68 protein-coding genes and 1 pseudogene (1 of these 69 only partly in view) are annotated in these 53,481 nt (G+C 60.0%); 47 read left to right on the top strand and 22 right to left on the bottom strand.

Features of this window, described 5'->3' with window-relative positions:
• A protein-coding gene (coaBC, locus tag SOP97_RS08185; protein WP_322948896.1) for a bifunctional phosphopantothenoylcysteine decarboxylase/phosphopantothenate--cysteine ligase CoaBC crosses the window boundary here: on the bottom strand, positions 1-149 show its 5' end (the start). The gene continues 1,060 nt to the left of window position 1, outside the view; the window shows 149 of its 1,209 coding nt (coding positions 1-149); its start codon is at positions 147-149; the stop codon falls past the left edge of the window.
• A gap of 187 nt (positions 150-336) precedes the next feature.
• Here coaBC and radC point away from each other — a divergent pair, with 187 nt between their 5' ends.
• Positions 337-1,011 (top strand): RadC family protein, encoded by a 675-nt coding sequence (radC, locus tag SOP97_RS08180; RefSeq protein ID WP_322948895.1) that lies wholly within the window; start codon positions 337-339, stop codon positions 1,009-1,011.
• Between the two features lie 3 nt (positions 1,012-1,014).
• On the opposite strand, the gene SOP97_RS08175 is transcribed toward radC, so the two are convergent.
• Positions 1,015-2,604: an ABC transporter substrate-binding protein gene (locus tag SOP97_RS08175; protein WP_322948894.1), complete on the bottom strand. Its 1,590-nt coding sequence runs from the start codon at positions 2,602-2,604 to the stop codon at positions 1,015-1,017.
• Positions 2,605-2,948: 344 nt separating this feature from the next.
• Here SOP97_RS08175 and rpmB point away from each other — a divergent pair, with 344 nt between their 5' ends.
• Positions 2,949-3,185, top strand: coding sequence for a 50S ribosomal protein L28 (gene rpmB, locus SOP97_RS08170; protein ID WP_090240685.1), 237 nt, complete (start codon positions 2,949-2,951; stop codon positions 3,183-3,185).
• A 10-nt stretch (positions 3,186-3,195) separates the two neighbouring features.
• The gene (gene rpmG, locus SOP97_RS08165) at positions 3,196-3,351 is read left to right on the top strand and encodes a 50S ribosomal protein L33 (protein WP_007894709.1); all 156 of its coding nucleotides are present in this window, start codon (positions 3,196-3,198) and stop codon (positions 3,349-3,351) included.
• Between the two features lie 202 nt (positions 3,352-3,553).
• Here rpmG and SOP97_RS08160 read toward each other — a convergent pair whose 3' ends face one another.
• Entirely contained in the window at positions 3,554-3,919 is a 366-nt protein-coding gene (locus SOP97_RS08160; protein WP_322948893.1) for a cupin domain-containing protein, read from the bottom strand.
• A 228-nt stretch (positions 3,920-4,147) separates the two neighbouring features.
• Between SOP97_RS08160 and SOP97_RS08155 the strand changes: the two genes are divergently transcribed.
• Both SOP97_RS08155 and SOP97_RS08150 read left to right on the top strand, forming a co-directional pair.
• Positions 4,148-5,641: an aldehyde dehydrogenase gene (locus tag SOP97_RS08155; RefSeq protein WP_322948892.1), complete on the top strand. Its 1,494-nt coding sequence runs from the start codon at positions 4,148-4,150 to the stop codon at positions 5,639-5,641.
• Between the two features lie 136 nt (positions 5,642-5,777).
• Complete coding sequence (locus SOP97_RS08150; RefSeq protein WP_322948891.1) at positions 5,778-6,923, top strand: MFS transporter; 1,146 nt, start codon at positions 5,778-5,780, stop codon at positions 6,921-6,923.
• A gap of 48 nt (positions 6,924-6,971) precedes the next feature.
• Here the strand turns inward: SOP97_RS08150 and SOP97_RS08145 are convergent, their stop codons facing one another.
• Positions 6,972-8,285 carry an NAD(P)/FAD-dependent oxidoreductase gene (locus SOP97_RS08145; RefSeq protein WP_322948890.1) on the bottom strand — a complete coding sequence of 438 codons (1,314 nt, stop codon included), beginning with the start codon at positions 8,283-8,285 and terminating at the stop codon, positions 6,972-6,974.
• Between the two features lie 175 nt (positions 8,286-8,460).
• On the opposite strand from SOP97_RS08145, the gene SOP97_RS08140 reads away from it, so the two are divergent.
• Entirely contained in the window at positions 8,461-8,814 is a 354-nt protein-coding gene (locus SOP97_RS08140; protein WP_274087042.1) for a YkgJ family cysteine cluster protein, read from the top strand.
• A gap of 57 nt (positions 8,815-8,871) precedes the next feature.
• Here the strand turns inward: SOP97_RS08140 and SOP97_RS08135 are convergent, their stop codons facing one another.
• Positions 8,872-9,360, bottom strand: a complete 489-nt coding sequence (locus tag SOP97_RS08135) for an Lrp/AsnC ligand binding domain-containing protein (RefSeq protein ID WP_090240673.1) — start codon at positions 9,358-9,360, stop codon at positions 8,872-8,874.
• A 155-nt stretch (positions 9,361-9,515) separates the two neighbouring features.
• Here SOP97_RS08135 and dadA point away from each other — a divergent pair, with 155 nt between their 5' ends.
• The 5 genes from dadA to SOP97_RS08110 all read left to right on the top strand — a co-directional run bounded on the left by dadA (position 9,516) and on the right by SOP97_RS08110 (position 13,495).
• A complete protein-coding gene (dadA, locus tag SOP97_RS08130; RefSeq protein ID WP_322948889.1) occupies positions 9,516-10,814 on the top strand; it encodes a D-amino acid dehydrogenase in 1,299 nt (432 codons plus the stop codon).
• The gene (locus tag SOP97_RS08125) at positions 10,789-11,139 is read left to right on the top strand and encodes a RidA family protein (RefSeq protein WP_322948888.1); all 351 of its coding nucleotides are present in this window, start codon (positions 10,789-10,791) and stop codon (positions 11,137-11,139) included. Before dadA ends, SOP97_RS08125 begins: the two co-directional genes overlap by 26 nt.
• A gap of 99 nt (positions 11,140-11,238) precedes the next feature.
• The gene (gene alr, locus SOP97_RS08120) at positions 11,239-12,312 is read left to right on the top strand and encodes an alanine racemase (RefSeq protein ID WP_274087045.1); all 1,074 of its coding nucleotides are present in this window, start codon (positions 11,239-11,241) and stop codon (positions 12,310-12,312) included.
• A gap of 101 nt (positions 12,313-12,413) precedes the next feature.
• The gene (locus SOP97_RS08115; RefSeq protein WP_274087046.1) at positions 12,414-12,962 is read left to right on the top strand and encodes a cupin domain-containing protein; all 549 of its coding nucleotides are present in this window, start codon (positions 12,414-12,416) and stop codon (positions 12,960-12,962) included.
• A gap of 110 nt (positions 12,963-13,072) precedes the next feature.
• Positions 13,073-13,495 carry a c-type cytochrome gene (locus SOP97_RS08110; protein WP_274087047.1) on the top strand — a complete coding sequence of 141 codons (423 nt, stop codon included), beginning with the start codon at positions 13,073-13,075 and terminating at the stop codon, positions 13,493-13,495.
• 139 nt (positions 13,496-13,634) lie between these two features.
• Here the strand turns inward: SOP97_RS08110 and SOP97_RS08105 are convergent, their stop codons facing one another.
• The 14 genes from SOP97_RS08105 to SOP97_RS08040 are packed head-to-tail and all read right to left on the bottom strand — an operon-like array spanning position 13,635 to position 22,232.
• A complete protein-coding gene (locus tag SOP97_RS08105) occupies positions 13,635-13,997 on the bottom strand; it encodes a Mor transcription activator family protein (protein WP_322948887.1) in 363 nt (120 codons plus the stop codon).
• A complete protein-coding gene (locus SOP97_RS08100) occupies positions 13,997-14,542 on the bottom strand; it encodes a hypothetical protein (protein WP_322948886.1) in 546 nt (181 codons plus the stop codon). Before SOP97_RS08100 ends, SOP97_RS08105 begins: the two co-directional genes overlap by 1 nt.
• Positions 14,542-15,108, bottom strand: a complete 567-nt coding sequence (locus tag SOP97_RS08095; protein WP_322948885.1) for a gp16 family protein — start codon at positions 15,106-15,108, stop codon at positions 14,542-14,544. The genes SOP97_RS08100 and SOP97_RS08095 overlap by 1 nt, the downstream gene beginning before the upstream one ends.
• A complete protein-coding gene (locus SOP97_RS08090) occupies positions 15,095-15,337 on the bottom strand; it encodes a hypothetical protein (RefSeq protein WP_322948884.1) in 243 nt (80 codons plus the stop codon). Before SOP97_RS08090 ends, SOP97_RS08095 begins: the two co-directional genes overlap by 14 nt.
• Before the next feature lies 1 nt (position 15,338).
• Positions 15,339-16,034: a DUF2786 domain-containing protein gene (locus tag SOP97_RS08085; protein ID WP_322948883.1), complete on the bottom strand. Its 696-nt coding sequence runs from the start codon at positions 16,032-16,034 to the stop codon at positions 15,339-15,341.
• Position 16,035: 1 nt separating this feature from the next.
• Positions 16,036-16,662, bottom strand: a complete 627-nt coding sequence (locus SOP97_RS08080; RefSeq protein WP_322948882.1) for a DUF3164 family protein — start codon at positions 16,660-16,662, stop codon at positions 16,036-16,038.
• Positions 16,655-16,939, bottom strand: a complete 285-nt coding sequence (locus tag SOP97_RS08075; RefSeq protein ID WP_322948881.1) for a hypothetical protein — start codon at positions 16,937-16,939, stop codon at positions 16,655-16,657. Before SOP97_RS08075 ends, SOP97_RS08080 begins: the two co-directional genes overlap by 8 nt.
• Positions 16,936-17,277 carry a hypothetical protein gene (locus SOP97_RS08070; protein WP_322948880.1) on the bottom strand — a complete coding sequence of 114 codons (342 nt, stop codon included), beginning with the start codon at positions 17,275-17,277 and terminating at the stop codon, positions 16,936-16,938. Before SOP97_RS08070 ends, SOP97_RS08075 begins: the two co-directional genes overlap by 4 nt.
• Position 17,278: 1 nt before the next feature.
• Positions 17,279-18,457, bottom strand: coding sequence for an ExeA family protein (locus SOP97_RS08065; RefSeq protein ID WP_322948879.1), 1,179 nt, complete (start codon positions 18,455-18,457; stop codon positions 17,279-17,281).
• On the bottom strand, positions 18,451-20,223 hold the full coding sequence (locus tag SOP97_RS08060) for a DDE-type integrase/transposase/recombinase (protein WP_322948878.1): 1,773 nt from the start codon (positions 20,221-20,223) through the stop codon (positions 18,451-18,453). Before SOP97_RS08060 ends, SOP97_RS08065 begins: the two co-directional genes overlap by 7 nt.
• Positions 20,224-20,225: 2 nt before the next feature.
• Entirely contained in the window at positions 20,226-21,143 is a 918-nt protein-coding gene (locus SOP97_RS08055; protein WP_322948877.1) for a hypothetical protein, read from the bottom strand.
• Complete coding sequence (locus SOP97_RS08050) at positions 21,143-21,421, bottom strand: hypothetical protein (protein WP_322948876.1); 279 nt, start codon at positions 21,419-21,421, stop codon at positions 21,143-21,145. Before SOP97_RS08050 ends, SOP97_RS08055 begins: the two co-directional genes overlap by 1 nt.
• Positions 21,422-21,445: 24 nt before the next feature.
• Positions 21,446-21,757: a helix-turn-helix domain-containing protein gene (locus SOP97_RS08045; RefSeq protein WP_322948875.1), complete on the bottom strand. Its 312-nt coding sequence runs from the start codon at positions 21,755-21,757 to the stop codon at positions 21,446-21,448.
• Entirely contained in the window at positions 21,750-22,232 is a 483-nt protein-coding gene (locus SOP97_RS08040; RefSeq protein ID WP_322948874.1) for a hypothetical protein, read from the bottom strand. Before SOP97_RS08040 ends, SOP97_RS08045 begins: the two co-directional genes overlap by 8 nt.
• A 114-nt stretch (positions 22,233-22,346) precedes the next feature.
• Here SOP97_RS08040 and SOP97_RS08035 point away from each other — a divergent pair, with 114 nt between their 5' ends.
• Positions 22,347-22,583: a hypothetical protein gene (locus SOP97_RS08035; RefSeq protein WP_322948873.1), complete on the top strand. Its 237-nt coding sequence runs from the start codon at positions 22,347-22,349 to the stop codon at positions 22,581-22,583.
• Between the two features lie 333 nt (positions 22,584-22,916).
• Here the strand turns inward: SOP97_RS08035 and SOP97_RS08030 are convergent, their stop codons facing one another.
• Entirely contained in the window at positions 22,917-23,129 is a 213-nt protein-coding gene (locus SOP97_RS08030; protein WP_322948872.1) for a DNA-binding protein, read from the bottom strand.
• A gap of 68 nt (positions 23,130-23,197) precedes the next feature.
• On the opposite strand from SOP97_RS08030, the gene SOP97_RS08025 reads away from it, so the two are divergent.
• The 26 genes and pseudogenes from SOP97_RS08025 to SOP97_RS07900 all read left to right on the top strand — a co-directional run bounded on the left by SOP97_RS08025 (position 23,198) and on the right by SOP97_RS07900 (position 40,629).
• On the top strand, positions 23,198-23,647 hold the full coding sequence (locus SOP97_RS08025) for a hypothetical protein (RefSeq protein WP_322948871.1): 450 nt from the start codon (positions 23,198-23,200) through the stop codon (positions 23,645-23,647).
• A 97-nt stretch (positions 23,648-23,744) separates the two neighbouring features.
• Positions 23,745-24,101, top strand: a complete 357-nt coding sequence (locus SOP97_RS08020; protein WP_322948870.1) for a hypothetical protein — start codon at positions 23,745-23,747, stop codon at positions 24,099-24,101.
• 220 nt (positions 24,102-24,321) lie between these two features.
• Positions 24,322-24,639, top strand: coding sequence for a hypothetical protein (locus SOP97_RS08015; protein WP_322948869.1), 318 nt, complete (start codon positions 24,322-24,324; stop codon positions 24,637-24,639).
• Between the two features lie 167 nt (positions 24,640-24,806).
• A complete protein-coding gene (locus tag SOP97_RS08010) occupies positions 24,807-25,016 on the top strand; it encodes a hypothetical protein (RefSeq protein WP_322948868.1) in 210 nt (69 codons plus the stop codon).
• A gap of 164 nt (positions 25,017-25,180) precedes the next feature.
• A complete protein-coding gene (locus SOP97_RS08005) occupies positions 25,181-25,684 on the top strand; it encodes a hypothetical protein (RefSeq protein ID WP_322948867.1) in 504 nt (167 codons plus the stop codon).
• A gap of 70 nt (positions 25,685-25,754) precedes the next feature.
• Entirely contained in the window at positions 25,755-25,964 is a 210-nt protein-coding gene (locus SOP97_RS08000; RefSeq protein ID WP_322948866.1) for a hypothetical protein, read from the top strand.
• Entirely contained in the window at positions 25,961-26,818 is an 858-nt protein-coding gene (locus tag SOP97_RS07995) for an LPO_1073/Vpar_1526 family protein (protein WP_322948865.1), read from the top strand. The genes SOP97_RS08000 and SOP97_RS07995 overlap by 4 nt, the downstream gene beginning before the upstream one ends.
• A gap of 197 nt (positions 26,819-27,015) precedes the next feature.
• On the top strand, positions 27,016-27,318 hold the full coding sequence (locus SOP97_RS07990) for a putative holin (RefSeq protein WP_322948864.1): 303 nt from the start codon (positions 27,016-27,018) through the stop codon (positions 27,316-27,318).
• Positions 27,319-27,320: 2 nt separating this feature from the next.
• Positions 27,321-27,992: pseudogene (locus SOP97_RS07985) on the top strand (transglycosylase SLT domain-containing protein); the annotation flags it as partial.
• A 168-nt stretch (positions 27,993-28,160) separates the two neighbouring features.
• Entirely contained in the window at positions 28,161-28,583 is a 423-nt protein-coding gene (locus SOP97_RS07980; RefSeq protein ID WP_322948863.1) for a hypothetical protein, read from the top strand.
• Between the two features lie 117 nt (positions 28,584-28,700).
• Positions 28,701-29,018, top strand: coding sequence for a DUF2730 family protein (locus SOP97_RS07975; protein ID WP_322948862.1), 318 nt, complete (start codon positions 28,701-28,703; stop codon positions 29,016-29,018).
• Complete coding sequence (locus SOP97_RS07970; RefSeq protein ID WP_322948861.1) at positions 29,018-29,314, top strand: VpaChn25_0724 family phage protein; 297 nt, start codon at positions 29,018-29,020, stop codon at positions 29,312-29,314. Before SOP97_RS07975 ends, SOP97_RS07970 begins: the two co-directional genes overlap by 1 nt.
• Positions 29,315-29,316: 2 nt before the next feature.
• A complete protein-coding gene (locus tag SOP97_RS07965) occupies positions 29,317-29,865 on the top strand; it encodes a phage protein Gp27 family protein (RefSeq protein WP_322948860.1) in 549 nt (182 codons plus the stop codon).
• Positions 29,865-31,517 carry a terminase large subunit domain-containing protein gene (locus tag SOP97_RS07960; protein WP_322948859.1) on the top strand — a complete coding sequence of 551 codons (1,653 nt, stop codon included), beginning with the start codon at positions 29,865-29,867 and terminating at the stop codon, positions 31,515-31,517. The genes SOP97_RS07965 and SOP97_RS07960 overlap by 1 nt, the downstream gene beginning before the upstream one ends.
• The gene (locus SOP97_RS07955; protein ID WP_322948858.1) at positions 31,511-33,079 is read left to right on the top strand and encodes a DUF935 domain-containing protein; all 1,569 of its coding nucleotides are present in this window, start codon (positions 31,511-31,513) and stop codon (positions 33,077-33,079) included. Before SOP97_RS07960 ends, SOP97_RS07955 begins: the two co-directional genes overlap by 7 nt.
• Positions 33,069-34,298 carry a PBECR2 nuclease fold domain-containing protein gene (locus SOP97_RS07950; protein WP_322948857.1) on the top strand — a complete coding sequence of 410 codons (1,230 nt, stop codon included), beginning with the start codon at positions 33,069-33,071 and terminating at the stop codon, positions 34,296-34,298. The genes SOP97_RS07955 and SOP97_RS07950 overlap by 11 nt, the downstream gene beginning before the upstream one ends.
• Before the next feature lie 3 nt (positions 34,299-34,301).
• Positions 34,302-34,871 (top strand): phage virion morphogenesis protein, encoded by a 570-nt coding sequence (locus tag SOP97_RS07945; RefSeq protein WP_322948856.1) that lies wholly within the window; start codon positions 34,302-34,304, stop codon positions 34,869-34,871.
• A gap of 212 nt (positions 34,872-35,083) precedes the next feature.
• The gene (locus SOP97_RS07940; RefSeq protein WP_322948855.1) at positions 35,084-36,187 is read left to right on the top strand and encodes a phage protease; all 1,104 of its coding nucleotides are present in this window, start codon (positions 35,084-35,086) and stop codon (positions 36,185-36,187) included.
• A 3-nt stretch (positions 36,188-36,190) separates the two neighbouring features.
• On the top strand, positions 36,191-36,598 hold the full coding sequence (locus tag SOP97_RS07935) for a hypothetical protein (protein ID WP_322948854.1): 408 nt from the start codon (positions 36,191-36,193) through the stop codon (positions 36,596-36,598).
• Positions 36,599-36,612: 14 nt separating this feature from the next.
• A complete protein-coding gene (locus SOP97_RS07930; RefSeq protein ID WP_322948853.1) occupies positions 36,613-37,500 on the top strand; it encodes a Mu-like prophage major head subunit gpT family protein in 888 nt (295 codons plus the stop codon).
• 9 nt (positions 37,501-37,509) lie between these two features.
• Positions 37,510-38,220 carry an HI1506-related protein gene (locus SOP97_RS07925; RefSeq protein WP_322948852.1) on the top strand — a complete coding sequence of 237 codons (711 nt, stop codon included), beginning with the start codon at positions 37,510-37,512 and terminating at the stop codon, positions 38,218-38,220.
• A gap of 3 nt (positions 38,221-38,223) precedes the next feature.
• The gene (locus SOP97_RS07920) at positions 38,224-38,739 is read left to right on the top strand and encodes a gp436 family protein (protein WP_322948851.1); all 516 of its coding nucleotides are present in this window, start codon (positions 38,224-38,226) and stop codon (positions 38,737-38,739) included.
• Positions 38,739-39,179 carry a phage tail terminator protein gene (locus SOP97_RS07915; RefSeq protein ID WP_322948850.1) on the top strand — a complete coding sequence of 147 codons (441 nt, stop codon included), beginning with the start codon at positions 38,739-38,741 and terminating at the stop codon, positions 39,177-39,179. The genes SOP97_RS07920 and SOP97_RS07915 overlap by 1 nt, the downstream gene beginning before the upstream one ends.
• The gene (locus tag SOP97_RS07910) at positions 39,176-39,361 is read left to right on the top strand and encodes a DUF7210 family protein (RefSeq protein ID WP_322948849.1); all 186 of its coding nucleotides are present in this window, start codon (positions 39,176-39,178) and stop codon (positions 39,359-39,361) included. Before SOP97_RS07915 ends, SOP97_RS07910 begins: the two co-directional genes overlap by 4 nt.
• Positions 39,358-40,119: a phage tail tube protein gene (locus tag SOP97_RS07905; RefSeq protein ID WP_322948848.1), complete on the top strand. Its 762-nt coding sequence runs from the start codon at positions 39,358-39,360 to the stop codon at positions 40,117-40,119. The genes SOP97_RS07910 and SOP97_RS07905 overlap by 4 nt, the downstream gene beginning before the upstream one ends.
• A 9-nt stretch (positions 40,120-40,128) precedes the next feature.
• Positions 40,129-40,629, top strand: a complete 501-nt coding sequence (locus SOP97_RS07900; protein WP_322948847.1) for a DUF6631 family protein — start codon at positions 40,129-40,131, stop codon at positions 40,627-40,629.
• A 143-nt stretch (positions 40,630-40,772) separates the two neighbouring features.
• On the opposite strand, the gene SOP97_RS07895 is transcribed toward SOP97_RS07900, so the two are convergent.
• Positions 40,773-41,600 carry a DUF2971 domain-containing protein gene (locus SOP97_RS07895; protein ID WP_322948846.1) on the bottom strand — a complete coding sequence of 276 codons (828 nt, stop codon included), beginning with the start codon at positions 41,598-41,600 and terminating at the stop codon, positions 40,773-40,775.
• Positions 41,601-41,793: 193 nt separating this feature from the next.
• Between SOP97_RS07895 and SOP97_RS07890 the strand changes: the two genes are divergently transcribed.
• The 9 genes from SOP97_RS07890 (at position 41,794) to SOP97_RS07850 (ending at position 53,108) form a co-directional block, all read left to right on the top strand.
• Positions 41,794-41,940 carry a hypothetical protein gene (locus tag SOP97_RS07890; protein WP_322948845.1) on the top strand — a complete coding sequence of 49 codons (147 nt, stop codon included), beginning with the start codon at positions 41,794-41,796 and terminating at the stop codon, positions 41,938-41,940.
• 100 nt (positions 41,941-42,040) lie between these two features.
• Entirely contained in the window at positions 42,041-45,496 is a 3,456-nt protein-coding gene (locus SOP97_RS07885; protein ID WP_322948844.1) for a phage tail length tape measure family protein, read from the top strand.
• Between the two features lies 1 nt (position 45,497).
• Positions 45,498-46,358 (top strand): hypothetical protein, encoded by an 861-nt coding sequence (locus SOP97_RS07880; protein WP_322948843.1) that lies wholly within the window; start codon positions 45,498-45,500, stop codon positions 46,356-46,358.
• Positions 46,358-47,320 carry a hypothetical protein gene (locus SOP97_RS07875; protein WP_322948842.1) on the top strand — a complete coding sequence of 321 codons (963 nt, stop codon included), beginning with the start codon at positions 46,358-46,360 and terminating at the stop codon, positions 47,318-47,320. Before SOP97_RS07880 ends, SOP97_RS07875 begins: the two co-directional genes overlap by 1 nt.
• 2 nt (positions 47,321-47,322) lie before the next feature.
• On the top strand, positions 47,323-49,029 hold the full coding sequence (locus SOP97_RS07870) for a hypothetical protein (protein ID WP_322948841.1): 1,707 nt from the start codon (positions 47,323-47,325) through the stop codon (positions 49,027-49,029).
• Entirely contained in the window at positions 49,019-49,840 is an 822-nt protein-coding gene (locus SOP97_RS07865) for a phage BR0599 family protein (RefSeq protein ID WP_322948840.1), read from the top strand. The genes SOP97_RS07870 and SOP97_RS07865 overlap by 11 nt, the downstream gene beginning before the upstream one ends.
• Position 49,841: 1 nt before the next feature.
• A complete protein-coding gene (locus tag SOP97_RS07860) occupies positions 49,842-50,072 on the top strand; it encodes a hypothetical protein (RefSeq protein ID WP_322948839.1) in 231 nt (76 codons plus the stop codon).
• Complete coding sequence (locus SOP97_RS07855) at positions 50,069-50,305, top strand: hypothetical protein (RefSeq protein ID WP_322948838.1); 237 nt, start codon at positions 50,069-50,071, stop codon at positions 50,303-50,305. The genes SOP97_RS07860 and SOP97_RS07855 overlap by 4 nt, the downstream gene beginning before the upstream one ends.
• Complete coding sequence (locus SOP97_RS07850) at positions 50,295-53,108, top strand: LamG domain-containing protein (RefSeq protein WP_322948837.1); 2,814 nt, start codon at positions 50,295-50,297, stop codon at positions 53,106-53,108. The genes SOP97_RS07855 and SOP97_RS07850 overlap by 11 nt, the downstream gene beginning before the upstream one ends.
• A gap of 46 nt (positions 53,109-53,154) precedes the next feature.
• Here the strand turns inward: SOP97_RS07850 and SOP97_RS07845 are convergent.
• The coding region (locus SOP97_RS07845) for a hypothetical protein (RefSeq protein WP_322948836.1) at positions 53,155-53,481 on the bottom strand (327 nt) is incomplete at its 5' end.

Raw genomic sequence — 53,481 nt, 5'->3', positions numbered from 1 at the left:
GGGGTAATGAACTCACGGCCGCCTTTGGTCATGACCACGCGCACATCGGCGTCTTGGTCTTTGAGTCGGCGAATCAGCTCTGCACTTTTATATGCGGCAATACCGCCGCCTACGCCAACAATGATGCGTTTCCGATACAGCCGCTGCATAGGCCTGCCTTTTATAAAAATGGATTCACCGCCGCGCCGGCACCTCCCCAGGCCAAGCGCAGCGCAAAAGTTGGGCTACGATAGCACAGAGCCTGCACTCGAGTAGTACTGCCAAACGCTTGCCAGGCTTGGCTTTGCGGTGCATGGGTGAGGCGGTTTGCCGCGTCTGATAACACAAGGAGGTGTGATGAGTATTCGTGACTGGCCGGCGGCAGAGCGCCCGCGGGAGAAACTCTTGGCCCAGGGTGCCGGTGCCCTGACCGATGCGGAATTGCTGGCGATTTTCCTGCGCACGGGCGTGGCCGGCCAAAGCGCAGTCGACCTGGCGCGCCATCTACTCGGCGACTTTGGCAGCCTGCGGGCGCTGTTGCAGGCGGATTTGCCCTCGTTCAGTCAGCGTTTGGGGCTGGGGCCGGCCAAGTTCGCCCAGTTGCAGGCGGTGCTGGAGATGGCGCGGCGGCATCTGGCCGAACAGTTGCGCCGCGATTCGGCGCTGGAAAGCCCGCAGGCCGTGCGTGATTACTTGAAAGCACTGCTACGCCATGAGCCGCATGAGGTGTTCGGCTGTCTGTTTTTGGATGCGAAGCACCGCGTGCTAGCGTTTGAGGCGCTGTTCCATGGTTCCATTGACAGCGCCAGCGTCTATCCCCGGCAGGTGGTTAAACGCGCGCTGGCACATAACGCGGCGGCACTGATTTTGACCCATAACCATCCGTCAGGCGTCGCCGAACCCAGCCAGGCCGACCGGGTGCTGACCCGGCGTTTGAAGGAGGCGCTGGAACTGGTGGATGTGCGCGTACTCGACCACTTTATCGTCGGCGATGGAGAGCCGCTGTCGATGGCCGAATACGGCTGGCTCTAGGTATCAGGGCGTTAGGCGCACCTTGGCAAAGTCTTGCCGGCCGAAGGGGCTGACTTGATAGCCCTCGACCTGTTTGCGCGTTAGCGCGTAGGCGGTTGGGTGAGCTAACGGCAGCCAGAGCGCTTGTTGCTGGATGATTTGCTGCGCTTGCTTGTACAGCTGGCTGCGTTGTGCCTGGTCGCTAGTGTGTTTGCCGTCCGCGATCAGCTGGTCCAGTTGCGGGTCGCAATAGCGGGCGAAGTTCAGTCCGGACTCGACCGAAGCGCAGGAAAATTGTGGCGTGAGGAAGTTATCCGGGTCGCCGTTATCGCCCGCCCAGCCCATAAACAGCAGGTCATGCTCGCCGGCTTTGGCGCGGCGAATCAACTCGCCCCACTCGATCACGCGGATCTCGGCCTTGATGCCGACATTGGCTAAATCGGCCTGCAGCAATTGCGCGCCAAGGCTTGGGTTGGGGTTGAGCACACTTCCGCTGGGGCGCGTCCAAATGGTGGTGCTGAAACCATCCGCCAGGCCGGCTGTTTTAAGCAGTTCTCGGGCTTTTTGCGGATCATGAGGGTAGCCGGGCAACTCGGAGGCGTAGCTCCACGTATTAGGCGGGTAGGGACCATTGGCCGCCTCAGCGCTGTTTTCAAACACGGCTTGCAGGTAACTGTTTTTATCAAAGGCCAGGTTGATTGCCTGGCGAACCACCGCTTGGTCGAGTGGCGGATGCTGGCTGTTGATAGCCACGAAGGCGCTCATAAAGGCGGCTGTGTGCACGCTCTTTAGGTTGTTATCAGCAGCGATTGCCGTTACATCCTGCGGTTTGGGCGACAGGGCGATATGGCACTCGCCGCGCCGTAGCTTTTGCAGGCGTACGTTGGCGTCAGGGGTGATGGCAAAGATCAGGTTGTCGACTGCGGGTTTGCCGGCGAAGTAGGCCGGATTGGCGCTGTAGCGCACGCTGGCATCTTTCTGGAAGCGCTTGAAGATAAATGGACCGCTGCCGATTGGCTGGCTGTTGAGCTTCTCTGGCGTGTTGGCGGCCATGAGCTGCGCGGCGTATTCGGCAGAGTAAATAGAGGCGAAGCCCATGCTGAGTGTCGCGAGGAAAGTCGCATCGGGACGATTTAGGGTAAAGCGCAGGCTGTGCTCGCCGTTTTTCTCAAGGCTTTTGATCAGGTTTGGCAGTTGCATCGACTGCGCGTGCGGATAGCCACTGGGGGCGACCTTGTACCAGGCATGGGTCGGGTCGAGCATTCGCTGGAAGCTGAACAGCACGTCATCGGCATTCAGCGTGCGGCTGGGGGTGAAATAGTCAGTGTTGTGGAAGCTCACATCGGGCCTAAGGGTAAAGCTATAACTTAGGCCGTCCGGGCTGACTTCCCAGGTTTGCGCCAGGCTAGGCTGCAGGGTACCGCTGGCTGCATCGAACTCCACCAGGCGATTCATCAGCACGTCAGCCGAGGCGTTGGTGGTGGTCAGGGAGTTGTACTGCACCACGTCAAAACCGTCTGGGCTGGCTTCGGTGCAAACGCGGAGTGTGCTGGCCTGGGCCAGTGCAGGAGCCATTAGCGGGGCAAGCAGCAGCGGGAGAAAGGCGAGGCGCATAACAAACTCCAGAGTCAGGTGGCGCGTGACGAAGGCTTTACCCTAGGCCATTACTCGGCAGCAGGGCAATGAATCTTGGCGACGAGCGGTTGATCTATACAATCCCTACCAATAGCTGGCTTTACGGGGGTAAACGACGGCACGGCTTGACTGAGGAAAGAACGTTTATTCTTGTTGCGCCTTGGGGTTTCTGGTATAAAGCAGCGCTCTTTTGTAGGGGCCCGGTTCTTGCGCTTTCAGGTACGGCCGGTAAGACCCTCGAGATACGCGGCGCTGCGCGCCAAGATTGAATATTAGCGGCCAACCCATGCCGGGTTGGGCATGTGGTTTTAGAGGGCTGAGGCATGTCGAGAGTCTGTCAAGTTACCGGTAAGGGTCCGGTAACTGGGAATAACATTTCCCACGCAAACAACAAAACCCGTCGTCGTTTCCTGCCGAACCTGCAGCATCACCGCTTCTGGGTCGAGTCTGAGAACCGTTTCGTCCGTCTGCGCGTTTCTGCTAAAGGCATGCGTTGCATCGACAAGCGTGGTATTGACGTCGTTCTGTCCGAGCTGCGTGCTCGCGGCGAAAAGGTTTAAGGGGAAAGTCATGCGTGAATTGATCCGTTTGATCTCGAGTGCCGGTACTGGTCATTTCTACACTACCGACAAAAACAAGCGCACCACTCCGGACAAAATCGAAATCAAAAAATTCGATCCGGTTGTGCGCAAGCACGTGATCTACAAGGAAGGCAAGATCAAGTAATTGATCAAGCACCTTGTCGAAAAAGCCCGCCTTCTGGCGGGCTTTTTCTTGCCTGGGATTTAACCGAGTAAGCACCCAGGCATTAAAAGATTGCCTAGAGCTATTTTTAACCGCGCGTGGCGAGGCCCTGAGGGTGCGCCATGAATGGCAGGCAATAAAAAGCCCGCGCAAGGCGGGCGAAGGGAGGGCGTATAAATTGCGCTTAGTGACTGGCTTGCTCGAAGATCACATAGACCTTACGGCACGTTTCCAGTACTTCCCAGGTGCCGGAGAAGCCGGCCGGAATGACGAAGCGGTCGCCGGCGCGCAGGGTCTTGGCGTTGCCGTCCTGGTCACGTAACACCGAGACGCCTTGCAGAATTTCGCAGTACTCGTGCTCGGTGTAGTTAATGTTCCACTGGCCAACTTCACCTTCCCATATCCCCGCGTTGAATTGCCCGCATGGGCTGCCGTAGTGGTTACGCACGCTCTGTTCAGGGTCACCCTTGAGGACTTTTTCCGCCGCTGGGCGGTAGTGCTCTGCTGGGGTGGTGGCTTGGGCGAAGTCGACGATCTGCTCGATGTTCATAGGAGGGTCCAGTCAGGCGTGTGGTCAGTTGGATGGCAATTTCGGCAGTCTATGTTTAATAAAGCGCACATAACAAGGTGGCTTTGCCGCTATTTGTAAAAAATATTGGAACTGTGCAAGCCGCTGGTTTAGTGTTGCCGGCACGATTGGGTTTGCTGACCCATGCACAATAATTGATAGCGCGTGCGGCCAAACTGCGGCGCCTTACTTGCGATAGAGGATGTTCGAATGACTAGCCTGACTCGTGCCGATTGGGAACAGCGCGCCAAAAACTTGAAGATCGAAGGGCGCGCCTTTGTTCATGGCGAGTACCGTGCGGCGGTTTCGGGTGACACCTTTGAGTGCATCAGCCCGGTTGATGGCCGTGTGCTCGGCCAGGTGGCCAGCTGCGATCTGGCTGATGCTGAGTTGGCCGTGGCAGATGCCCGCGCCACCTTCGAGTCGGGTGTTTGGTCACGCATGGCGCCGGCGCAGCGCAAGCGCGTGATGATTCGTTTCGCTGACTTGATGGATGCCCACGCCGAAGAGCTGGCGCTGCTGGAAACCCTGGACATGGGCAAGCCAATCAGCGATTCCCTGGGTGTTGATGTGCCGGGTGCCTCCCGCGCGATTCGCTGGAGCGGTGAAGCGGTCGACAAAATCTACGACGAAGTCGCCGCCACGCCGCATGACGAGCTAGGCCTGGTGACCCGTGAGCCGGTAGGGGTTGTCGCGGCCATCGTGCCGTGGAACTTTCCGATGATCATGACCTGCTGGAAGCTTGGTCCTGCGCTGTCCACGGGCAACTCAGTGATCGTCAAACCGTCCGAGAAATCGCCGCTAACCGCGCTGCGTCTGGCCCAGTTGGCCCTTGAGGCCGGTATCCCGGCTGGCGTACTCAACGTGTTGCCAGGTTATGGCCACACCGTGGGTAAAGCGCTGGCGCTGCACATGGATGTCGACACCCTGGTGTTCACCGGTTCGACCAAGATCGCCAAGCAGCTGATGATTTACGCGGGTGAATCGAACATGAAGCGCGTGTGGCTGGAGGCCGGTGGCAAGAGCGCGAATATCGTCTTCGCCGATGCACCAGACCTCAAGGCCGCAGCCGAGGCTGCTGCTGCCGCGATCTGCTTTAACCAGGGCGAAATGTGCACCGCCGGCTCACGCCTGCTGGTGGAGCGCTCGATCAAGGATCAGTTTATGCCCATGGTGGTTGAAGCCATGCAGGGCTGGAAAGCCGGTCATTCGCTGGACCCCGAGACCAAGGTTGGCGCGCTGGTCGATGCCGGCCACCTGAATGCCGTGCTCGGTTACATCGACGCCGGTCACAAGGATCAGGCCAAGTTGCTCTGCGGCGGTAAGCGTACCTTGGAGGAGACCGGTGGCCAGTATGTGGAACCGACCATTTTCGATGACGCGCACAACGCCATGCGCATTGCTCAGGAAGAGATCTTCGGCCCAGTGCTGACCGTCATTCCATTCGACAGCACCGAAGAAGCCATCCAGATCGCCAACGACAGCATCTATGGCCTGGCCGCCGCCATCTGGACCAGCAACCTGTCCAAGGCGCACCTGGCCGCTAAAGCCCTGCGCGTTGGCAGCATGTGGGTCAACCAGTACGACGGTGGCGACATGACGGCGCCGTTTGGCGGTTATAAGCAGTCGGGCAACGGCCGCGATAAGTCGCTGCACGCCTTCGACAAGTACACCGAGATCAAGGCGACCTGGATCAAGTTGTAAGTCGAGAACACTCGGCCGGCCAGTGGCCGGCTTGGCAGAAGTAAGCCTGCGGCCGGGCTCCTCGTCAGGAGTCCGGCCGTTGCTTTTCTGCCGTGTTGCAGTGAGCCATTAGCGCCAAGGGATGGGGGTTGAGTAAATGAAATGGGCAACCTATTTCGCCGTCAGTGCGGCGGTGGTCGTTGTCGGGCTGGCGCTGGGGGTGACCCTGCCACTGGTGTCGTTTCGCCTGGAGTCGTGGGGCTATGGCCCTTTTGCGATTGGCGTGATGGCGGGTATGCCGGCTGTCGGTGTGTTGCTCGGTGCGCGCTTGACCGGGCACCTGGCCGGCTGGTTCGGTACGCCGCAGACTCTACGGCTGTGCCTGCTTGCCAGTGCTGCATCGGTGGCGTTGCTCAGTGTCATGCCCAGCTATCCGTTGTGGCTGCTGTTGCGGTTGTTGATCGGTATCTCCCTAACCGTGGTGTTTGTACTCGGCGAAAGCTGGATTAATCAGCTGGTCGAGGACCGTCTGCGCGGCCGTTTAGTGGCCCTGTACGGCACCGGTTTTGCGCTCAGCCAGCTGTGTGGGCCATTGCTGCTGACTTTGCTAGGCACCGACAGTGACCGCGGATTCTGGTTTTCGGCAGGCTTGTTGATCTTCGGCAGCCTGCTCCTGCTCGGTCGCGACGGGGCGCCCAAGGTTGATGCGCAAAGTGCCTCCGGGCGCGGTGTGCTGGCGTTCTGCCGAGCGTCGCCGGCGATTTCCTGGGCGGTGGTGCTGTTTGCTGCTTTCGAAGCCATGGTGCTGACTCTGCTGCCGGTGTACCTGGTGCGCGAAGGCTTTGCTCAGCAACTGGCGTTGATTATGGTCAGCGTGGTGGTGGTGGGCGATGCCGCGCTGCAGTTGCCGCTAGGTTGGATGGCCGACCGGGTGCCGCGACAGATGCTGTTCCGCTGTTGTGGGGTGGTGTTGCTGATATCCAGCCTGAGCATTCCGCTGCTGTTGCACACGCCGCTGATCTGGTCTGTGTTGCTGTTGTTCGGTGCGAGCGCTGGCGGGTTGTACACCCTGTCGCTGATTCTGGTCGGTCAACGCTATCGTGACGATGCCCTGGTGCGGGCCAATTCGCATATCGCCTTGCTCTGGGGCGCTGGCTGCCTGCTTGGGCCGCTGTCGACCGGGGCTGCCAGTCAATGGATCAGCGGGCATGCCTTGCCGATGCTGATGGCAGTAGGCGCGGCTGGGTTTGTTTGGCTGGCATTTCGGCGGGGGGCGTTTAGCGAGGTGGCGGTGCCGCGCTGAGCTGCTGGGAGGAGGCGTGATGATAGGTGTCATCACGCCCCTTGGTCGTTAGACCAGTTCTTTCAGGCGGTGCCAGAGCATGCCCAGCGCCAGTAGGGGCGAGCGCAGGTGTTTGCCGCCAGGGAAGGTCATGTGCGGCACCTTGGCGAACAGGTCGAAGCCATTGCTTGCTTGGCCGGCAATGGCCTCGCCCAGCAGCTTGCCCGCCAGGTGGGTGGCGTTGACGCCGTGGCCCGAGTAAGCCTGGGCGTAAAACACATTGGGCTGGTCTTTGAGGCGGCCGATTTGTGGCAGGCGGTTGGCGCCGATGCCGATCATGCCGCCCCACTGATAGTCGATACGTACGTCTTTCAGGTGCGGGAACACCGCCAACATTTTTGGCCGCATATAGCCGGCGATGTCTACCGGGTCGCGACCAGAATAGTGGCAGGCACCACCGAATAGCAGGCGGCGATCGGCGGACAGGCGGTAATAATCGAGCGCCACGCGCTGGTCGCACAAGGCCATGTTCTGCGGGATGATCGCCCGCGCTTCGGCCTCGGACAGCGGTTCGGTGGCAATCACATAGCTGCCTGCAGGTAGCACTTTGCCGCCCAGATTGTTGTTCAGGCCATTCAAATAAGCGTTACAACCCAGTACCAGGTTGGCCGCGCGCACCACGCCCCGGGCGGTGTGCACCTTCACCTCGTTACCGTAGTCGATGCGCATAACTGCGGAATCTTCAAACAACTGCACCCCCAGGCTCTGCGCCGCTGCAGCTTCGCCGAGCGCCAGGTTGAGCGGGTGCAGGTGACCGGAGCCCATGTCGATCATGCCGCCGACATAACGGTTGGAGCCGACCACTTCATGCATCTGCTGGGGTTGCAGCAGGCGCATTTCGTGGCGATAGCCCAGTTGCTTGAGTTCGGCCATGTCCTCGGCGAAGTCATCGAGGTGGCTGGGTTTGTTGGCCAGGTCGCAATAGCCCCAGGTCAGGTCGCAGTCGATATTGAAGTGCTCGATGCGCTGGCGGACGATTTCCACCGCTTCCAGGCCCATCAGTTTCAGTTCGCGTACACCTTGGCTGCCGATCACCGACTCGAATTGTTCAACGCCATGGCCGACGCCGCGAATCAGTTGTCCGCCGTTGCGTCCGCTGGCGCCCCAGCCAATTTTGTGGGCTTCTAGGAGCACCACCGAGAGGCCTTTCTGCGCCAATTCGATGGCTGTGTTGAGGCCAGAGAACCCCCCGCCGACAATGCAAACATCAGCACGTAGCTCGCCCTCCAGGGTGGGGTAGGCCAGTTGGCGATTGCTGCTGGCGGCGTAATAGGAGTTGGCGTGTTGGCTGCTATGAGCGGGCTGGTGAACGCGGGCGTTCATGTGTGGAATCCTGATTATTATGTTTGGAAAATTTTACGAAGAATAAGCGCGGGGTTTAGCAAACGCCAAGAGGTAATCGGCAATTAACCGGCTTTTTGTCGATTAATCGGCCCCGCTTCCTCGAAATGGGCTGTCGTGCGGTTACTATGTCGGCCACTGTTTCAGGACCCTACCCATGAGTTGCACCCGCCGCAAAATCGACCAGCTGCGTTTGCAGATTCCCAGTTTCGCCTGTGTGCCGGGTTGTCACGACTGCTGCGGCCCGGTGACGGCCTCGTCCGAAGAAATGTCGCGCCTGCCGGTAAAAAGTGACGCCGCGCACGACGCCGCCTTGGCCGAATTCAATTGCGTGCACCTGGGCCCGCAAGGCTGCACGGTGTATGACCAGCGGCCGCTGATTTGCCGGCTGTTTGGCACAACTGCCAGCCTGCCGTGCCCGCGTGGCCAAGGCCCGGAGCAGATGATTGAGCCTGCAGTAGAGCAGCAGGTGCACAACCTGATTGCCAGCACGCGCCAGGTGCTGGTGTAGGTTGGGTTGAGCACAGCGATACCCAAAAGCGCTAGATGCAACTTTGCAGGGTCGGCGCTACTCGGCAATCGGCAGGCTCAGGCTCTCTTTCACTTCTTCCATGACGATGTAGCTCTTCGACTCGCGCACGTGCGGCAGCTTGAGCAGGATATCGCCGAGCAATTTGCGGTAGCTGGCCATCTCGTTGATCCGCGCCTTCACCAGGTAGTCGAAGTCGCCGGACACCAGGTGGCATTCGAGCACGTGCGGCAGCTTGAGCACGGCGCGGCGGAACTCCTCAAAAGTATCGCCAGATTTGTAATCTAGGCTGATCTCGACAAACACCAACAGGCTGGCCTTGAGCTGCTGCGGGTTAAGGCGGGCGTGGTAGCCCATGATGATGCCTTCACGCTCCAGACGGCGCACACGCTCGGTACAGGGCGTGGTTGATAGACCGACTCGCTCGCCCAGCTCGGTAAAGCTGATGCGCCCATCTTCCTGCAGGATGCGCAGGATGTTGCGGTCGATTTTGTCCAGTTCACGACGGCTCTGATGCTGAGTGCGCACGGTGGATACCCCTCTGTAGAAGGCGATATTGCCAAGATTTGTCGCCAAATATAGCTATTTATATAGTGAAAAGCACTGCTGATCTCTTCCTATACTGCGCTCAATTGTGATCTCAAGAATTATCCGTCGCGCTGGGTCGCGACGAGGAGAGCGGCATGCGGGTTCTAGTTCTCGGTAGCGGTGTGATTGGTACAGCCAGTGCGTATTACCTGGCTCGTCAGGGCTTTGAAGTGGTGGTGGTCGATCGGCAGAACGCGCCGGCCATGGAAACCAGCTTCGCCAACGCCGGCCAGGTGTCCCCGGGTTACGCCTCGCCGTGGGCTGCGCCTGGCGTGCCGCTGAAAGCCATCAAGTGGTTGCTGCAGAAGCATGCACCCCTGGCGATAAAAGCCACCACCGATATCGATCAATACCTGTGGATGGCGCAAATGCTGCGCAACTGCACCGCCAGCCGTTATGCGGTGAACAAGGAACGCATGGTGCGCCTGTCCGAGTACAGCCGCGACTGCCTTGACGAACTGCGTTTGGAAACCGGCATCGCCTACGAAGGACGTAGCCTGGGCACCACTCAGCTGTTCCGCACCCAGGCGCAACTGGACAACGCGGCGAAAGACATCGCCGTACTCAAGCAATCAGGCGTGCCTTTCGAGCTACTCGACCGCGCCGGTATTGCCCGTGTTGAGCCGGCTTTGGCCGCTGTGACCGACAAGCTGGCGGGCGCGCTGCGCCTGCCGAATGACCAGACCGGCGACTGCCAGATGTTCACCACCAAACTTGCCGAGATGGCCAAGGCGCTGGGGGTGGAATTCCGTTTCGGTCAGGATATTCAGCGCATTGAGGCCGTGGGCGACCGGGTTAATGGCGTATGGATCGACGGCAAATTGGAAACCGCTGACCGTTACGTGTTGGCGCTCGGCAGCTTTAGCCCGCAACTGCTCAAACCGCTGGGGATCAAGGCGCCGGTGTACCCGCTCAAGGGCTACTCCTTGACTGTGCCGATCACCAACGCGGCAATGGCGCCGACTTCGACCATCCTCGATGAGACCTACAAAGTCGCCATCACCCGTTTCGACAACCGTATCCGTGTTGGCGGCATGGCGGAAATTGCCGGTTTCGATCTGAGCCTTAATCCACGTCGTCGTGAAACCTTGGAAATGATCACCGCCGATCTTTATCCACAAGGTGGCGATCTGAGCCAGGCCGAATTCTGGACCGGTTTGCGGCCTGCCACCCCGGACGGCACGCCGATTATTGGGGCCACCCGCATGCGTAATTTGTTCCTCAACACCGGTCACGGCACACTGGGCTGGACCATGGCCTGCGGCTCCGGCCGTCTGCTGGCCGATCTGATGGCGAAAAAGCGTCCGCAGATCAGTGCCGAAGGTCTGGATATTTCCCGTTACAGCCGTTCCCAGGAGACTCACAAGCATGTCAGTACAGCGCCTGCTCACTGAAACCCGTCACAGCGAAATCGTTATCCATAACGGCACGGTCTATTTGGCCGGGCAATTGGCCGATGATTACAGTGGCGACATCGTGCAGCAAACCCTCGAAACCCTGGCCAGTACAGACCGTTTTTTGGCCGAGGCCGGCAGTGACAAGTCGAAAATCCTCTCCGTGACCATTTACTTAAAGGATATGGCGCGCGACTACGCGGGGTTCAATCAGGTCTGGGATGCTTGGGTGGCCCCTGGCGCTGCGCCAGCCAGGGCATGCGTGGAGGCGAACATGTACAAGCCTGAGGTGTTAGTCGAAATCACCGTGGTGGCAGCGCTATAGCGCCTGTTATCCGGGACCGCCTTACGGGCCATTGCGGCGCAACGCTAAAATGGCTCCCGCCATTTTTAAGACTGATACCTGCCGACAGCCGAGAACCCCATGCGCCCCGCCCGTGCCCTGATTGACTTGCAAGCCCTGCGTGATAACTACCAACTGGCCCGCGAGCTGAGCGGCGCGCGCGCGCTGGCGGTGATCAAGGCAGATGCCTATGGCCATGGCGCGGTGCGCTGTGCACAAGCACTGCAGGCGCAAGCGGATGGCTTTGCCGTAGCCTGTATCGAAGAGGCACTGCAGTTGAGCGAGGCCGGTATCGGCGGGCCGATCCTGTTGTTAGAGGGTTTTTTCGAGGCCGACGAGCTGCCGCTGATTGAACAACACGGGCTTTGGTGTGTGGTGCATTCGTGGTGGCAGCTTGAAGCGATTGAGCGCAGCACGCTCAGCACTCCGCTGACGGTCTGGTTGAAAATGGACAGCGGCATGCACCGAGTCGGCTTTCACCCGGCGGAGTACCAGGCGGCGTATCAACGTCTGTTGGCCAGTGGCAAGGTGGCGAAGGTCGTGTTGATGAGCCACTTTGCTCGCGCCGATGAGCTGGATTGTCCGCGCAGCGAGGAGCAACTGGCGGTGTTTCAGCAGGCGCGCGAAGGGATTGTGGCCGAAGTCAGCCTGCGCAACTCGCCGGCACTGTTGGGTTGGCCAAGCGTTCCCAGTGACTGGGTGCGCCCTGGCATCATGCTCTATGGCGCTACGCCGTTCGAGCAGGCGCAAGCTGTGGCGGCGCGCCTGCAACCGGTGATGACCCTGGAATCGAAGATCATCATCGTGCGCGAACTGCCGGCCGGCGAGCCGGTGGGCTATGGCGCGCGCTTTATCAGCGAGCGGCCGACTCGGGTCGGAGTGGTTGCTATGGGCTATGCCGATGGTTACCCGCGGCATGCGCCGACCGGTACGCCAGTGGCCGTGGACGGCCAGCTGACCCGGCTGATCGGCCGGGTGTCGATGGACATGCTCACCGTCGACCTCACCGACTTGCCGCAGGCTGGCCTGGGCAGTCGGGTCGAACTCTGGGGTAAACAGGTGCTGGCCAGCGACGTGGCGCTGCAGGCCGGCAGCATTCCCTACCAGCTGTTTTGTAACCTGCGGCGGGCGCCGCTGCTCTATCTCGGGGGCTGAGTATGTCGCTGTAGACGAGTTTGAACGCGAGTGTTGTAAATTCTGAACGCTATGCCATGATACGGCCACATTTCCGTATCTTCCCGAGGGGGACTCCAGCATTGGACGTCGGTGTTCGACTGCAATCCATTCGTAAACTCAAAGGCCTTTCCCAGCGTGAACTCGCCAAGCGGGCAGGCGTCACCAACAGCACCATTTCGATGATCGAGAAGAACAGCGTAAGCCCCTCGATCAGTTCGTTAAAAAAGGTGCTGGCGGGTATCCCGATGTCGCTGGTGGAGTTTTTCTCCCTGGACGCGGAGCAGGATGCTCAGATCCAGGTGGTCTATCGGGCTGCTGAGCTGACTGATATCTGCAGCGGTGCCATCACCATGAAGCTGGTGGGGAAGGCGCACCCGAGCCGGGCCATTTCCTTCCTCGATGAAACCTACCCTGCGGGCTCAGACACTGGCGACGAGATGTATGCCCACGAAGGTGAAGAGGCAGGCATGCTGGTCTCCGGCCAGTTGGAACTGACCGTCGGCAGTGAAGTGTTTATCCTCGAAGCCGGTGACAGTTACTACTTCGAGAGCAGTAAACCGCATCGCTTCCGTAATCCGTTCGAGCAGCCTGCGCGGTTGATCAGCGCGACTACGCCGGCCACCTTCTAAATAACCCTGCGGCAATCTGAGCGGTTTCAGCGCTCGCGGCTTGCCGTTATACTGCGTTCTGCTCGCGAAACCGTGGCCGCGAGCGTGACTAGCCACGAAGAGGGTGTACCGTGAACCTGATTAAAAAAATCCTGGTAGCCCCTGCTACCGTATTGGCCCTGTGGGCAGTGACTGCTCAGGCCACGACCGACGATGCCATTGCCGAGCGACTGAAGCCGGTTGGCCAAGTCTGCGTGATGGGTGAAGAGTGCAAGGGTGTGGGTGCTGTCGCTGTTGCCGCTGGCGGCGGTGCGCGTACTGCCGATGACATCATTGCTAAGCACTGCGGTGCCTGCCATACCCCAGGTATTCTAGGCGCGCCAAAAATTGGCGATACCGCTGCATGGAAAGAGCGTGCAGATGCACAGGGCGGCCTCGACGGCATCCTGGCCAAGGCGATTTCCGGCATCAACGCCATGCCGCCTAAAGGCACTTGCGCGGATTGCTCGGATGACGAGCTGCGTGGTGCAATCCAGAAGATGTCCGGCCTGTAATACGCCTGGCACTGCTGTGCAGGAGTGAGAAAGATATAACCGAGAAAGCTAGATAAAAGCGGGATATAAGGGAATGAGGCGGTAAATAGCGGGATGGGGTTTGAAAAAGAGTTACCGCTAGGGCAACGGTGGCGGCGGCCTAGGAAAGGCCGTCGCCGAGGTCGAGTTTGCCTTGCTCGCGGTCGAACTTCCTGTCCTGGACCCGCTTAAGCAACTTATAGATCGCATTCTCGGTTAGGTCGTACTTCATCGCCAGCGCGTGGTGATTGTTGCCCTTGAATTCCGACAGGATCACCAGGTCACGCTTGCTCAGTTTGAAGCGGTGATCCTTAGGGATGCAGATAGTCGAACCGGCCCACGTCTGAGACAGGTGGTCGGCCACAGCATTGCCAGCCTGTTCAGTTACATCAGCATCAATGCCGTGCTCCTTGAGCACCTCAGCAACATGATCCGCGATATCGCTGAGCAGCTCATGCCGCTTATCAGCCATTGCCGATGACATCAGTTCCCCCTCAACGCCGCCACGCGGCGCTCGCCTTCTTCTTTATTAATGATGCCCAAGCGCACATCGGCCTCGACTCGGCCTATTTGCTCCTGGATATCCTGCTGCGCTGTAGTTGCTGAGCGCTGGGGCTTGGCTGGTGCAATGGCCTTCATCTGCACAGGGTCAGCGGCTATACCGAACACCACAGCACGCAGATAGTTATGGCTGTCGAGCGGCAGCGACAGGCGATCGCGTTGCGCGATCATCTGCTCGATGCCGGCAGTCCATAGGCGCGGCGGCGCTGGCTTGCTTTCAGTTGTACGAGCATCGCGCTGCACCTGGCCAGACTCGACCAGGACGAGCAGCTCCTCGACGATACGGATGGCCTTTGTCATGCGCAGCCCACGTTTAGCCGGGCTGAACAGACGCAGATAGTTGAGCACCGCGCGCCCCAGTTTCGGCTCCAGCTTGGCGAACAGCGCCGCCAGCTGCTTACCGTCCGCATCAGCGAACCCAGCCTCGAACGGGAACTGCTCGCCGCAGCACGGACATTGAATCTGCATTACACGAGCCCCCGTGCAGAGGCTGCGGCCTGCAGCGTTTCAACCAAGGATTTGAGGATTGGACGGCGGCGTTCCCAGCCCTCAGGCAGGGCTTCCAAATCGACCTGCCAGTTTGGATCATGCTCGCCCAGCAGCTTGAGCAGCTCTTCCACATTGCCCAGCAGCCGGCGCTTCTCCTGCTCGACGTGTAGCGCAGCGATGATCGCATCCAGCTGATCGGCCTTTTTCAGCCACGCCACCCGCTGCACCTTGAACATCTGCCGCGCGAGCGCATCGGCATAGGCCCAAGGCAGGCGCATATCAGTAAGTTGCGCCTCGATCTTGTCGACACGCGGCCCCAACTGCTTAGCGTTGTGCGGTTTGCCCTTGGCCTTGCTGCTGGGCTTGGGTTTGAAGCCAAGCCGCTCGAACTCAACCAGCACCGCGCTGGCCTGGCGCGTGTTCAGCTCCTTTGACGAACGCACGCCAGCAACACGGGCCAGCAGCCCTCTATATATGTCGTCTTCCATGCCCAGCTGTTGCTTAGCGATATGGATCTTGCTGAGGGTGGCTTTAGCGAGTGGCATGCAAAGGCTCTCCAGGAGTGATCGACCACTTACTGTGCAGCCGGCCAACAGCGGTGCACTCCAAGCGCTCGATAGTCTTGTGGTAGTCCGGGAACAGCTTGTCTGCCAGGCGTTCCACAGCCAGCTTGGCGTCATAGGTGCAGCACCCACGCTGGCCTCGAATCACCTTTGTTTTGTAGCCGGCGTGATCGCTGCTGACGGTCACTTCAACACGGGTATTGGTAGCCATCTCACACCCCCTGCGTCAGTCGGGCGACCGGCTTGTGGCTGATGGCTTGGTGCAGCTGGGCAGACTTTCCGGCCTGGTAACCGGCGTTTACGGCCGACTCATCGCGGGCCTTGAGTTTGCGCCGCTTCATCTCAGACTTTTCGAGGTCCGGGTGATGCTTGGCCATATAGGCCTCAATCGCCTCGGCGATGTTGTCCTCTACTCCAGCGAAAGCGTCGACCTTGTGGTACACCGCATCGATCCAGGCGTTGGCAAAGTGATCACCACGCGCCACCTTGGTGCTGCGCTTACAGCGTTTCTGATTAGGCTCTGCCAAGAACCCCCGGCGCGCCTTCTGTAGTTGGCGTTCAAGCACCTGGTAGGCGTACCCGGTCAGCTCTGGAGCCGCTCCGCAGCCCACAAAGATGAACCCAGCCACGCTGAACAAGCCAGTGGTGATAATCAGCTTGGTGCCAAATGCATGGCCACAAACCTGAGCCAAGCGAACGCGCCAGGCAGGTGGTGAGCCGTCCGAGCCTGCAGCGATTTTCGCTTCGCAGGCCATGCTGGCTAGCACGTCACCCAGCTCCAGGTTGTAAGCCTCCATCAGCTTGTGGGCCTGACGCAGGGCGATCTCGGCCTCATTGGGGTTGGCGGTCTTCGACTTGGCCATCTCCATGCATTTTTTGATCTTGTCGAGAATGCGGTCCTGGTCCATGTCACACCGCCGCAATATTGAGGTTGATGGATTCATAGCGGTCGGTGTTGCCCACGCGCTGGTACACGCGGATGTAGATCGCTGTGCCGTTGACCTGAATGCTGTCTTTCAGTGCTTCCATGGCCATCTTCCAGTCAGGATCATCGATCTCCACGCGCAGCAGACTCAGCACGTCCCCGGTCTTGATCTGGCCTTGCTTGTTGGCCCGGAATGCGCGGTCGACCAGTACCCGTAGATGTTGGTCAGCACCCTCGCTCCATTTGCGGATGCACTGGTCGATTAGTTCCTTGGCCGCGAGGATCTCCTCGGTGAACGTCAGGCGGTCGGCCATGGCGCGCTCGATCTTGAAGCGGCCGTCGTAGGTGACGATGGAAACGTTGCCCTTCTTACCGCCCAGCTTTACGCCGTACTTGTCGGCCGAGAGCGAAATTAGGTCGGCGATATCGGCCAACGCCTTGGCCTTGAACGCTGCCAGCGCTTCGCTGATGCCCAGGGCCTGCTTGGCCAGGTCACCCGCCACGCTGTCACGCAGCTTGTCGTGCTCACGCACCTGGTGTTCAGGCACCAGATGGTTCGCGGCGTTGAGGACGTAGCCGTCCGGCACCGGGGTTTGGTGGGTATCAGCCATTGCTCTTCTCCTCATTACTAGGACTCAGCCAGCCGTGGTCTCGCTGTTGGCGCGACAGCTCCAGTACGCGCTGGGCCTCAGTGGCGATGGCCTCCATGTCGCGGTAACACTCACCGCCAGCCAGAGCATCAACGAACGCTTCAAGCGCACCAGCCTCAGCAATGGCATGACCCGCCGACCACGCCACAACCTCACAACCTGCGGCCTCGCGCGGTACTTCTTTACTGGTTGCGCCACGGATCACCAGCGTGTCGTAGCGTTTATCAGCAGTACTCATTGGTTCTGCTCCTTCACCGGTGTCAGCCAAGCGATGCAGACGCCATCGATGCGCACCATGTTCTTGGTGTGCTTGTCGCAAGTGGTCCAAGACAGGCCGCGCCACTCTTTTTTAAAGGTGTCGGCAAGCTGCTGTGCGCTGCCAGCGGCGATGAAAATGGTGTGGTCCAGCGGCGATGCCGTTTCAACGCAGACGCCAGCCGCACGTAGGCGGCGAGTCATGCTGTTTACCTTCTCCAGGGCGTCGGACAACTGGGCAGTCAGCACCGTGCACATCGGCATGGCGTGCTGCTTGATGGCAGCCGATGGGTTGATCGGGACAACATTCGGATTGGCCATCTCACACCTCCTTAATGACATCAGCGGTGACGACAGGCTCACCGATTCGCACGGCCAGGTTCATTGCGGCCACCATCATGTTGCCGATCGCCAGCGGGTACAGAAGGCTGCGCTGGCTGTCGCGCCCGGACTTGCTCAAGCGCTCAGCAATCGCCTGCACGCCGCTGGTGTCGATCACGTCCTCCAGCTTCTTACCTACCCGCGCCAGGCGGAACGCCAAGAACTCATCCAGACGCGCAGCACTGACCGGCAGCAGCTCGGCGACCTCGATGCGCTGTACGACCTCGCGCACCTCGGCGTTGCGCTCGGACAGCTTCACCATCAGTTCGGTCTGGCCGATCAGGATGATGCTCACCAGCTTGGTGAAGCCCGACTCCAACTCGCGCATCCGCTTCAAATGCTTGAGCGTCGAGATCGGCATGCTGTGCGCTTCTTCGATAATCAACACATGCCGGAAGCCGCTCTCGTAGCTGTTCTTCAAGGCGCGATGCATCTGCCGGAACCGCGCTTCCGGGTTCGATTTCGGGCGTTCTAGCGGCGCAACGGTGTCGACGATGGCATCCGCGATATGCGAGGTACGCAACGCCTTACCCTTTTCGCCCTTGTCCTCCATGGCCAGCACGTAGGGTTCAATCACCAGTACTGGTGCGCCCTCGTTATTCAGCCGGTTGACCAAATCGCGGCGCAGGGTTGACTTGCCCGCACCGGACTCACCCACAACAGCCAAAAAGCCATCGTGGCGCGCCACCTGGTACATCGCCTCGCGGATGTAGCGGATATCCGGGTTTACATACATGTCCTCAACGGACTGCAGATCCTCGAACGGATCGCGGAAAATCGAAAAGGCTCGCTTGGTCTCTGGTAACAGCACCTGCTTCCGTAGCAACATGGTTTCGCACTCCTGGTCGTCTATCGCTTTTTTGGTTGGGTGTGCAGGGGCCTGGGCGTTGGCGCGCTCAGGCTCCGCTTCTTCAAATGCGGTATTCACCGCCAAATCGTTTGCGCCTTTCTCCTTCAAAAAACCTTCAATGCGCTGGCGCAAATCAGCTTCGTCGAGCGTGCGTGGCCACTGCTTGTGATTGATCAGCAGGGAAACCGCCGCGCTACTCACCGAAAGGTGCTGGGCCAGCGTAATTTGCCGCTGGCCGAGATCCGCCAGCGTGTATTTCAGGTTCAGCATGATTCACCTCCCACCACACGCAGGCCGGGGCGCGCGGGCTTATTGAGGTTGGCGGCGATGTTGTCGAGTTCGGCCTCTGGCACGCCATCCGGGTAGTTGGTTTTCAGCCAGGCCATTGACTCGCCCGACCAGTTGTTGACCTTGCTGCGCAGCAGCTTGGCGGCGGCCACATGGGATAGCGGCATGAGTTCAACGGTCGGGATCACCAGGTCATGCTGGGTGCCCCGGCGTGGCATAAAGGCCGGCAGGTCGGCCTCGTCCATCTGCTTGTAAGGCTGCAGCTGTCCACCGAACGGAATGGCCTTGGCCTTGCGCGCGGTGTCCACTTCGTCCTGGGTCTCGGCACCCATCGCCAGCTTGGCGGCTTCTTTGCGGGCAACCTGGGCCGGGGTTTCGGCGCGCCGGCTGAATTTTTCACCGATGGTCGTGGCGGCAACATCAAAGCCCAGCTCATTGGTCACGATGGCCGGCACCACATAGAACACTTCATGGCCGCTAGCGTCGGTGGCCACTACTTGGGCCGCGTCATCGCGCCATGGGTTGCGGGTAACCAATACGCGGTCATGCACCATCACACCCGGCACACCTGACACGTCGTATTCACGGCCCTGGAAGCTAACGCGCAGCTTGGTGGTGACCTTGCGGCTTTCCGGCTCGGCCACCGCCAGGCGGCGGCACTCCTCAACGTTGGGCACCTTGATCAACTGATGCTCGCGAATGCTCATCCACACCGCGCTGCGGTTCTTCTTGTGCCGCGAGTGCACCGCTGTCGCGTTGAAGTAACCGCGCCACCGCGCAGCCAGGGCGTTGAGTTCATCCAGGTCAGCGACCGGTTGGAAGCGCAGGCCAGCTTCAAACTTACGTTCGATGATGTTCCGCGCGTTCTCCACCTGGCCGGTTACCCGTGCTGCACCCGGTGCGTGAACGATCATCTGAATGCCCAGGCTGCGGCACAGGTTCTTAGCCATGGCTGAGGTGTTCGCCGAGCCAGGGTCCATCATCAGAATGTCAGGGCGGCCGTGCAAAATGTCGCTGCCACCGCGCTCCTGCATCGCGTTAATCAGCACGCTGCAGAGGTTCTCGCCGCTTTCAGCGCCCATCACGTATTCGAGGTAAATCCAGCCGCTGGCGTGGTCGGTGATTTCGTAAGACCACACGCGGTTGGCGGCAATGCGCGCAAGGTTTTTCGGCTTGTTCTTATAGAACTCATCAGCATCCATCACCTGCAAGCCAGGCACCTTGGCGGATGGCTGCAGGTAATAGAGCACGCAGATAGAGGCGTCGATCTGCCATACATGGTTCGGGTGAGTGCTGGCCAGTTCGGTTACAGGCGCAGGTGCCAGCAGTTGGTCCGGGTGTTTGCCGTAGTTGTACAGGGCTCGGCTGATGGCGCTGAGCGACATCGGGCGCAGCTCACCCGTGGCCTTGTTGACCGTCTCCGCGCGGATCATGCCGCTGATGCGCAAGGCATCCACGGCATCACCGAGTGAGTACAGGCGTTTCTCATTGCGCCGCGCGGACTCCATCATTGCCGCGCTGATGGCCAGCGCCTCATCCACAGTCAAATCGCTTTGTCCTGCATCAACGCGGCGCTTACGGGGTGGTGTTACAGACACGTTAACCTCCTCCAGTTTGCGGTAGATGGTCGCCAGCGATAAACCAAGGTCGAGCGCCGCCGCTTTGCACAGCGCCGTGCGCTGGCCTTTACCCGCGCAGTCCAGCGCACGGCTCAGGTCAACCAGGCGTTGGGTAATAACGGCGCTCATGCTCAGGATTCCTGCGCTTGCTGGTTGAGCCAGCCAAAGTCGGCTGCGCTATCAAGCTCTGCCGGCAGGCCGAACTCCATGCGTATGCCGCCCAGCACGGCATCCAGGTGTGCAACCAATCCAGCCTTGAACAGTTGGTGATCCATTCCCGTGCTGGTGTTGTGCTCCACCAGTTTGTTAAAGCCCTCGCGCACCTTGCCCAGCAGCAGTGCCTCGACCTCAAAGGCCATCAGGCAAACCTCCTGGCGCAGCTGCTTAGCTTCCTCATCGGGTGCCAGCACCTGCACCAGCGGCTGTTTGGCCAGCTTGGTGGCCAGCTCATCGATGCGCGCGTTCTTATCGGCCAGCACCCGGCCCTGCGCGGCCTTGTCCTCGCGGGTTTCGCGCAGGGCCTTGCGCAGCTCCTTGACTGACATGGTCGCGACGTCATCGAGCGACAGCTCGCCGGTCTGGCCGGTCAGCTCCAGCTCCTGGATCTCCTCGTCATCGAGCACGAGCATTTCGAATAATTTGGATTGGTTTCCGAGGGCCTTGGTCAGCGCCGGATTGCTACCGAGGCATGAGAACTTAGTGGCGCTCTGAATAAAGCGTTTCGCCACACTGTGCTCAATGCCAAGCATTTCGAGACGAGGTAAGAACTGCCCGTGGTCGCATGCCGTTTTGAGAACCACTAATCCGCGCCCCACCTCCAGGCAAGCCTCGACACTGCGGCGCATATTGGCAGCGATATCGCGCTGGATCAGGTCCGGGTCGGTGCAGTCAGCCGGCAGCTGATAGCCGAGCTGGTCAGCTACAGCCCTCACGCGGGTCTCCTGCTCCTCATTCATCATGGCCACTTGGTTGTGCTGGGCCAGCAACACGTCGCTGTTCAGCGGCGCATCCTCTACGAGGGCCACCCCTTTATTTGCAATACGCGCCATTAGGCAGCCCTCCGCTCGGTGCCGGCCAATTGCTGCAGGCGGGCAATAGCCGCAGCACGGTCGCTGTTGGCCTCTATTAGCAAGTTGCGGAATTCGTTATGGGCACGCATGCGGCCTGCCAAGAAGGCATCGTCCTGAACGCTACCTACGGCATAGGGGCTGGTTACTGGGGTGCGGTCTACGCGGTTTTGCAGTACAGCGGCCATGCCCTCTAGGAAGGGCGCACTGCGCTTGGGGTCGTGTTCCAACAGCTTCTCGGTTGCTTTGCGGTAGTCCATGTGTCGCTCCTTGTTGCCTTGTTGTTAGCGGTTGGCCCCAGCCAGCACGCGTTGGTTGATCTCATTAATGCGCCCCTGCGCCATCGCCATTTCATTGGCATGTGCCTGGGCGATCTGTAGCACGGCAATGCTCAGCGCAAAGCGCCCGGTGTCGAGCTTGGTGGCCATGCCCTCAGCGATCAGCGTGTTCATGCAGCGGTTGATGGTGGCCGGGCTCTCGCCCAGGGCTTTGGCTAAGTCGCCGTTACTCAAGCCAGTAAGGCTGTGGCCACGCAGCGCTTTAAACACACGCAGCACACGGCCACCGCTGTCGCTGGTGCGGGTCTTGTCATTCATGGGGTTCACCCAGTTCGAGTTGCGGATGGGCGTGTTGCTGCACGTTGCCGCGATGCCAGGCCAGGCCCTCCAAGCCGGTTTGAATGGCCGCGAGGGTGGCGTCGGCATCCGCTGTGCCGTTGTAAAAGGCCAGCAAGGCGCCAGTGGCGGTATGCAGTGCCGCCTGCAGCTCCTGCATGTCGCTTGCAGAACAGCCACGGCCGGTAGGCATATCGATCAGCAACTTGCTGCCAGTCGAGGCCAACCAGCGGCTGACCAGGTTGATGCCACATACATGCTCAAACGCCGGGATGCTTACAGCTGGCATGCGCCCCTCGCTGGCCCACTTATAGAGCGCCCAGTGGTTGGCCAAACCCATGCGCTCAGCGATGCGCTCAACACTCAGGTTGTGCCGCTCTTTGGCGTACTCCAGCGACCACTCAAGTGCCTGGCGAATGCTGCTGGGCTGAGCACTTTTCCAATTGCGGCGCTTCATTGGAAAGCCCCCACACACGCGCTAGAGCGGCCTAGCAAACAAATTGATTTTTTGCACCTAGGCAAAAGGGTTTCAAAACCAACAATGGAATCAGGTACATTCACAAGAAGGCACATGGCTATGACCGATCAGATTGAGGTGTTGAAAGCGCAGGTGAATGCTCTGGCTCAAGTAGTACTTCACCTGGCAGCAGTGGCTGAGGTGCAGGGGCAGTTCCAGCCGGAGCAGTTACGTGACCTCCGCTGGCCTGGGCAACCTTATGAGGCAGAGGCTGTACGGACGATGGGCTGGCTGTGTGATGAGCTGACTGCAGCGCGTGAGGTTCGCCAATCGAGCGAGCAAGCCAGCTGAAGCCAAGTTCGTTGAACACGCTGTTGTTGTGCTTGGCCGAGGCGGTATCGAGGCGGTTGCCCACCAGCTTGCCGGCCCCTAGCAACATCAGGCGGTCGATCAGCTTGGCCTCGCCTTGGCTGGCAGCGCTGAAGTCGCGGCAAACCAGGGTTTTTTCACGGGCATCTTTGAGGTGCCTGGCAATATCAGCAGTAACGCCAGGTGCAACAGCGATCAGCGCATTGAGCGCAGAGCGCCAAGCATCAAGCGGGTGTGGAATGAGGTCGATTTCCTCGACTGGGCATTGCGGCTTGTTGGACATTGCAGTGTCCCTCGCGGCTTGTTTAGTTGGAGTTAGGCAGCGATGGCATCTGGCACTTTCAGGCCAAGCTTCACGGCAATATCGTGCGCCTTGCCGTAGTTGGCCTTGGCCTGTCCGTTGAGCACGCGATACACCTCGTTGCGGGTGTAGCCGTTCTCCTCTGCCCAGGCAGTGATGGTCTTGCCGCGCGTTTTGAAGCCTTGCTTCACCTGCTCGGCGGTTAGGGCTTTGGTTGCAGTGGCCATGTCGGTGGCTCCTGTGATGCAAAGATATGTGTGGTTTGTGTGGTTTATATTGGTAGGAATATTACACCGTGTCAAGCGATTCGGTAGGACATTTACACCTAAGGCTGCGAGAGGAGTTAGATCGCGTCGGCCTGAAACTGGCGGCGGCATCTAGAGCTGCGGGTGAGTCGAGCGCTCAGCGCTTAAAGGATGTGGTCTCGGGCCGTGTGCGTTGCCCTGCTGATCTTGTCGAGCGGCTAGCGCCGACAGGAATTGACGTCCTGTACGTGATTACTGGTGAGACTCAGAGCGAAGCAGGAGATGCAAATGGTGCGACGTCGCACCATTTGCCTCCAGACGAGCAACTGTTGCTGGAGGCCTATCGAGGCCTTGGAGCTGCGGCGCGTAAGGCGCTGCTGGCCGAGTTGCTGACGGGCGGCAAGAAGCCCAGGGCCAATACGAAAACCCAAAGCGAGGGTTTAGGTATCAGCGTGACAGGGAGCGGCAATCGGGTCGCAGGCAATGACTATCACGAATAGTCGCTTGCAATTGGTGCTGGCATTTTGCGCGGCACCACCTGAGAAACCTCAGTTATCTAATGCGAGTTAGGACATTAGTACCTGACAGGAAGGATTCATGAACGTAAGTGGCGATAACAACCGTGTAGCCGGTCGGGATTACATCGAAAACCCGATCAAGGCCTGCCCATCTTGCGAGAACAGCGTTATCGACCGAGATAAGGCGAAATGCAATCGCTGCACCCAGCAGGAGAAAGAGGAAGCTGCCAAGTTCGCGATGACGCTCTTTGGTTTGGCCGTGTGCATTGTTTGGAGCTTTCTATCTCAGCGCATTGAGGGCGCAGGTATAGAGTGGTTTACGGAAACAATCGTCATATCCGCCCTATTGGTTGTTTTGGGGTACTTCATTCTGTGGCATGTACTGCCGTTTGTATTCGAGTTGATACAGGCCTGGTGGAGTAGCCGGCGCCAGTGAACTTTGTACTTAATGCCGAGAGAGTAAATGGACTGACCAGGCTCAACCCTTTAAAACTCAAGGCTGTGCTGCAGCATGTGGATGAGTACCAGGTACCTGCACAGATTTCTGTGCCGCTGTCCCTGCAGGGCCTCCATAAGCGGGTCACCTTTAGTACATCACGGCGGTGTTCTTGCTTGGAGCGTTGACGGGGCTTGTCTTTTAACCAGGAGGGTTTTCAGTGGCGCTGATCGAATGCCGGGAGTGCAAGAAACAAATATCGGATCAAGCTGCTGCTTGCCCCGGCTGCGGGGCGCAGCCGCTGAAGGAGCCAAAGAGCTATGCCTGGCTCTGGACGATCCTGATCTTGTTTGGTGTATTCATTGTATACAGCTGGGCGCGAGGCAATGACCCGGCAGTTGCCGCCATGCGCCAGGATCGCCAGGCCTATGAGTTGTGCCTAAAAACAATGAGGGAGTCGTTAGGTAACCCCATCGTTAAGGGCGCGTGCGAGCAGATGCGCACTAAGTTCCGAGATAAATACAAGCGAGAACCATGATGCCTTTCATGAGGAATATAAGCGGCGGTATCAGTTGATTATTGAGCCGTGATTTATGAAAACGGGTGGCATCTGATACCCCCTGAGCAATTGCCGTGCTAACGATGCGTCAACAGCCAAAAAACCGTCGTACTTTCTCAAAAATCATAAAAAGTAAGGAATGCTCTATGAAATCACTACAACTGTTGGCCGCGCTGACTGCGATCGTAATCCTGGCCGGTTGCACGACTGCTGGCCCCTACGTCACCAACATCAGCAGCGATGGCCGCAATGGCCTGAATATCGAAAAGTGCGCGGTGAAGATGAATGCCTTCATGGGCACCGTCAGCACCACAGACTGCACTAGCCAGAACATACGGCTAACTCAGAACTACTAAGTTCGGAATCACTTACGCAACAGCCATCCCCATGCAACTGGCCCCAGTGCCAGGCTGACCAGCGATCAGCGATCAGCGCGGTGCAGCTGAGCAACCCTTGGCAATTTAACGCTGTATTCGTGATCGGCTCGCTGGTAAGGCGAATTTTCTAAGAGGGATTTTTGATGAAACGGACTGCATTACGCCTCACTGCTGCACTCGTTTTGGTGGGTGCCCTGGCAGGTTGTGCCACGGCCACCGTGGGTACGCCATTCCCTGCGAACAACGTCGGCCTTTTGCGCACGGGGGTTTCCACTACCGAGGATGCCCGCAGCCTGCTTGGCCAGCCCTGGCAGGTGCAAACGCTGGCCAACGGCGAGCAAGTGCATATCTGGCAGTACATCCGCTCGGACGCCACCAGCGGCATCGTAACGATGAACGTTAAAACCAGCACCCAGCAAGCTGCACTGGTATTCGGCCCGGACAACCGCCTCGCGCGTGTGCAGAACCTGATTAACGTGCCCGCCCCCATCGCTGCTGTCGCCCAGCCTGCTGCGCTGACCACAGCTGTACCAGTCAATGCAGCAGGTATGAACCGTGAGCAGCAGCTGCAGGATCTGCAGAACACGCAGGGGCTGAGCTATGAGGAGTACAAGCGGCGGTATCAGATGATCATGGGAGTCGAGTGACGCCGACAATTTCAATCAGGCTTATTACAGATCACTGAATAGGTGAAACATCTAGTTTGGGGTGGCACAAATGGAAATAGGGTCAGAGGCTTTGCGCTATGTACAAGCTCATTGGGAATGGATTTTCGGTAGCGGCGGAGCTGTGGGTGCACTCATCTTGATAATTAAGGGCGTGTTTTCCAAGCAGACTATTCAGCAGACCCAGATCATTGAGGGTAATGGCGAGGCGTATCAGGCGGGACAAGATTTGTCTGTTACCAAGAAGGAGTCAGCTGAATGATCGGTGGTGAGCAGAACCAGGACCTGAATGGGGACGGCATGGCTGTTCAAGCAGCCCGCGATGCGAACGTGAAGGTCGAGAAGCACTATCACGGGCTTCAGATCGCTGAAGTGGAAACATTGGTTCAATTATTTCTTGAGAGACAGCTGCCGGCTCTGCGTGAGGAAGCCTTATTAATCATGAGACAAAATGCTGATGAATTCCTAAGGCAGTTTTCTGCACAGTTAGCAAAAACCGACAAAGTTACTCATGACGCATTTGCAAAGCCTGACTCCCAGATTTGCTTTCAAGACGCCCTTAAAGCTAGCGCTGAGAAAGGAGATCAAATAGACCTTTCCTTGCTTGCTGAGATGGTCATTGGTCGCCTTGAGTCAGATGAGAATCCACTACTAAAGTTGATTTATGAAGATGCCTTAAGGATTCAACCGCGCTTGACCGGCCCCCAAATAGCCTTTCTCATCTACCATATTTGGATGAGGCGCATACGACACAACCAATTGGTGGATACCGGCCAATTAGAGAGTATTGCTATTAAGCTATTTTCCATCGTAAAGGATGGATTAGCAATTTCGGAGGTTAATAGAGAGTACCTAGCCAGCGTTGGAGTCATCACAATAAATCATGTGTCAGATGCTGATACGATTTTCGGTACATTTATAGAGAGCTATCCTTTTCTCCCAAAATCACGAGAAGCTCTTCAGGCGGAAGCCCCAGTTCTATTTTCATTGATCGAAGCGTGGGGTAAACACAAGCATCCTCTTTGTCATTTGAACGGCTCCGGCAAGCTGATTGGGCTTATGGGCTTTCAGAAAGTTCATTCAATGAAATTGGACGTAACCATCTGGATTAACTAGCAAAGATCACCAAATCTTCTTAGTCCACCCTGATAACAGGGCCTAAAATCATTAGAACAATGGCGCCTTTGTTGTTTTTGCCCCGTCAAAATTACTCCCCGCGCGCGCGATGTGAAGCTGTGATCTCTCTCCGGTAGGACTGCCGGTATGAGCACAGCCAAGGCCATGGATGGCCCACCTCACACGCGGAGAGTTTCATGTCTCAATCCTGCACGCCCCGTTCCCGCTCCATCCTGCCGCGTATGTGGCTGTGGACGATCATCACCCTTTGCCTAATGGTTGCCCTGGCGCTGATTCGCCCTGAGCAGCTGCAGGTTGTGCTGTACAAGGCGGGCCTAGTGACCCTTGGCGCGGTGCTCGGTTACTGGATCGACCGCTCGCTGTTTACCGACGCGTCACGCCCACATGAGTGCATCGGTGGCATTCATATCGTTGGTGCATGGCTGCGCCGCGCGCTGATTGTGCTGGCGTGCATCCTCGGCCTGACGCTGGGGCTTTAACCATGCGCACCGTCTTTTGGTTTGTCTTAGCGTCGGTGGTGGGCAGCTCGCTGGGCTGGCTGCTGTTGGGTTTGGCCCTGCTGGTGGCGAGCTGCCAACCCGCCTATGCAGCAGATGCGATCCCGCCTGCCGCCGAGCAGCACCGCCGCACCCTGGTGCGCGCGGCCCATGCTGAGTGGGGCCTTGATGCGCCCATCGCCACCTTTGCCGCCCAAGTGCACCAGGAGAGCCTGTGGCGCGTAAATGCACGCAGCCCAGTTGGCGCTCAAGGCCTAGCGCAGTTCATGCCCGCTACCGCTGATTGGATGGGCGAGCTGTACCCCCGCAGCCTGGGCCCGGCGCAGCCTTACAACCCTGGCTGGGCACTGCGCGCCATGGTCGCGTTTGACCTCTGGCTGTACGAGCAAAACCAGGCCAACAGCGAGTGCGAGCGCTGGGCCTTTGTGCTGTCGGGCTACAACGGCGGCAATGGCTGGGTGAATCGTGATCGCAGGCTGGCATCGGCTAAGGGCGCCGATCAGCTGGCCTGGTTTGATTCCGTCGAGCGGCACAACGCTGGCCGCTCGGCTGCCAACTTCCGTGAAAACCGCCATTACCCGCGCGCCATTCTGCTGCGCTGGGAGCCGCTATATGTGGCCGCCGGCTGGGGCACGGGTGTGTGTGCCGAGAGGTTTAGCCGCCATGAGAATTCCAACCCTGTTTCTACTCGCCACGTTGACCAGCAGTTCGCCTGCCGCTTGCTCCCGCAACTGGCTCGCTGCCAGCGAGTTGTACGCATCGCCAGCGCCCCGCGAACGTCTCGCGCAGCGCCTACCGCGCAAGTTCCGGCGTAAGGGACGGCGATGATCAATCGACTTGTCATCGGCCTCTGCGCGCTGGCCGGCCTGGGCTTCACGTTGGCGGCAACCTGGCTGCTGGCCGCCAGCACGGCCTATGACTTGGGCTATGCCGAAGGTAAGGCCGCTGCTGTGAACACTTGCCAGCAGGCCCAACTCGATGCCCTGGAGGGCGTGATCGCCGCGACCCATGACCTGATCGCAGACGCCAACATCGCCAGCCAAGCCCTGGGCAAAACCATCAGTGCACGCCAGCAGGCGGACGCCAAAACCACCAAGGAGATCCGCGATGCGCTCGCATCTACTGCGCCTCAGCGCGCTGGCTGTGTGTTTGACGCTGGTGTCATGCAGCAGCTCGACACCGCGCGGCATCGAGCCGCCGAGGCCGCTGCCAGCGGAATACGCGGCGCAGTGCCCGCCACCCGTTGAACAAGCGGACAACAGCGCAGACGCCGCAGCGGTGGCACTTAAAGCGCTTTATGACCAATACGGGCTGTGCGCTGGCCGCTTGGTTGACCTGGTGAACTACCTGCAGGAGCAACGCTGATGGATTGGGACTTTATAACCAGGGCCGGGCAGTTCGTGTTCACGGTGGTGATCGGCCTGTATTCGCTGCTGGCTGCACGCCGCTCTGCGTCAACCGCCGAAGCCCAGGCGCTGGATAAGCGCCTGACCAACCACCACACCCGCATCGTCACTGTTGAGCAGCAGCTGATTCACCTACCAGACGGCAAGCAGATGAACGAACTCGCCGGCGACATGAAGGCGGTAAAAGCCGAGTTAGCGGGGGTGGCCAGGGAGCTAGCCCCTTTAGCGCGAGCGTTAGACCGGATCAATGACTACCTGCTGAATGCGAGGACGTAATGAGCACCCACTTTTCTGATTTCCTGCGCCAGGACCAACGCCTGGTGATGTTGCGCATCCTCTCTGAGGTGCCGCAGTACCGCTCCAACTCCTCAGTGATCCACAACTTGCTTGGCCAGTTTGGCCACCACCCGAGCCGTGACCAGGTGCGGGCTGAGTTGACCTGGCTGGGTGAGCAGGCGCTGGTCTCGGTTGATGACATTGGCTCTGTGCTGGTGGTTACGCTGACCGAGCGCGGTGAGGACGTGGCCAAAGGCCGAGCCTCCGTGCCCGGCGTCAGCAAGCCGAGGGCCTGACCATGGCGCGTAAATCCAGCGTCGATAAAGCCCGTGATGAGGTGCGTGACCTCATCAACCGCATGTTGCGAGATGACCGGCTGACCCTCGACGAGATGAAGGAAGTACTCGACGAGCAGTTCCCCGGCGAGCCCGTGCCCAGCCGCACCGCGCTGCACCGCTATAAGCAGGGCTTTGCCGAGATCATGCGCAGCCACCGCGAGATCCAGGCCGCGAGCCAGGCCCTGGTCGCTGAGCTGGGCGAGAACTTCGACGATAAGTCGGGGGCGCTGCTGGCCCAAGCGGTCACCACGCTTGCCACTCGCGCATCGCATGACGCCCTCGCCGAAGACTCGACCGATATCGGTGATGTGCTCGACCTTGCCCGCGCCGCGAAATACGCCCAAGAGACCCGCGCTCTGAGCCTAAAAGAGCGCCAGGCCGTGGCGAAAGATGCACGCGAACGCTTGCTCAAAGAGCAGGAAGAACGCCTAGAAGAGCTGCGCGGTAGCGATGGTATGAGCGAGCAGCTCGAAGACCGCATTCGCCGTGTGCTGATGGGTAAGGCGTAATGAGCCAGGACAAGCCCCTCAAGGCGCTGACAGCCCCGCGCAAGATCGACCTCGCCGCCGAGATGGAGCTGCATGGCGTAGTGGTGCCCCAGGACATGGCCGATGCGGTACCCGGTACCGAAGCGGTGTTTTTGCCGTACCAGCAGCGTTGGTTCGATGACACCAGCCAGATCATGATCGCCGAGAAGTCGCGCCGCACCGGCCTGACCTGGGCCGAGGCCGGGCGCAACGTGATCAACGGCGCTAAGCCGCGCCGCCGTGGCGGGTGCAACACCTTCTACGTGGGCAGCAAGCAAGAGATGGCGCTGGAGTACATCGCCGCCTGTGCGTTGTTTGCCAAGGCGTTCAACGAGCTGGCCCAGGCCGATGTGTACGAGCAAACCTTCTGGGACGAAGGCCGCAAGGAAGAGATCCTGGCGTACATGATCCGCTTCCCGAAAAGCGGTTTCAAAATCCAGGCACTCAGCTCGCGCCCCAGCAACCTGCGTGGCCTGCAGGGCGACGTGGTGATCGACGAAGCGGCCTTCCATGAATCCCTGGAAGAGCTGCTCAAAGCCGCCCTTGCTCTGACCATGTGGGGCAACAAGGTGCGGTTGATCAGCACCCACAACGGCGTGGACAACGCGTTCAACAGCTACATCCAGGATGCCCGCGAGGGCCGCAAGGACTACAGCATCCACCGCATCACCCTCGACGAGGCCATTGTCCAGGGCCTGTATAAGCGCATCTGCTACGTCACCGGCCAGGACTGGTCACCCGAGGCCGAAAAGGAATGGCGCGACAAGCTCTACAAGAACGCCCCCAACATCGAGTCGGCCGAGGAAGAGTACGGCTGCGTGCCGAAGAAATCCGGCGGTGCCTACCTGAGCCGTGTGCTGATCGAGCAGGCGATGGTCACCGACCACTCCATCCGCATTTACCGCTATGAGGCACCTGCAGGGTTTGAGCAGTGGACACCGGCCATGCGCGAGGCCGAGATCCAGGCCTGGTGCGAGGAGAACCTCGCCCCCGAGCTGGCACGCCTCAACCCGCGCAACCGCCACACCTTCGGCGAAGACTTTGCGCGGCGTGGCGACCTGACCGTGTTCACCCCGCTGCAGATCAACCCAATGCTGCGCAAGCGTGTGCCCTTTGAGGTAGAGCTGCGCAACCTCACCTATGAGGCGCAGCGGCAGATCATGTTCTACATCTGCGATCGCCTGCCGCGCCTCAGTGGCCTGGCGTTCGATGCCACCGGCAACGGCGGCTATCTGGCCGAGCAAGCTGCACTGCGTTACGGCGCAGGCCTGGTCGACCAGGTGCAGCTCAACCTGGCGTGGTACGCGCTGTGGATGCCCAAGCTCAAAGGCGAGCTGGAGGCCTTCAACCTAGAGATTGCCCGCCACCAAACGCGCCTGGATGACCTGCTCTCGATCAAGGTCGACAAAGGCGTGCCGGTTATCGACAAGGGCCGCACCAAAGACCTGCAGTCACAAGACAGCAAGGCCAAGCGCCACGGCGACAGCGCGGTGTCGCTGGTGATGGCCGTGCGCGCCTCATTCATGGAGGGCGGTGCCATTGAGTTCACCGCCGTGCCGCGCCACAGCCGGGGCTTTGACAACACCGCCCCCGAAGACAACGACATCGAATTACCGGAGCCTTCAGCATGGTGACTACATCCCGCATCCTCGGCCTAGACGGCCAGCCGATCCAGCTGGCTGAGATCCGCGCCGCGCAAACCGCGCACCTCACCAGCCTGCACCATGAGGTTGGCAACCACCCCTCGCGCGGCCTCACGCCGAGCAAGCTGGCGCAGATCCTCGACGCTGCCGAGCAAGGCGATATCGTTGCCCAGTACGAGCTGTTCGAGGACATCGAGGAGAAGGATGGCCACGTGCACGCCGAGATGGGCAAGCGCCGCCGTGCGGTGTCGCAATTACCCTGGCAAATCGTGCCGCCGGATAACCCAACGGCCAAAGAGAAAGACGCCGCAGCAGCCCTGCAGGCACTGCTGGCCGGGCTGGATGACTTTGAGGCCATGCTGTTTGACCTGACCGATGCCATCGGTAAGGGTTTTTCCTGCTTGGAATATGACGGTTGGCAGCGCATCGACGGTGACTGGCTGCCGAAGGCGATCGACTACCGGCCGCAAACCTGGTTTCAGCTGGTGCGCGGCAAGCGCCAGGAGATACGCCTGCGCGGTGCCATGGGCGGTGAGGCCCTGCAGCCGTTCGGCTGGATCACCCACGTGCACAAGGCTAAATCCGGTTACCTGGAGCGCTCGGCGCTGATGCGGGTGCTGGTGTGGCCGTACCTGTTCAAGAACTACAGCGTGGGCGACCTGGCTGAGTTCCTGGAGATTTACGGCATCCCGATGCGCGTGGGCAAGTATCCGGGTGGCGCGACCAATAAAGAGAAAATGACTCTGCTGCAAGCGCTGGCCCAGCTCGGCCACAGCGCGGCGGGCATCATCCCGATCGGCATGGAGATGGAGTTTCTCCAAGGCGCCCAGGGCGACCCGGCCGCATTCAAGTTGATGATCGACTGGTGTGAGCGCACCCAAAGCAAGGCCATCCTCGGTGGCACACTCACCAGCGGTACCGGCGAAGGCACCAACACCAACGCCCTGGGCAACGTGCACAACGAAGTGCGCATGGACCTGCGCGACTCCGACGCTGGCCAATTGGCCGCTACCTTGAGCCGCGACCTGATCTACCCGATCGCCGTGCTCAACGGCCTGGCCGACAGCTGGAAGCGCTGCCCGCGCCTGGTGTTTGACCTGCAGGAACCGGAAGACTTAAAGCTGTTCGCCGATGCACTGCCCAAACTGATTGAGCAAGGCATGAAGATCTCGCGGCAGTGGGCCCAGGAGAAGCTGGGTATCCCTGAGCCTGGCGAGGGTGAAGACGTGCTGCAGCTGCAGGCCGCAACACCCGTTGCCCCGCCAGTGCCCGAGCCACCTGCCAGCCGTGCAGTGGCCACCGCGCAACAACCCGCGCGCAGCGCCACTGATCGGCTGGACGATGACCTGCAGCCCATCACCGGCCAATGGATCGCGCGCATTCGTCAGCTGGTCGAGGGTGCCGAGAGCCTGGAGCAGATCCGCGATGGCTTGGCCGAGTTGCTGCCGGACATGAGCATCGAGCAGTACGCCGAGGCCATGGCCCAGGCGCTGGCTGCGGCTGCCCTGCAGGGCCGTTATGAGATCGTGCAGGAGGCCGCCAATGGCCGTTAGTGCCACCTCGCTGCCGTTCCGCGAGCAGAATGAGTTCCTGCGCCGCAAGCTCAACCTGCCTACCAATGGCTGGACCGATGTATACGGCCGCGAGAATGACTATGCGTTTGTGGTGGCCGGCGCCAACCGTAACGACCTGGTGGCGGACTTTCACCAGGCGGTGCAGCGCGCCATTGAGGGCGGTACCACCCTGGAGCAGTTCCGCCAGGACTTCGACCGCATCGTGGCCAAGTACGGCTGGAGCTACAACGGCGGGCGCAACTGGCGCTCGCGGGTGATCTACGAAACCAACCTGCGCAGCAGCTACATGGCGGGCCGCTATGAGCAACTGATGGCTGTGCGCGAGCAGCGCCCGTATTGGCAGTACCTGCACAGCGACGCCGTGGAGTTCCCGCGTGAGGAGCACGAAGCCTGGAACGGCATGGTGCTGCGCTGGGATGACCCGTGGTGGCAGTACCACTTCCCGATCAACGCTTGGGGTTGCCAGTGCGGCGTGCGTGCCCTGAGCGATGACGACCTGGTGCGCATGGGCAAAACCGGCCCGGATACCGCCCCAGTCATCGTGTGGGAGACCCGCACCATCGGCCAGCGCAGCCCGCAGGGTCCGCGCACGGTTGAGGTGCCGCAGGGCATCGACCCCGGCTTTGAGCACATCCCTGGCCAGTCGCGGCTGGAAAGCCAGGTGCCGGTACCGCGCCTGGGCGAGGAGCTGATCCCGTCTGCTGCACCGGGTTTACCCAATCGCTTGGCACCGGATGCGCTGCCGGTACCGCGCGTGGTGGACCCGGCCAGCCTGCCTGCTGCTGGCATGAGCGATGCCGAATATGCCCGCCGTGCGCTCGATGCCTTTGGTGCCCAGCTGGACGCCGCCGAGCTGCTCACCGACGTGCTCGGTGAGCGTATTGCGGTTGGCCCCGCGATGTTCGAGCAACCCACCGGCGCACCTGCTGTGCAGGGCCAGGGCGAGCTGCTGCCGCTGCTGGCTGAAACGCTGTTACAACCTGATGAGGTATGGACGCGCCTGGAGTACTCCGAGCCGCTGCGCAAATCGCAGGTGCTGCGCCGCTACTTGGCGCGCTTTAACCTGGGCGCACAGGCGACCCAACTGGTGATGGTCGAGCTGGCTGGCAATGCCTGGCGCTGGGACATCGTGCCGGCTGGCGCGTCCATTACCGACCTGGTGCGCCAGGGTGTGCGCCTCTATCGGCGCGAGGACTGAGCCATGGCTGGGGCAACGTTCGAGTTTGATGGCACTGGGGCGCTGGCGATCATCAACGAGGCCGCTGCAGCCGTTGCTGACCCCAAGCCGATGTTGCGCGATATCGGCGAGTACTTGCTGCTGGCCCACGACCGCCGCTTTGCCAGCCAGAGTTCACCGGATGGCACGCCCTGGCAGGCACTCTCGCCGGCCTACCTCAAGCGCAAAAAGAAGAACCGCGACAAGATCCTCACCCTGGATGGCTTCCTGAAGAACACCCTGCGCTACCAGGTGAACGATAACGAGCTGGTGTTTGGCACCAACCGCATCTACGGCGCCATGCACCACTTTGGCGGCAGCATCGATGTGGCCGCGCGTAGTCAGCAAGCCTATTTTCGGCAGGACAAAAAGACAGGCGATGTGGGCAATCTGTTCGTCAGCAAGCGCAAAAGCAATTTCTCGCAGTGGGTCACCCTCGGCGCGTACACCATCCAGATCCCGGCACGCCCTTGGCTGGGTACCAGTGAGGATGACAACTACGCCATCGCCGGCATCGCCATGCGCTACTTGCTGCCAAATTCTGGCGGAAGCTGAAAACAGCCCTGTAACGCGTTTTAAGGGCCTCAGGCGCGGCCCTTGTATCCATACAACCCCGTTCAGCGCGCTGATAGCGTTTATAAACACGCCTAGCGGCCATGCCAGCAAACTCAGCGGGCACAATTCACGGCCGCAGCGCTAAACCCCACCGCCCAAGTTTTTGCCTCGGCAAAATTACTCTCGCGCGCGCATTCGCCATCCTCGGCGACATGAACAGAAAACGCCTCCCTCTCGCCGTTGCACTCGCCGCCTGCAGTTTCTCGCTGGGCGCGGTGGCAGACGACAACACCATCTGGTTGCAGGTAACCCCTGCGGGCCATTTCACCCCGGCTGATGGGCGCGAGATCAAAGTGCCCAGCTGGCACATCGATCAGGCCGTGGCCACCAAGGTGATCGAGCGCTTCCACGCCACCAAGACCCGCCGCGTGGTCGACTACGAGCACCAGACCCTGCTCAAAGAAGAGAACGGCCAGCCGGCCCCTGCTGCGGGTTGGTACACGGCCCTTGAATGGCGCGAGGGCCAAGGCCTGTTTGCCCAGGTGCAGCTCACCGCCCGTGCCGCCGCTTACATCGCCGAGGGTGAGTACCAGTACTTCAGCCCCGTCTTCCTTTACCACCCGACCACCGGCGACGTCCTGGACGTGCAGATGGGCGCGCTCACCAATGCCCCGGCCATTGACGGCATGCAGGAACTCAGCCTGCGTGCCGCCGCGTCGTTCGGCTGTTTCGATGACTCATCAGAGGAAAACCCCGTGAACCCATTGCTGCAGGCGCTAATCGCCGCCCTCGGCCTCGCCGAGAACACCACCGAAGAGCAAGCAGTCGCCGCGCTCTCCGCCCACACCACCAACCTGCGCAACGCCCTGGGCCTAGATGACAAGGCCAATGGCGAGGCGCTTATCGCAGCGTGCACCGGCCTCAAGGCCAAAGCGGCCATTAGCGTTGATCCAGCGAAGTTCGTGCCGGTGTCAGTCGTTGACGTCATGCAGGCCGATATCGCCGCGCTGACCGCTCGCCTCGGTGAGCGCGATGCAACCGACCTGGAAAGCGAGATCAAGGGCGCACTGGATGATGGCCGCTTGCACAAGAGCATGGAGAGCTGGGCGCGTGAACTCGGCAAGGACAACCGCGCATCCCTGAGCGCCTACCTGGACAAGGCCAAGCCAATCGCGGCGCTGCTCGGCAGCCAGACCGATGGCAAACCGCCGGTTGCCGACGAGAAAACCGGGCTGACTGCGGATGAGCTGGCTGTGTGCTCGCGCATGGGCCTGACCCACGAACAGTTCAAGGCTGCCAAGGCCGAGGAGCAATAAGCCATGACCGCGCTGACCAAAGACCGCAACACCGTGCGCCGTGATGGCGTGCAGAACTCCGACCCGGTAGCTGCAGCAGCACGCATTTTTGCCGGCTCCATCGTGTGTTTGAACGCCACCGGGTTCGCCGTACCGGGTAGCACCGCCACCATGCTCAAAGCGCGTGGCGTTGCCCAGGAGCATGTCGACAACCGCGACGGCGCGGCCGGTGATCTGCGCGTTGAGACGCGCCGGGGCGTGTTCTCGTTCGCCAACAGCACCTCCACCGACGAGATCACCCGCGCCGATATCGGTGCCGAGGCCTACATCGTCGACGACCAGACGGTTGCCAAAACCTCTGCCACTAACAGCCGTTCGGTTGCTGGCGTTATCCGCGATGTGGATAGCGCAGGCGTCTGGATCGAGATTTAAAGGAGCGACACCCTATGATGATTAATCAGCAAAACCTACGGGCACTGTTCACCGGCTACAAAGCCGCGTTCCAGAATGCGTTCGCCGGTATCAGCCCGGATTTCACCCCATTCGTGATGGACGTGCCGTCCACCACCGGCCAGGAAACCTACCCCTGGTTGGGCAGCACCACGGCGTTTCGTGAGTGGCTGGGTGATCGCATCATCCAGAACCTGAAACTGCACGACTACACCATCAAGAACAAAACCTTCGAGAACACCGTGGGCGTGCCTCGCGAGACCATCGAAGACGACACCTTCGGTGTGTTCGGCCCGATGATGGCGCAGCTCGGCCAGGACGCCGCCAACCACCCGGCGCTGCTGGTGTACGAGATGCTGACGGCTGGTTTCAGCCGGAAGTGCTACGACGGCCAGTTCTTCTTCGATATCGACCACCCGGTGGTCAACGAAGCGGGTGAGGAAGTCAGCGTGAGCAACTTCCAGGGTGGTGCTGGCGCGGCCTGGTACCTGATGGACACCAGCCGCGTGATGAAGCCGCTGATCCTGCAGCGCCGCAAGAATTACAACTTTGTGGCGCTCGACCAGGACCGCGACGAAAACGTCTTTATGCGTAAAGAGTTCGTGTACGGCACGGATGCGCGCCTGAACGTCGGTTACGGCCTGTGGCAGTTGGCGTATGCCTCCAAGCAGGAGCTGACCAGCGAGAACTTCAACCTGGCCATGGCTGCGATGCAGGGCATGACCGGCGACAAGGGCAAAAAGCTGGGCATCAAGCCGACCATGCTGGTGGTACCGCCGACCCTGCGCGCCAAGGCGCTGCAAATCATCAACTCCGAGCAGATCGACGGTACCACCAACATCAACCGCAACGCTGTGGACGTGCTTGTCACGCCATGGCTGTAAGGGGGTTGCATGGCTCGCAGACAGACCACCGGCAGCACCAAGGCGCCGGCCAAGAGTGCAGATAAGGCAGCCCCTGCGGCTGCCTCTGCCACTGCCGAACAGCTGGGCAACCAGCCGGCGGACATTACCGACAACGCGGCGCCGATTCCGAAGGCGCCGCCCGGTGACCCCGTACAACCCGTGAGCGAAGCGTCAGCCGGCCTGGAGGCCGGTAATCAGGGGCAGGATGCCCCGACTGTTTTGGTTGTTGGCGGCCTTGCCGTTGGCGAGTACATCGCGGCGCTTAAGGCTGGTGGTGTGAATGTGATCCTGTTGCAGGATCTCGACGAGCCTTTGTTGCGCCATGTCGGCCAGTTCCTCCAGGTCGATCAGTACGACGTGTTACCGCCTGAGCAACTCGTTTCCATTATCGAAGCTGAAGTGGGCATAGAGCCGGCGGCAGACACTGGATTGCAGGCGCTGGCAGCAACAGCGCCTGCAAGCAGTGATGCAGCCAATAGCAGCGATGACTCAGCCCTAGACGATGACGGCGATATCGAAGGCCTGTGGATCACCGCCGTCCCTGAGCAAGGCTTTCGCCGCTGCGGCTTTCGCTTTACCCGTGAGGGTTTTGCCATTGCCCTGGATGCGCTGACAGCCGAGCAGATCGAGCAGCTGCAAAGCGAGCCCAACCTCAAGGTTGAGCGCGGCATCTTCAGCGGCTTGGTCGAGGTGCAATAAGCCATGCAATACATCACCCCCGACGACCTGGCCGAGCGCCCTGGTGCGCGTGAGCTGGCCCAAGTGGCCACGCCCGATAACGCCCGCCAGCTCGCCACCGACCTGATGGAAGCCACCCTGCGCGGTGGCGACCGCAGCGCCTGGCCGGTTGACCAGGTCGCCGTGGCGGATGATGCCCTGCAACGTATTCAAGATGCCGTGACCGAGGCAGAGAGCCTGATTGACGGCTACCTGGCGCGGCGCAGTTACCCGCTGCCACTGAGCCCGGTACCTAAGTTGGTCACCGGTTGGGTGCGCGATATCGCGCGCTACCTGCTGCACAAGGATCGCGGCGGCAAAGAGGATTCAGACCCGATCGTGCGCAACTACAAGGATGCGATGAAGTTCCTGGGGCTGATCGCCAAAGGCGAGTTCAGCCTCGGCGCCGAAGACCCCATCAGCAGCAACCCTGACCAGTTGGACGTGCGCTTTGAGTCCGCGCCGAGCGTGTTTGATCGCACCAGCCGGCGGGCCTTCTGATGAGCTTTGCACCGCTGGATACATCGCTGATCGAGCAGCGCCTGCGCGAGCGGGTGAGCGAGTTCGAACAGGTCAATGGCGCTGCCGCGTATCACACGCTCAAGGGCCTGCAGGACTTCCGCACGGGCACCTGCTACGTGGTGCTGGCTGCTGAGAGCAACCCGGCCGCTGACGGTGGCCAGCCACGCCTTAAGTCTGCCGCGTCGGCGGTGTTTGGTGTGGTGATTTGCACCCGCAACTACCGCGACCCGCACGCCGAAGCCGCCAAGGACGAAGCCACTATTTTTGCCGGCAAGGCGCGTGAAGCCTTGATCGGTTGGACACCAGGCAGCTGGTTGCCCTGCATCTGGCTCAAAGGCCAGGTGCTCGACAGTGATCAAGAGCGCGTGCTCTGGATCGACGTTTACCACACCACCCACGTACTAGGGGCAACCCCATGAGCAAAATGCACCAGGTCACGCTGTTGAAAGACCACACCCATGCCGGCGTGCAAAAGCGCGCGGGTGAAACCATCAGTGTCAGTGAGCCCGCCCGCGATTGGCTGCTCGCGCAACACGTAATCGCTGCTCAGCCTGCTGCTGAGGTAGCCGCAACCACGTCGAAAACCGGGGGTGACAAGTGAACGAGACATACCACTACAGTAAAGGCGTGCTGGAAGTTGCCGTGCGTAACGCCCTGGGCCTTGAGCCTTGGGTTTGGCTGGGCGATGTCAGCGAGCTGAGCTTTACCCTGGGCGAAGATAAGTTCAGCCACAAGGAGAGCTACTCCGGCAAAAATGCCGAGGTGCGCGAGATCTCACTCGGCATCACCGTTGAGGGCAGTGCGACCATGCACACCCTGAGTACCGAAAACATTGCCCGCTTCACCGATGGCACGGCTACCAGCCAAGCTAGCGGTACGGTGACCGATGAAAGCCTAGGCACCGTAGCGGCCGGTGATGTTCTGGTGCTCGATCACTTTGGCCCCAGCAGCCTAGTGGTAACCGATAGTGCTGGTGCACCAGTTACCATTGCTGCCGAGCATTACGAATACGACCAATTCGGTGAATTGACCTTTACCACGCTGCCCACCACCCCTGCACCCACAATGCCTCTTAAGGTGGCCTACGCCCATGCGGCCTACAAGTCCGCCGTGCTGCTCAACGGACAGCGTAGCGAGTTGGCATTGCGCTACAAAGGCATCAACTTGGCCGAAGGTGGCAAACCGGTGCTTGTCGAGTTTTACAAGGTCAGCCCTGGGTTGTTGCAGACCCTGAGCCTGATCAGCAGTGGTAACCAGCTGGCGAGTGCGCCGGTATCGTTCAAGCCGCTGCTCGATGCAAGCAAGCCGGCCACCGGTCCGCTGGGCCAGTACGGCCGCATAGTCACCATCGGCTACTAAGGGGCGACCATGGCACGTAAGAAGCGCGACGTGATCACCGCCCCTGCAGCAGCCGAAGGTGCTGATGATCTGCAAGTGTTGCACCCCAACCTGGTGGCCGAGCTGAATGGCCGCCAGGTGGTGGTGCGTGAGTATGGGTTTATCGAGGGGCTGCAGCTTCAGGCCGAGCTGCAGCCGTTTCTTGATGGGCTGTATGAGATGGCCAAGGGCGGCACGCTGGTGCCACTGCACGAGATTTTGGCGCTGATTGGGCAGCACACCGATCTAGTGGCCCATGCGATGGCCCGCGCTGCCGACGTAGAGCCGCAAGAGGTGCTGGAGCTGAAAGACCAACAGCAGGGCCAGGCGCTGCTGATGAAGTGGTGGATCGCCAACGGCCCTTTTTTCTGGCGCTGCGTCCGCGACCGAATAGTGGGCGAGCGCGAGGTGGCAAAACGCCTCGCTGGGCAGACGTCTACGCCCGGCTCATCCGGGGCGGATACGGTGACATCGAGTCCATCGGCCGGCTGACGCGGCGCCAGATCCTGCTGTTGTTCGAGGCCGATATCCGTGCCCGGCAACAAGAACGCGCCGAGACACTCTTGGACATCAACAAGGCGTATGCCGGCGGCAAGGATGCCGAGCAACACTTAAAAACGTTGCAGGAGTAAAACTCAGCCTTCCAGCTCTACAACCTCGAAGCGCTCCACATGCAGCTTTGCAATTAAGCATTTGGGGCGTGAGGCCTCAGGGATTGCAGCTAGGATTTTCCTGATTGCATCCTTGGTCTCATCTTTCATGCGGCAGCCAAGGGTTACCGATTTGACAGCTTCAATGGGGTAACTGAAGAGGTGGTACTTTTTACCAAGTTCCTCATCCTCCACGACGTAATCGGCATTTTTCAGGTTTAAAAACATCCGCCATTCGGCTTCGTACTCCCAATGCTCGCTTTTCACTAGAAAGATGTCTTCCTGCAGTCGTGCCCCGTCGCAATACACAACAGGGCGCAGCTTGGAATACTCGACCTTTCGCAGGCGGCCAAACAGTGATTGCTCGCCATCGCCTCGGTGGAAAAACGGGTGATCAGCATCAAACTCCATCATGAATCCTGTGTGATCAACACCGTAGTGCGCCCACATCAGCGGATGGTTCTTGGCCACCGATAAGCTTAAAAGCCCAACATGCTTGATCGCGTTATGCCGAAAGCCGGCACTCACACGAGTCATTAGTTCAGCGGTGTTCCCACAGGCCACTTCTATTTGTTCATTCATTTTATTGGCGATACGTTCTAGCTCAGCCTCATCCCGCGAACCTCTTTGCCTCTCAATTTCTTTATCTCTTCTAGAAACGAGAGACTTACGGAGTCCGTCATCGTACAAGTAGCCCTTAAAAAACGGAGCAAGCTCATAAGGGTCATTTAGGTTGTCGGCTGATGAAAAGCAGATCATTTGACTCTTCAGAACATCAAGTCGAGCTGGGGACAAATACTTGAACAATTGCATCTGTTTGCTCTCGGACTGGCAGTGGCTTGAATGATGGCATAAGTGGGCGGTATTCAACCTTTTGCAGCGGTATTCAGGCTGAGATTCCTGGGCTTTTTTAGGGTTTATTTTTTTGGGAAAGTACAAAAAATGAAGGGGTTTCCGTGCGGGTACCATTTCTTTGGGCACTCAATTCAGCCCCGAGGAAATGAAGATGAAACTGTTTAACGCAATAATCCAACTGGTACGCAACACTGTCGTACCACCAGGCCAGCGGGTGCTAGTTACCGAGAAACAGAAGTTCGATGCGCGGCAGAAAGACTTCGCGGAAATTTCAAAAATATATGACGACATGAAGTAAACCAGGCCGCCTTCGGGCGGCTTGTTTTTGCCCCGTCAAAAATACAACTCATCCCGCGCGCGCGAGCATGGCGGCATCCCTTACAGCTGGATGCCGGCCCATGAGTAACCGCGGTGATATTGAATTTGCGCTACGCCTGCGCACTGACCTGGAACAAGGCCAGCGCGAGTTGCAGGGCTTGGCGCAGGCCGTGGAAGGGGTTGGTGCGGCCGCTGCCACCTCAAGCACCCAACTTAACCAGGTAGGCGAAACAGCCGAGCAACAGGCGGCGCGCATCCGGTTGATGGTTGATGCCAGCCTGCAGCAACAAGCCGCCACCGATGGTGTTGCCAACAGCCTGCAGCGCACGACCACCGCCACCCAGGAAGCCAGCAGCAGCTGGCAGCAAAACGCCGCCGCGCAAACCCAGGCCATGAATGCGTATATGGCCAGCGAGCGCGCTGCTGAGCAAAAAGCAGCGGCCGACCTGCGCGCAGCCGCTGCCGCCAAGCAAGCTGCTGCCTCTGTTGAGCAGGAAGCCCAGGAGCTGCAACAGCTGCTCGGCAAGATTGACCCGGTAATCCGTAAGCTGGACGAACTGGACAACATGGAGCAGCAGCTGCGCAGTGCGCGCGCCAGCGGCCGCATCGACCTCGACACCTACACCGACTTCAACAACAAGCTGCAGGAGCAGCGCACACGGGTTACGGGCGCCGGTGAAGCCATGCGCGCCGGGGCCATCTCGGCGGGCCAATACCAGCAGGCCATGCGCCAGTTGCCGATGCAGATCACCGACATCACCACCAGCCTGGCCAGCGGCATGCCGATCTGGCTGGTGGCGGTGCAGCAAGGTGGGCAGATCAAAGATTCGTTCGGCGGTTGGGCCAATGCTGGGCGTGCGCTGGTCAGCACGATCAACCCACTCACATTGGCCATTGCTGGCATCACCATCGCCGCTGGCGCGACCATTGCGGCGTTTGTCCAAGGCAGTGCCGAAGCCTATGAATTTGAAAAGGCCATTGCCTTAACGGGCAACTCGGCGGGCATCAGCTCTGATCGCCTGGCGCAGATGGCGCAACGCATTGACGGTGTTTCAGGTACACAGCGCCAGGCTGCTGCTGCGCTGGCCGAGGTGACCGCAGCGGGTAAGTTCACCGCTGACCAGATCGAGCTGATCGGTACCACTGCTGTGGTGATGGAGAACAGCGTCGGCCAGGCGGTGGGCGCTACTGTCGACCAGTTCAAGCGCCTGACCGAGGAGCCGACCGAGGCCTCTGCTGCGCTGAATGAGCAGTACAACTACCTGACACTGGCCGTGTATGAGCAGATCGCCGCACTGGAAGCGCAGGGCGATTCTGCCGGTGCTGCGCAGTTGGCCATGGAGTCGCTGGCCGAAGCGATGCAGAGCCGATCTGCCGATATTGTGGGTAATTTGGGGCTTATCCAATCCGCCTGGCAGGGCATCAAGAATGTCGCGGCTGAAGCATGGGATGCCATGCTCGATGTGGGCCGTGACGACACCCTGGAAGACAAACTGGCAACCATTGCCCGCCGTCGCCAAGAGGCCATGTATGGCGTGCGCGGTGACCGCGCCGGTTCACCAATCGACCCAGCGCTTGAGGCGCGTCTGGCTGCTGAGGAACAGGGCCTACGTGAACAGATCCGTCTGCGTGATGAGCAGGCCAAGCAGGAAGGCGACGCGGCTGAAGCTGAGCGCGTGGCAATTGCCGCCTCGAAGGAACGCGCCAAAGCGGCTGATGCCTTTGTTAAGGGGGCCGAGGCGCAGCTGCAGAGCCTGCTTAACCTCACTAACGTGCAGCGCGCTCAGCAGATCATCGAGCAGCAGGGTATCGACTCAAGCAGTGAGCAGGCCGAGCGCATGCTGGCAGCGGCCAGCGCTGCCGATCAACAGCGAGCTGCCAACGACGCCGAGGCCGAATCCAAGCGCAAGGCCACCGAGGCTCAGCGTTCCGCAACCCAAGCCCAGCGTGAAGCTGAACGTGCTGCTGCTGCCGTCCTGCGCACCGCCGAGCAGGCGACCCGCCAGCAACTGAACTACGTGCAAGGCCTGGAAGAGCAAGCCGCAAAACTGGGGCTTACCGCTGCGGAGGTGCGCCAATACGACCTGGCCGAGCGCGGCCTTGCTGGCGCCATGCGTGACCGGGCCCAAGCGGCCCTGGTACTCATTGATGCGGCCGAACGCCAGCGCGAGATCGATGCCGACGGCAAGCAGCTCGCCGGGCTCAACGCCCAACTGCTCGGCGCCCAAGGCGACACCGCCGGTGCGGCAGCCATACAGATCGAGCAGCGCTACGGCGAGCTGATGGAGCGTCTGCAGGCGCGCGGTGACACCGCTGGCGTCGATCTGGTTAATAGTCTGATCAACGTAGAGCAGGCTCGCGCGCAGCTTGATCAACTCAACCAGCAGCTCGATGGCCTTTTCGCTGAGCAGGCACGGCGCGAGCAGACCATCAACACTCAGCTGGATGCTGGTCTGATTAGCCAGATTGGCGCGCGCCAGCAGATCCTCGCGCTCAACCAGCAAACCGCTGACGAAGTAGAGAAAATGTTGCCCGCGATGCGCGAGCTGGCGGCCGTCACCGGCGACCCTGGTGCCATCGAGCGGTTGAAGGATATGGAAGTCCGTCTGCAGGGACTGCGCACCGTTGCAGATGAGTTCACCAATTCGCTGAAATCGGGTTTCGAGACTGGCATCCAGAATGCCCTGCAGGGGTTGGCTGACGGCACGATGAGCCTGCAGGAAGCGGCTACAGCGTTTCTCAGCAGCATCGCCAGCTCGATGGCTGATCTTGCTGCGCAGCAGATTGCCCAGCAGGCCACGGATGGTCTGTCGAACATGTTCAAGGGCATCATCGATACCGCTCCGGCAGCAATCGCTGCAGTGCAGCAAACGACAATGGCTCAGCAGGCGGCGATCACCTCTGTGGTCGCAACCAAAACGGCAGCAGACGCAACCATGACGGCCTCATCGGCCACCGCTGCCGCTGCCAGCACCGCAACCCAGACCGCTGCCGCCGCAGCCACCACAGCCGCATGGACGCCGGCGGCCGTAACTGCCTCGATCGGCTCATTCGGTACTGCAGCTGCTGTGGGCCTTGCTGCTGTCATCGCCGCCCTGGCATTCAGTGCATTCGCCGATGGTGGCCACGTGCGCGGGCCAGGCACCACCACGAGCGACAGCATCCCTGCGCTGCTGAGCGACTATGAGTTCGTAACCCGCGCCGCCGTTGTGCAGCAGCCTGGTGCACTCGGCTTCTTGGAAGACTTCAACAGTCGCGGTATGTCCGCCCTCAACGACTGGGCCCCAGCCCGCCACAACACCGGCGGCCTAGCCGGCGTGCCGGCACCGGCGCTGCCTTCGCCGGGTATGGGTGCCACGACTATGTCGGAGCCCGGCAAAACGGGCGGTACCAACGTGAAAAACGCCGTCAACCTCTATGCCATCCAGCGCCCGGAGGACATCGCGGCGATGGCCTGGGGCAAAGCCGGCCAAGAGAACTTCGCTGTTTACCTGCAACAGAACGGCGCCGAAGTGCGCCAGATCCTGGGAATCTGATATGCCTCATACCATCGGTTTCGTCGACAACTCGGGCGGCGTACTCGCCCACTACAAGATGCTGGAAACCATCCGCGACTTCGCCGCCGCCAACGGCTGGACGGTGCTGCGCTACGACACCGCCCCAGCCAACCGCGAGCTGATCCTCAAGGGCGTGGGCTATACCGGCGAAGAGGAGATCTTTGTCGGGTTTCGTACCTACCAGGACGCCTCGGCCGACTACTACAACCTGCTGGCCGGCGTGTTCACCGGCTACGTGCAGGGCAATACCTTCGACACGCAGCCCGGTGCGCGCCTGAGCGGTGTGCCGGCACACAACAACCGCATCGACTACTGGCTGACCCTCAACCCCCAGCGCATCGCCCTGGCGATGAAGGTGGGCACGCCGGTTTATGAGAGCGCCTATGTGGGCAAGTGTTTGCCATACGGTCGACCCAGTCAGTACCCGTATCCGGTGGTGTGCAGTGGCATGCTTACGGGGGCTGCTGCGCTGCGTTTTAGCGATACAACCGCAAACCAAACTCTAGGCTACAAGGGCAACAGCCCTCGGCTTGGGTTACGCGGCAACGATGGTTGGATGCAACCACAGTGCTACCCCTGGAGCAATACGTTCATTGCAGGCACAGCCGCATCAGCTCTCAACACGAACCTGCGCGATACAGGGGGTATTTATCATCTGTTGCCTGTTGAGCTGCACGACAGCACAAACCTGTGGGGCGCTCTCGATGGCATTTTCTATATCACCGGGTTCAACAACGCTGTCGAGAATACCCTAGTGGTAGACGGCGTCGAGTATGTGGTGATCCAGGATGTTGGCCGGGTTGGCCATACCGACTACTACGCAATGAGGCTAGACGGCTGATGGCTCACTACAGTGGTTCAGCGGTCGACATGGCCGCGCTGCGTTCTGCGCTTATCAGTGCATGCACAGTTAATGGATGGTCTTGGAACTCCGGCACGAACGTGTTGAGTAAAGGGAGCCTGCATTTATTGCTGACCAACGATAGCCTGAACCTATCGCTGACTGGCCGCACAGCTGAGGGGTCGGGGGATATGCCGAATGCTGTGCAGCTCGGGCGGCTTATGCAAAAGGCTGGCGCTGCCACGCTGGACGTTACCTACCCAGCGCAGTGGGAGTGTTTTGTATTCACCGGCCCTGATGAGGTCTGGTTTGTCGTGCAGTATGACGTTGATCGGTATCAGTGGTGTTCGTTCGGAGGGTCGGCAGTAGCTGGGCTGGCAGGCACAGGGATGTGGGTATCCGCGATTCGCGGTTCAGTACCAATCAGTTCCGTCGACCCCGCTATGATCCATCCGTTCGCAATCCGGGTCGCCACTGGAGGTGCGATCGAATCCGTAGTAGGTGGGATGACATCTGGTGCATGGGGCTGGAACACAGTGCCTCGTGCGTTTTCAGCTCTGCGGGACATATACCTTCATTCGGATCTGGACGGCCACGGCTGGCACCTCAATGAAGCGAGTTTGACGGGAGAATTAATTGGCGTGCGGGGTTTTTCGCAGCTGATTCAAGCCCAGCCCAGCGCCTGGAACAATGAAGCCGCCCTGATTCCAATGCGGGCGTACAAGATGAGGCCATCGTTCAAAACTGCACTGGTCGCCGACCTGGTCAACATAAGGCACGTACGTATCGACAATTATTTTCCCGGCCAGATCATCGAACTGGGTAGCGACCGTTGGAAGGTTTACCCCTGGCACCGTCGTAACGCAGTAGAACGCAACGGTGGGGCCCCCGGCGAGCCTTCCTGGATAAGCAAAGACCACACCGGCACTTTTGGCTACGCAATCCGCTACGACGGGCCGTAACAGTGACTGTACTCAACGCGCAGCATGTAGAGACCGCGCAGGGCGGGTTTACCGACCCGCTCTTCGCGGCTGACCTTTACCGTTTCGAGTTTATCGCCTCTCCGATTGCGGCGACTGACAGCGTGCGTCGACCTGGTGGTGCGCTGCTCACAACGCACTGGCCCGTCGAAGCCAACGGCCACACCGTCGTTGCCTCGCGGTTGGGGGCCTATCTCGACGACTACTACCACCGCATCCACATCAGCCCTAAGCGACTCGACCTTGGCAACGTCGTTTCAATCCAAACAACTCCGGTACAACTCTGGAATGCCCACCTAACCCCACGCACGCTCTCATCAATCGAGGGTGCCGCCGACGGCATCCTGGTTGTCGGTCAGCCCGCGCCTCCGATGGTATTCCCGGCGCTGAAGGAGCTGACTTGGGACGTCAGCGTTACACCTGAAGGCCAGCCGGTGCTTGATACAGTGGTTGAGTGGCTATTCGATAACGCCGAAACACCGGGTGTGCGCATCGCCGCCAACCGCATCATCGCCTGGACGTTTGTGCCCGACTGGGCAGATGGTATCCGTGAGCGTTTAATTGCATCGACCGACATCCTGCAGAGCGAATCTGCGGTCAGCCAGCGGCGCCAACTACGGCTGGCCCCGCGCCGTGAGTTCAGCGGCCCGGTGTATGCCGAAGGGCGTGAGCGCCAGCTGCTTGATCTTTCGTTGTTCGGCTGGAGTGATCGCATCTGGTCGATGCCCATCTGGCCTGACATCCAGCTGCTTGATGTCAGCCTTGCCGCTGATGCTGACTTCATCCCATGTGCCACGCAGTACTTGGATTTTCGTGATGGTGGCCTGGCCATGCTGCGCGGCGAGGATGCCTTCACCAGCGAGACGGTAGAGATCCTGGAAGTACTCAGCGGCGGCTTGCAGCTCAAGCGCAACACTCAGCAGGTCTGGCCGGCTGGAACGCGCCTTTACCCCGCCCGCGCGGCGCAGTTGCTCGAAGAACCGTCACTGAGCAAACTCACCGATCAGCTGATCGAGGCTGACGTGCAGTTCCTGGTTGTTGAGGCGTGTGACTGGCCGGAGTGGTTGCCTACATCTTTATATAGAGGCAGGCCGGTATGGGATCGCCGCCCTGACGACAGCGAGAGCCTCACGCACAGCGCGCAGCGCCTGCGTTCAACGCTCGACAGCGGCTTTGCACAGCCACTGATCACCGACACAGCCAAGCGCGCGCTGCAGATGCTGGGGCAGCGCCACCTTGACCTCGGCCGCGAGGCGCGTGCCCTGGTGCGTTCTTTAATTTATGGCATGCGCGGCCGGCAAAAGGTCGTGTGGGTGCCGAGCCACATGGACGATCTAACGCTGGTGGCCACGGTTTCGGCGTTGGCTACGACGTTGGACATCGCCTACATCGGCTACACGCGCTTCAGCTCAGGCAAGCCGGGGCGCCGCGATGTCCGCATTGAGCTGGTTGATGGCTCGGTTTTTATGCGTCGGTTGATTGGCTCAACTGAGCTGAGTAACCAGGTGGAGCGCGTGGCCCTGGATAGCGCCCTAGGCGTTGAGGTGCAGCCGCAGCAGGTTGCGCGCATCAGCTGGATGAACCTCATGCGCTTCGAGAGCGATGAGCAGGAGATCGAGCACATGACGGACAGCGAAGGCGTTGCCGCCTGGGCAACGGTGTTTCGCGAGGAGCGCGACGATGAGTTTTAACAGCCGCGAGCAATCGTTAGATGCCGGTACGCCGGTTCGCTACTACGAGTTTCGCCGGGGCGTGCTGCGCTGGCTCTACAACAGCAGCGACCGCGACATCACCATCGGTACGCAGGTGTATCGCACGCTGCGCGGTGGTATCAGTGATGCTGGCATTCGCCAGTCTGGCGTCGCCAAGCAAGATAACTTGGTGATCACCGCCCCGGCCGACATAGAGGTCGCCGAGCCATGGCGTAACAGCCAGCCGAGTGCGCTGATCGGCATCATCATTTACGACGGCCACTACGGCGAGCCAGAGCGCAAATGGCGCTACACCGGCAACATCGCCAATGTGCGCTGGCCGGCGCTCGATAAGTGCAGCATCACCTGCCGAGACATCGATGCGGAAATGGAGCGGCCCGGTTTGGTCGACACCTACAGCCGCACCTGCACCACTTACCTCGGTTCGCCCTGGTGCAAGGTTGATCTCAACCCACTGCGCGTCGACACCACCATCCAGTCGAAAACAGGTGCCTCTATTAGTAGTGGCGCGTTCGCCGCCTACCCGGATGGCTGGTTTACCGGTGGCACGGTGGAGTGGCCGATCGGCCAGGGCGAGTACGACAACCGCACTATTGAGTCACATGCGGGCAGCGTGCTGGGCATGCTCGGCGGCACCCTGGCGCTCTCGGCCGGCCAGGCCGTCCGTGTGTTCCCTGGTTGCGATTTCCTTGCCAGCACCTGCCACACCAAGTTCAACAACCTCGCCAACCTGCGGGCCACTCCGCAGATGGACGGCAAATCCCCATTCGACGGCGATCAGGTGTTCTGACATGTGGTTACAGATTGCAATTCTTGTCGCCAGCTACCTCATGAGCGCAGCTAACCAACCTAAGGTGGCTAAGCCCAAACCAGCCGCCTTCCAAGACTTCGACTTCCCACGTTGCGACGAGGGCACGGAGAAGGAATGGATATTCGGGCAGGTGTGGGGCAAGGACTGGATGGTGCTGTCGGTACGCAACCAGCGCAGCCAGGCTATCAAGACCAAAGGGAGTAAGAAGTGAGCGAGCGCCTAATAGTGACCGTGCAGCACTTGCACACAGTACCTACCTGGACCACGCGCACCGGCTATTGCGCCAAGCAGTCGCGGGCGTTCTTTGCCGAGCAGGGGCTGGACTGGCTGGCCTTTGTGCGTGAGGGCATCGATGCTGAAGTGCTGGTGGCCACTGGCAACGCGTTGGCCCTGCACCTGGTTGAGTACGTGCGCAGTGTTGAGGAGGCTCGCCATGGGCAGTAAGCCAAAGGCGCAAACGGTCGGTTTTCGCTATTCTTTCGATATCCACTTCGGCATTGCCAAGGCCATCGACGGCATCCTCACTATCCGCGCCAGTGGTAAAACCGCTTGGACCGGTAACGCCACCACCAACCAGACCATCAGCATCAATGCCCCCGACCTATTCGGCGGTGACAAGGCTGAAGGTGGGATCAATGGCAAACTTGATCTTATGTTGGGTGACGAAGATCAACCGCTTAACACCCAACTAGCCGATGCCTTGGGCGGGCTGGTACCGAACTTTCGAGGCTTCGCGGGTGGGTTTTTCTCTGGCCTGGTTACCTCAATCAACCCTTACCCAAAAAAGTGGGAGCTGCTGCGGTACCGCCAGCTGAAGGGTTGGGACGGCGCAGTTTGGTACCCCGAAACCTGCGCCATCAACCTGGCCGCCGGCCAGGTGCGGGCCATGAACCCGGCGCACATCCTTTATGAGGTTTACACCAATCGCGAGAACGGCCTGGGCATCGATCGCTCAATGCTCGATGACGCGGAATTCCGTGCTGCCGCGCTGAAGCTCTACAACGAAGGGTTTGGCTTGTGCATTGGCTGGAAGCGCTCATCGGGCACCCTGGCTGATTTCCGCGATCAGGTGTGTGAGCACATTGGGGCGTACTGTGGGCCAGACCGTAATACCGGCTTGATCACCCTTAAGCTGTTCCGAGACGACTACAACGTCGAGGCGCTACCGCTGTTTGATGAGAATAGGGGTCTGCTCAGCATCGAAGACGAAGAGGCAAGTAGCGCGCTCATCGCCCCGAGCCAGCTATTCGTTGAGTACACCGACCCGATCACTGGAGAGAGTCGTCGGGCGCGTGCAGTTAACCAGGCCATCGCTCAGCGTCAGGGCGGCCCATCTGCTGAGACCGTGAATTACCCTTGGCTGCCGACAGCAGACCTGGCTGGCCGTGTCGCGCAGCGCGATATGCGAATCAAAGCCAGTAACCTGCGCAAATATAAGGTGCGCCTCGACCGCCGTGCGGCTGATATTGGCCCAGGCGATGCGTTCCGCATTCGCTCTCTGAAGCGTGGCATTGAAGTGCTGGTGGTGCGCGCTGGCAAAATTGAAGACGGCACCCTGGCTGACGGCGTGATCACCATCACCGCCCTGCAGGATGTGTTTGGCCTGCCGGCTACATCGTTTGTCGCCGTACCTCCCAGTGGCTATGTACCGCCTGACCGCACACCCACGGCGCCCGCACTGCGTCGGCTGATGGAGGTGCCGTATCGCGAACTGGCCGGCCTGGTTGACCAGGCTAACTTGGCCTTAGTCGACGTAACCGCCGCATGGCTCAGTACCCTGGCGGCTCGTCCGACGGGTTTATCCCTCAGCTACACAATCCTGACTCGCCCCGGCGGCGGCTCATTCATCGAGCGCGGCACCGGCGATTGGTGTCCGACAGCACTGCTCGTCAGTGCAATGTCAGCAGAGGCTGGCCCCACTGTTGCGGCACTGGCCAGCGCGATAGAGCTGGACCAGGTCGTGATTGGCCAGGCTGCACTTCTCGACGACGAGATTGTGCGGGTCGATGCCGTCAACCTGACCACCAATCAGGTGACCCTCGCGCGCGGCTGCGTCGACACCGTCCCTGCTCAGCACTCTGCGGGCGCGCGTATTTGGTTCTACGACGGTTTCGAGGCGGCGGACGAGACTGAGTACACCAGCGGTGTGATTGTCCAGGCGCGCATACTGACCAATACCAGCCAAGGGCAATTGGCGGAGGGCCTGGCAGCTACGGACTCGCTAGCATTGGCTGGGCGCCAGGGGCGCCCGTATTCACCAGGTGGTTTCAAAATCAATGGTTACGGGTACCCGACAGTAATCACTGGTCCCATGACCGTTTCGTGGGCGCACCGTGATCGGTTGATGCAGGCTGACCAGTTGATCGACGCAACCCAGGGCAGCATTGGACCCGAGGCCGGTGTGACTTACAGCGCTCGTGTTCTGCGCGCAGATAACGGAGCTGTGCTGGCTTCTTATGTTGGCCTAACCGGTACCTCGCAAGTTGTGGGGGCCATCTACACCGGCGACGTCATTCTTGAGTTGTGGTCTGTGCGTGGTGCCATTGCAAGCCTGCAGCGCCACGTGCATCGTTTTAACTACGACAACAAAGAGGTCGTAGCGAGCTTGCTGCACTTTGACGGTGTTGACGGCAGCACCCTGATTAATGACGCGTCTGGGCGTGTCTGGACTCGTTTCGGTAGCGCTCAGATCGATACTGACCAGTCCAAATTCGGAGGTGCCAGCCTGCTGCTCGACGGTAACGGCGACTATCTGACGACTCCACATGACAACCTGCTCAACCCTAGTGGCGCATTTACTATTGAGTGCTGGTTTAGGGCTGAGTCGCTGCCAACTTCAACGCCGCGTTACCTGGCACGTAAGGGCAACGCGGGGGAGGGCTATGTGTCGGGTTGGATTATTGGTAACAGGATTGTCTCTGGTCAGGTGTTCCCATTCTGCCAGGTGGGCACTGGTGCGGGGGAGGTTCTGCTGATCGGTTCTTCACCCGTCTTAGTGGGTAACTGGGTCTACCTGGCTGCAACCTACGATGGTACAAACCTGCGTCTGTTCGTTAACGGGTTCCTGCAGGGCTCCAGTGCGGCTGTTCCTGCTGATAACGTAAGCCAGGTTACGATTGGTCAGGACCCTAACGCACCAGGTGTGCGCGACTGGCATGGCTGGGTAGACGAGTTTAGGTTCACCAAGGGCAAGGCGCTGTACACAAGCTCCTTTACACCACCCACCGCTCCTTTCCCTAATCCGTAATTTTGGTAATTCAGTTGCCGCATGTGAAACTCATACCATGCGGCATTTATCGCGCTTCACGCTTTGATTTTTCACGCGGCGCTACACACTGCTGTAAAAAAGCCGCCTGATCAGGCGGCTTTTTTGTGGTGCGCCAGGCATGGCGCGTAGCGCCGTGACTGGCGCTGTCGGGTTCACTGTGGTGGTGAGCCTGGCGACTTGGAGGTGAAAGTCCTCTACACACCCGGCAAGGGGAAGTGTTAGCTGAAGGCAAGGGTGTCGCGGGCGACTGCGAATCTGAAGGAAGCCCGAGGCAAAATGCTGGCCTGACGAACAGGAAGCGGATGAGGCGGCGCAGCGGGGTGAGGTGGCCATAATCGCCAAAGCCCGATAC

Origin of the sequence: Pseudomonas spirodelae, from assembly GCF_034653255.1 — a bacterium.
Taxonomy (GTDB): domain Bacteria; phylum Pseudomonadota; class Gammaproteobacteria; order Pseudomonadales; family Pseudomonadaceae; genus Aquipseudomonas; species Aquipseudomonas spirodelae.
The sequence above is the reverse complement of the archived record's forward strand: the minus strand, read 5'-3'. Positions and strand labels throughout refer to the sequence as shown.

Excerpts from the sequence above, each read along its gene's own strand:
- SOP97_RS07885 (WP_322948844.1), top strand. The coding sequence starts at position 42,041 with ATGAGTAACCGCGGTGATATTGAATTTGCGCTACGCCTGCGCACTGAC.
- radC (WP_322948895.1), top strand. The coding sequence starts at position 337 with ATGAGTATTCGTGACTGGCCGGCGGCAGAGCGCCCGCGGGAGAAACTC.
- SOP97_RS07955 (WP_322948858.1), top strand. The coding sequence starts at position 31,511 with ATGGTGACTACATCCCGCATCCTCGGCCTAGACGGCCAGCCGATCCAG.
- SOP97_RS07895 (WP_322948846.1), bottom strand. The coding sequence starts at position 41,600 with ATGCAATTGTTCAAGTATTTGTCCCCAGCTCGACTTGATGTTCTGAAG.
- SOP97_RS07850 (WP_322948837.1), top strand. The coding sequence starts at position 50,295 with ATGGGCAGTAAGCCAAAGGCGCAAACGGTCGGTTTTCGCTATTCTTTC.
- SOP97_RS08125 (WP_322948888.1), top strand. The coding sequence starts at position 10,789 with ATGTCAGTACAGCGCCTGCTCACTGAAACCCGTCACAGCGAAATCGTT.
- SOP97_RS07980 (WP_322948863.1), top strand. The coding sequence starts at position 28,161 with ATGATCAATCGACTTGTCATCGGCCTCTGCGCGCTGGCCGGCCTGGGC.
- SOP97_RS08160 (WP_322948893.1), bottom strand. The coding sequence starts at position 3,919 with ATGAACATCGAGCAGATCGTCGACTTCGCCCAAGCCACCACCCCAGCA.
- SOP97_RS07910 (WP_322948849.1), top strand. The coding sequence starts at position 39,176 with ATGAGCAAAATGCACCAGGTCACGCTGTTGAAAGACCACACCCATGCC.
- SOP97_RS08075 (WP_322948881.1), bottom strand. The coding sequence starts at position 16,939 with ATGAGTACTGCTGATAAACGCTACGACACGCTGGTGATCCGTGGCGCA.
- SOP97_RS07940 (WP_322948855.1), top strand. The coding sequence starts at position 35,084 with ATGAACAGAAAACGCCTCCCTCTCGCCGTTGCACTCGCCGCCTGCAGT.
- dadA (WP_322948889.1), top strand. The coding sequence starts at position 9,516 with ATGCGGGTTCTAGTTCTCGGTAGCGGTGTGATTGGTACAGCCAGTGCG.
- SOP97_RS08090 (WP_322948884.1), bottom strand. The coding sequence starts at position 15,337 with ATGGCTACCAATACCCGTGTTGAAGTGACCGTCAGCAGCGATCACGCC.
- SOP97_RS07900 (WP_322948847.1), top strand. The coding sequence starts at position 40,129 with ATGGCACGTAAGAAGCGCGACGTGATCACCGCCCCTGCAGCAGCCGAA.
- SOP97_RS07975 (WP_322948862.1), top strand. The coding sequence starts at position 28,701 with ATGGATTGGGACTTTATAACCAGGGCCGGGCAGTTCGTGTTCACGGTG.
- SOP97_RS08145 (WP_322948890.1), bottom strand. The coding sequence starts at position 8,285 with ATGAACGCCCGCGTTCACCAGCCCGCTCATAGCAGCCAACACGCCAAC.
- SOP97_RS07865 (WP_322948840.1), top strand. The coding sequence starts at position 49,019 with ATGAGTTTTAACAGCCGCGAGCAATCGTTAGATGCCGGTACGCCGGTT.
- SOP97_RS08085 (WP_322948883.1), bottom strand. The coding sequence starts at position 16,034 with ATGGACCAGGACCGCATTCTCGACAAGATCAAAAAATGCATGGAGATG.
- SOP97_RS07930 (WP_322948853.1), top strand. The coding sequence starts at position 36,613 with ATGATGATTAATCAGCAAAACCTACGGGCACTGTTCACCGGCTACAAA.
- SOP97_RS07970 (WP_322948861.1), top strand. The coding sequence starts at position 29,018 with ATGAGCACCCACTTTTCTGATTTCCTGCGCCAGGACCAACGCCTGGTG.
- SOP97_RS08175 (WP_322948894.1), bottom strand. The coding sequence starts at position 2,604 with ATGCGCCTCGCCTTTCTCCCGCTGCTGCTTGCCCCGCTAATGGCTCCT.
- SOP97_RS08055 (WP_322948877.1), bottom strand. The coding sequence starts at position 21,143 with ATGGCGCGTATTGCAAATAAAGGGGTGGCCCTCGTAGAGGATGCGCCG.
- SOP97_RS08150 (WP_322948891.1), top strand. The coding sequence starts at position 5,778 with ATGAAATGGGCAACCTATTTCGCCGTCAGTGCGGCGGTGGTCGTTGTC.
- SOP97_RS07965 (WP_322948860.1), top strand. The coding sequence starts at position 29,317 with ATGGCGCGTAAATCCAGCGTCGATAAAGCCCGTGATGAGGTGCGTGAC.
- SOP97_RS08100 (WP_322948886.1), bottom strand. The coding sequence starts at position 14,542 with ATGCAGATTCAATGTCCGTGCTGCGGCGAGCAGTTCCCGTTCGAGGCT.
- SOP97_RS08095 (WP_322948885.1), bottom strand. The coding sequence starts at position 15,108 with ATGCCACTCGCTAAAGCCACCCTCAGCAAGATCCATATCGCTAAGCAA.
- SOP97_RS07995 (WP_322948865.1), top strand. The coding sequence starts at position 25,961 with ATGATCGGTGGTGAGCAGAACCAGGACCTGAATGGGGACGGCATGGCT.
- SOP97_RS07880 (WP_322948843.1), top strand. The coding sequence starts at position 45,498 with ATGCCTCATACCATCGGTTTCGTCGACAACTCGGGCGGCGTACTCGCC.
- SOP97_RS08070 (WP_322948880.1), bottom strand. The coding sequence starts at position 17,277 with ATGGCCAATCCGAATGTTGTCCCGATCAACCCATCGGCTGCCATCAAG.
- SOP97_RS08060 (WP_322948878.1), bottom strand. The coding sequence starts at position 20,223 with ATGAGCGCCGTTATTACCCAACGCCTGGTTGACCTGAGCCGTGCGCTG.
- SOP97_RS08030 (WP_322948872.1), bottom strand. The coding sequence starts at position 23,129 with ATGGCCACTGCAACCAAAGCCCTAACCGCCGAGCAGGTGAAGCAAGGC.
- SOP97_RS08005 (WP_322948867.1), top strand. The coding sequence starts at position 25,181 with ATGAAACGGACTGCATTACGCCTCACTGCTGCACTCGTTTTGGTGGGT.
- SOP97_RS07875 (WP_322948842.1), top strand. The coding sequence starts at position 46,358 with ATGGCTCACTACAGTGGTTCAGCGGTCGACATGGCCGCGCTGCGTTCT.
- SOP97_RS08045 (WP_322948875.1), bottom strand. The coding sequence starts at position 21,757 with ATGAATGACAAGACCCGCACCAGCGACAGCGGTGGCCGTGTGCTGCGT.
- SOP97_RS07935 (WP_322948854.1), top strand. The coding sequence starts at position 36,191 with ATGACCGCGCTGACCAAAGACCGCAACACCGTGCGCCGTGATGGCGTG.
- SOP97_RS07925 (WP_322948852.1), top strand. The coding sequence starts at position 37,510 with ATGGCTCGCAGACAGACCACCGGCAGCACCAAGGCGCCGGCCAAGAGT.
- SOP97_RS08035 (WP_322948873.1), top strand. The coding sequence starts at position 22,347 with ATGGCTATGACCGATCAGATTGAGGTGTTGAAAGCGCAGGTGAATGCT.
- SOP97_RS08000 (WP_322948866.1), top strand. The coding sequence starts at position 25,755 with ATGGAAATAGGGTCAGAGGCTTTGCGCTATGTACAAGCTCATTGGGAA.
- SOP97_RS08105 (WP_322948887.1), bottom strand. The coding sequence starts at position 13,997 with ATGTCATCGGCAATGGCTGATAAGCGGCATGAGCTGCTCAGCGATATC.
- SOP97_RS07915 (WP_322948850.1), top strand. The coding sequence starts at position 38,739 with ATGAGCTTTGCACCGCTGGATACATCGCTGATCGAGCAGCGCCTGCGC.
- SOP97_RS07890 (WP_322948845.1), top strand. The coding sequence starts at position 41,794 with ATGAAACTGTTTAACGCAATAATCCAACTGGTACGCAACACTGTCGTA.
- SOP97_RS07990 (WP_322948864.1), top strand. The coding sequence starts at position 27,016 with ATGTCTCAATCCTGCACGCCCCGTTCCCGCTCCATCCTGCCGCGTATG.
- SOP97_RS08020 (WP_322948870.1), top strand. The coding sequence starts at position 23,745 with ATGAACGTAAGTGGCGATAACAACCGTGTAGCCGGTCGGGATTACATC.
- SOP97_RS07860 (WP_322948839.1), top strand. The coding sequence starts at position 49,842 with ATGTGGTTACAGATTGCAATTCTTGTCGCCAGCTACCTCATGAGCGCA.
- SOP97_RS08050 (WP_322948876.1), bottom strand. The coding sequence starts at position 21,421 with ATGGACTACCGCAAAGCAACCGAGAAGCTGTTGGAACACGACCCCAAG.
- SOP97_RS08155 (WP_322948892.1), top strand. The coding sequence starts at position 4,148 with ATGACTAGCCTGACTCGTGCCGATTGGGAACAGCGCGCCAAAAACTTG.
- rpmG (WP_007894709.1), top strand. The coding sequence starts at position 3,196 with ATGCGTGAATTGATCCGTTTGATCTCGAGTGCCGGTACTGGTCATTTC.
- alr (WP_274087045.1), top strand. The coding sequence starts at position 11,239 with ATGCGCCCCGCCCGTGCCCTGATTGACTTGCAAGCCCTGCGTGATAAC.
- SOP97_RS08080 (WP_322948882.1), bottom strand. The coding sequence starts at position 16,662 with ATGGCTGATACCCACCAAACCCCGGTGCCGGACGGCTACGTCCTCAAC.
- SOP97_RS08040 (WP_322948874.1), bottom strand. The coding sequence starts at position 22,232 with ATGAAGCGCCGCAATTGGAAAAGTGCTCAGCCCAGCAGCATTCGCCAG.
- SOP97_RS07950 (WP_322948857.1), top strand. The coding sequence starts at position 33,069 with ATGGCCGTTAGTGCCACCTCGCTGCCGTTCCGCGAGCAGAATGAGTTC.
- SOP97_RS08065 (WP_322948879.1), bottom strand. The coding sequence starts at position 18,457 with ATGCTGAACCTGAAATACACGCTGGCGGATCTCGGCCAGCGGCAAATT.
- SOP97_RS07960 (WP_322948859.1), top strand. The coding sequence starts at position 29,865 with ATGAGCCAGGACAAGCCCCTCAAGGCGCTGACAGCCCCGCGCAAGATC.
- SOP97_RS08010 (WP_322948868.1), top strand. The coding sequence starts at position 24,807 with ATGAAATCACTACAACTGTTGGCCGCGCTGACTGCGATCGTAATCCTG.
- rpmB (WP_090240685.1), top strand. The coding sequence starts at position 2,949 with ATGTCGAGAGTCTGTCAAGTTACCGGTAAGGGTCCGGTAACTGGGAAT.
- SOP97_RS08140 (WP_274087042.1), top strand. The coding sequence starts at position 8,461 with ATGAGTTGCACCCGCCGCAAAATCGACCAGCTGCGTTTGCAGATTCCC.
- SOP97_RS07920 (WP_322948851.1), top strand. The coding sequence starts at position 38,224 with ATGCAATACATCACCCCCGACGACCTGGCCGAGCGCCCTGGTGCGCGT.
- SOP97_RS07945 (WP_322948856.1), top strand. The coding sequence starts at position 34,302 with ATGGCTGGGGCAACGTTCGAGTTTGATGGCACTGGGGCGCTGGCGATC.